The sequence below is a fragment of the Virgibacillus siamensis genome, from assembly GCF_900162695.1.
GTDB lineage: Bacteria > Bacillota > Bacilli > Bacillales > Amphibacillaceae > Lentibacillus > Lentibacillus siamensis_A.
Map to the genome: position 1 here is coordinate 403,700 of NZ_FUIH01000007.1, position 55,470 is coordinate 459,169.

General features: G+C 39.6%; 70 protein-coding genes and 2 pseudogenes (2 of these 72 only partly in view). 50 read left to right on the forward strand and 22 right to left on the reverse strand.

The annotated features are described in order from the left end of the window. From addA to B1K71_RS05700, 11 genes are all read left to right on the forward strand, one after another. Window positions 1-29, forward strand: the end of a protein-coding gene (gene addA / locus B1K71_RS05655) for a helicase-exonuclease AddAB subunit AddA (protein ID WP_077325016.1). The gene continues 3,691 nt to the left of window position 1, outside the view; the window shows 29 of its 3,720 coding nt (coding positions 3,692-3,720); the start codon falls outside the window, past its left edge; it ends in the stop codon at window positions 27-29. Window positions 30-215: 186 nt separating this feature from the next. Beyond that, window positions 216-956 carry a hypothetical protein gene (locus B1K71_RS05660; RefSeq protein WP_077325017.1) on the forward strand — a complete coding sequence of 247 codons (741 nt, stop codon included), beginning with the start codon at window positions 216-218 and terminating at the stop codon, window positions 954-956. Between the two features lie 21 nt (window positions 957-977). Then, the gene (locus B1K71_RS05665; protein ID WP_245799173.1) at window positions 978-1,625 is read left to right on the forward strand and encodes a hypothetical protein; all 648 of its coding nucleotides are present in this window, start codon (window positions 978-980) and stop codon (window positions 1,623-1,625) included. Next, on the forward strand, window positions 1,622-1,921 hold the full coding sequence (locus B1K71_RS20115) for a hypothetical protein (RefSeq protein ID WP_245799174.1): 300 nt from the start codon (window positions 1,622-1,624) through the stop codon (window positions 1,919-1,921). The genes B1K71_RS05665 and B1K71_RS20115 overlap by 4 nt, the downstream gene beginning before the upstream one ends. Before the next feature lie 71 nt (window positions 1,922-1,992). Beyond that, window positions 1,993-2,838 (forward strand): nucleotidyltransferase, encoded by an 846-nt coding sequence (locus B1K71_RS05670; RefSeq protein ID WP_077325018.1) that lies wholly within the window; start codon window positions 1,993-1,995, stop codon window positions 2,836-2,838. 203 nt (window positions 2,839-3,041) lie between these two features. Beyond that, window positions 3,042-3,389, forward strand: a complete 348-nt coding sequence (locus B1K71_RS05675) for an ArsR/SmtB family transcription factor (RefSeq protein WP_077325019.1) — start codon at window positions 3,042-3,044, stop codon at window positions 3,387-3,389. 10 nt (window positions 3,390-3,399) lie between these two features. Continuing rightward, window positions 3,400-4,698 (forward strand): arsenic transporter, encoded by a 1,299-nt coding sequence (locus tag B1K71_RS05680; RefSeq protein ID WP_139343305.1) that lies wholly within the window; start codon window positions 3,400-3,402, stop codon window positions 4,696-4,698. A 52-nt stretch (window positions 4,699-4,750) separates the two neighbouring features. Next, window positions 4,751-5,167, forward strand: a complete 417-nt coding sequence (gene arsC / locus B1K71_RS05685) for an arsenate reductase (thioredoxin) (protein WP_077325021.1) — start codon at window positions 4,751-4,753, stop codon at window positions 5,165-5,167. Window positions 5,168-5,253: 86 nt separating this feature from the next. After that, window positions 5,254-5,622 (forward strand): arsenite efflux transporter metallochaperone ArsD, encoded by a 369-nt coding sequence (gene arsD, locus B1K71_RS05690; RefSeq protein ID WP_077325022.1) that lies wholly within the window; start codon window positions 5,254-5,256, stop codon window positions 5,620-5,622. Window positions 5,623-5,636: 14 nt separating this feature from the next. Then, window positions 5,637-7,412, forward strand: coding sequence for an arsenical pump-driving ATPase (gene arsA / locus B1K71_RS05695; RefSeq protein ID WP_077325023.1), 1,776 nt, complete (start codon window positions 5,637-5,639; stop codon window positions 7,410-7,412). Between the two features lie 49 nt (window positions 7,413-7,461). Beyond that, window positions 7,462-7,743, forward strand: coding sequence for an adhesin (locus B1K71_RS05700; protein WP_077325024.1), 282 nt, complete (start codon window positions 7,462-7,464; stop codon window positions 7,741-7,743). A gap of 180 nt (window positions 7,744-7,923) precedes the next feature. Here the strand turns inward: B1K71_RS05700 and B1K71_RS05705 are convergent, their stop codons facing one another. From B1K71_RS05705 to B1K71_RS05715, 3 genes are read right to left on the reverse strand one after another with little or no spacing between them, the layout of a single operon-like run. Next, window positions 7,924-8,124, reverse strand: a complete 201-nt coding sequence (locus tag B1K71_RS05705; RefSeq protein WP_077325025.1) for a hypothetical protein — start codon at window positions 8,122-8,124, stop codon at window positions 7,924-7,926. A 23-nt stretch (window positions 8,125-8,147) separates the two neighbouring features. Then, entirely contained in the window at window positions 8,148-9,434 is a 1,287-nt protein-coding gene (locus tag B1K71_RS05710; protein ID WP_077325026.1) for an NAD(P)-binding domain-containing protein, read from the reverse strand. 33 nt (window positions 9,435-9,467) lie between these two features. Beyond that, window positions 9,468-9,782, reverse strand: a complete 315-nt coding sequence (locus B1K71_RS05715) for an ArsR/SmtB family transcription factor (RefSeq protein ID WP_077325027.1) — start codon at window positions 9,780-9,782, stop codon at window positions 9,468-9,470. 538 nt (window positions 9,783-10,320) lie between these two features. Here B1K71_RS05715 and B1K71_RS05720 point away from each other — a divergent pair. From B1K71_RS05720 to B1K71_RS05745, 7 genes are all read left to right on the forward strand, one after another. After that, window positions 10,321-10,710, forward strand: a complete 390-nt coding sequence (locus B1K71_RS05720) for an ArsR/SmtB family transcription factor (protein ID WP_077325028.1) — start codon at window positions 10,321-10,323, stop codon at window positions 10,708-10,710. After that, the gene (locus tag B1K71_RS05725) at window positions 10,697-12,811 is read left to right on the forward strand and encodes a heavy metal translocating P-type ATPase (protein WP_077325029.1); all 2,115 of its coding nucleotides are present in this window, start codon (window positions 10,697-10,699) and stop codon (window positions 12,809-12,811) included. The genes B1K71_RS05720 and B1K71_RS05725 overlap by 14 nt, the downstream gene beginning before the upstream one ends. Window positions 12,812-12,880: 69 nt before the next feature. After that, a complete protein-coding gene (locus B1K71_RS05730; protein WP_077325030.1) occupies window positions 12,881-13,501 on the forward strand; it encodes a class I SAM-dependent methyltransferase in 621 nt (206 codons plus the stop codon). A 393-nt stretch (window positions 13,502-13,894) separates the two neighbouring features. After that, window positions 13,895-14,842 carry a response regulator transcription factor gene (locus B1K71_RS05735; protein WP_077325031.1) on the forward strand — a complete coding sequence of 316 codons (948 nt, stop codon included), beginning with the start codon at window positions 13,895-13,897 and terminating at the stop codon, window positions 14,840-14,842. A 162-nt stretch (window positions 14,843-15,004) separates the two neighbouring features. Next, window positions 15,005-15,853 carry an ABC transporter ATP-binding protein gene (locus tag B1K71_RS05740; protein ID WP_077325032.1) on the forward strand — a complete coding sequence of 283 codons (849 nt, stop codon included), beginning with the start codon at window positions 15,005-15,007 and terminating at the stop codon, window positions 15,851-15,853. Continuing rightward, entirely contained in the window at window positions 15,853-16,080 is a 228-nt protein-coding gene (locus tag B1K71_RS20120; RefSeq protein ID WP_245799175.1) for a hypothetical protein, read from the forward strand. The genes B1K71_RS05740 and B1K71_RS20120 overlap by 1 nt, the downstream gene beginning before the upstream one ends. Beyond that, a complete protein-coding gene (locus B1K71_RS05745) occupies window positions 16,064-16,549 on the forward strand; it encodes an ABC transporter permease (protein WP_245799177.1) in 486 nt (161 codons plus the stop codon). The genes B1K71_RS20120 and B1K71_RS05745 overlap by 17 nt, the downstream gene beginning before the upstream one ends. A 238-nt stretch (window positions 16,550-16,787) precedes the next feature. Here the strand turns inward: B1K71_RS05745 and B1K71_RS05750 are convergent, their stop codons facing one another. Beyond that, window positions 16,788-17,987, reverse strand: a complete 1,200-nt coding sequence (locus tag B1K71_RS05750; protein ID WP_077325033.1) for an IS110 family transposase — start codon at window positions 17,985-17,987, stop codon at window positions 16,788-16,790. A gap of 367 nt (window positions 17,988-18,354) precedes the next feature. On the opposite strand from B1K71_RS05750, the gene B1K71_RS05755 reads away from it, so the two are divergent. Both B1K71_RS05755 and B1K71_RS05760 read left to right on the forward strand, forming a co-directional pair. Then, entirely contained in the window at window positions 18,355-18,576 is a 222-nt protein-coding gene (locus B1K71_RS05755; protein WP_077325034.1) for a hypothetical protein, read from the forward strand. A 133-nt stretch (window positions 18,577-18,709) separates the two neighbouring features. After that, a pseudogene (locus tag B1K71_RS05760) lies at window positions 18,710-19,029 on the forward strand (HIT family protein). A 236-nt stretch (window positions 19,030-19,265) separates the two neighbouring features. Here B1K71_RS05760 and B1K71_RS05765 read toward each other — a convergent pair. Genes B1K71_RS05765 through B1K71_RS05780 form a run of 4 tightly spaced genes read right to left on the reverse strand, consistent with a single transcriptional unit; the run spans window position 19,266 to window position 22,193 of the window. After that, window positions 19,266-19,487: a DUF5348 domain-containing protein gene (locus B1K71_RS05765; RefSeq protein WP_077325035.1), complete on the reverse strand. Its 222-nt coding sequence runs from the start codon at window positions 19,485-19,487 to the stop codon at window positions 19,266-19,268. Next, window positions 19,484-20,284 carry an ExeA family protein gene (locus tag B1K71_RS05770; protein WP_077325036.1) on the reverse strand — a complete coding sequence of 267 codons (801 nt, stop codon included), beginning with the start codon at window positions 20,282-20,284 and terminating at the stop codon, window positions 19,484-19,486. The genes B1K71_RS05765 and B1K71_RS05770 overlap by 4 nt, the downstream gene beginning before the upstream one ends. Then, window positions 20,277-21,629 (reverse strand): DDE-type integrase/transposase/recombinase, encoded by a 1,353-nt coding sequence (locus tag B1K71_RS05775; RefSeq protein WP_077325037.1) that lies wholly within the window; start codon window positions 21,627-21,629, stop codon window positions 20,277-20,279. Before B1K71_RS05775 ends, B1K71_RS05770 begins: the two co-directional genes overlap by 8 nt. A gap of 42 nt (window positions 21,630-21,671) precedes the next feature. Next, window positions 21,672-22,193 carry a DUF6431 domain-containing protein gene (locus B1K71_RS05780; protein WP_281250313.1) on the reverse strand — a complete coding sequence of 174 codons (522 nt, stop codon included), beginning with the start codon at window positions 22,191-22,193 and terminating at the stop codon, window positions 21,672-21,674. Between the two features lie 391 nt (window positions 22,194-22,584). On the opposite strand from B1K71_RS05780, the gene B1K71_RS05785 reads away from it, so the two are divergent. From B1K71_RS05785 to B1K71_RS05800, 4 genes are all read left to right on the forward strand, one after another. Next, complete coding sequence (locus B1K71_RS05785; protein ID WP_175631843.1) at window positions 22,585-23,415, forward strand: hypothetical protein; 831 nt, start codon at window positions 22,585-22,587, stop codon at window positions 23,413-23,415. A gap of 179 nt (window positions 23,416-23,594) precedes the next feature. After that, on the forward strand, window positions 23,595-23,888 hold the full coding sequence (locus B1K71_RS05790) for a sialate O-acetylesterase (protein ID WP_245799178.1): 294 nt from the start codon (window positions 23,595-23,597) through the stop codon (window positions 23,886-23,888). Window positions 23,889-24,003: 115 nt separating this feature from the next. Beyond that, entirely contained in the window at window positions 24,004-24,402 is a 399-nt protein-coding gene (locus B1K71_RS05795) for a VOC family protein (RefSeq protein ID WP_077325038.1), read from the forward strand. Between the two features lie 78 nt (window positions 24,403-24,480). Beyond that, a complete protein-coding gene (locus tag B1K71_RS05800) occupies window positions 24,481-25,086 on the forward strand; it encodes a DUF7010 family protein (RefSeq protein WP_245799180.1) in 606 nt (201 codons plus the stop codon). A 320-nt stretch (window positions 25,087-25,406) separates the two neighbouring features. Here the strand turns inward: B1K71_RS05800 and B1K71_RS05805 are convergent, their stop codons facing one another. Continuing rightward, window positions 25,407-25,655, reverse strand: coding sequence for a TM2 domain-containing protein (locus B1K71_RS05805; RefSeq protein WP_077325040.1), 249 nt, complete (start codon window positions 25,653-25,655; stop codon window positions 25,407-25,409). A 108-nt stretch (window positions 25,656-25,763) separates the two neighbouring features. Between B1K71_RS05805 and B1K71_RS05810 the strand changes: the two genes are divergently transcribed. Next, entirely contained in the window at window positions 25,764-26,357 is a 594-nt protein-coding gene (locus B1K71_RS05810) for a YjgB family protein (protein ID WP_077325041.1), read from the forward strand. 485 nt (window positions 26,358-26,842) lie between these two features. On the opposite strand, the gene B1K71_RS05815 is transcribed toward B1K71_RS05810, so the two are convergent. Next, a complete protein-coding gene (locus B1K71_RS05815; protein WP_077325042.1) occupies window positions 26,843-28,132 on the reverse strand; it encodes a purine/pyrimidine permease in 1,290 nt (429 codons plus the stop codon). 239 nt (window positions 28,133-28,371) lie between these two features. On the opposite strand from B1K71_RS05815, the gene B1K71_RS05820 reads away from it, so the two are divergent. The 13 genes and pseudogenes from B1K71_RS05820 (at window position 28,372) to B1K71_RS05880 (ending at window position 37,530) form a co-directional block, all read left to right on the forward strand. Next, window positions 28,372-28,722, forward strand: a complete 351-nt coding sequence (locus B1K71_RS05820) for a hypothetical protein (protein ID WP_077330055.1) — start codon at window positions 28,372-28,374, stop codon at window positions 28,720-28,722. 27 nt (window positions 28,723-28,749) lie between these two features. Continuing rightward, window positions 28,750-29,370, forward strand: a complete 621-nt coding sequence (locus tag B1K71_RS05825; protein WP_077325043.1) for a class I SAM-dependent methyltransferase — start codon at window positions 28,750-28,752, stop codon at window positions 29,368-29,370. Between the two features lie 156 nt (window positions 29,371-29,526). After that, window positions 29,527-29,859: an S-Ena type endospore appendage gene (locus tag B1K71_RS20380; RefSeq protein WP_428848867.1), complete on the forward strand. Its 333-nt coding sequence runs from the start codon at window positions 29,527-29,529 to the stop codon at window positions 29,857-29,859. Window positions 29,860-29,964: 105 nt separating this feature from the next. After that, complete coding sequence (locus B1K71_RS05835; RefSeq protein WP_077325045.1) at window positions 29,965-30,315, forward strand: DUF2200 domain-containing protein; 351 nt, start codon at window positions 29,965-29,967, stop codon at window positions 30,313-30,315. 303 nt (window positions 30,316-30,618) lie between these two features. After that, window positions 30,619-32,595 (forward strand): acetate--CoA ligase, encoded by a 1,977-nt coding sequence (locus B1K71_RS05840; RefSeq protein ID WP_245799181.1) that lies wholly within the window; start codon window positions 30,619-30,621, stop codon window positions 32,593-32,595. A 98-nt stretch (window positions 32,596-32,693) separates the two neighbouring features. Further along, complete coding sequence (locus B1K71_RS05845; RefSeq protein ID WP_245799182.1) at window positions 32,694-33,047, forward strand: VOC family protein; 354 nt, start codon at window positions 32,694-32,696, stop codon at window positions 33,045-33,047. A gap of 60 nt (window positions 33,048-33,107) precedes the next feature. Continuing rightward, on the forward strand, window positions 33,108-33,680 hold the full coding sequence (locus B1K71_RS05850; RefSeq protein WP_217697234.1) for a GNAT family N-acetyltransferase: 573 nt from the start codon (window positions 33,108-33,110) through the stop codon (window positions 33,678-33,680). A gap of 28 nt (window positions 33,681-33,708) precedes the next feature. Continuing rightward, window positions 33,709-33,906: pseudogene (locus tag B1K71_RS05855) on the forward strand (VOC family protein); the annotation flags it as partial. A gap of 233 nt (window positions 33,907-34,139) precedes the next feature. Then, window positions 34,140-34,700: a DJ-1/PfpI family protein gene (locus B1K71_RS05860; protein ID WP_077325048.1), complete on the forward strand. Its 561-nt coding sequence runs from the start codon at window positions 34,140-34,142 to the stop codon at window positions 34,698-34,700. 86 nt (window positions 34,701-34,786) lie between these two features. Further along, on the forward strand, window positions 34,787-35,293 hold the full coding sequence (locus B1K71_RS05865) for a GNAT family N-acetyltransferase (RefSeq protein ID WP_077325049.1): 507 nt from the start codon (window positions 34,787-34,789) through the stop codon (window positions 35,291-35,293). Window positions 35,294-35,390: 97 nt separating this feature from the next. After that, on the forward strand, window positions 35,391-36,590 hold the full coding sequence (locus B1K71_RS05870) for a DUF418 domain-containing protein (protein WP_077325050.1): 1,200 nt from the start codon (window positions 35,391-35,393) through the stop codon (window positions 36,588-36,590). A gap of 198 nt (window positions 36,591-36,788) precedes the next feature. After that, on the forward strand, window positions 36,789-37,019 hold the full coding sequence (locus B1K71_RS05875; protein WP_077325051.1) for a phage holin: 231 nt from the start codon (window positions 36,789-36,791) through the stop codon (window positions 37,017-37,019). Window positions 37,020-37,164: 145 nt separating this feature from the next. Next, a complete protein-coding gene (locus B1K71_RS05880) occupies window positions 37,165-37,530 on the forward strand; it encodes a YisL family protein (protein ID WP_077325052.1) in 366 nt (121 codons plus the stop codon). A gap of 94 nt (window positions 37,531-37,624) precedes the next feature. On the opposite strand, the gene B1K71_RS05885 is transcribed toward B1K71_RS05880, so the two are convergent. Next, the gene (locus B1K71_RS05885; protein ID WP_077325053.1) at window positions 37,625-38,587 is read right to left on the reverse strand and encodes an iron-hydroxamate ABC transporter substrate-binding protein; all 963 of its coding nucleotides are present in this window, start codon (window positions 38,585-38,587) and stop codon (window positions 37,625-37,627) included. A gap of 164 nt (window positions 38,588-38,751) precedes the next feature. Between B1K71_RS05885 and B1K71_RS05890 the strand changes: the two genes are divergently transcribed. Genes B1K71_RS05890 through B1K71_RS05900 form a run of 3 tightly spaced genes read left to right on the forward strand, consistent with a single transcriptional unit; the run spans window position 38,752 to window position 42,279 of the window. Then, window positions 38,752-39,771, forward strand: a complete 1,020-nt coding sequence (locus B1K71_RS05890) for a FecCD family ABC transporter permease (RefSeq protein WP_077325054.1) — start codon at window positions 38,752-38,754, stop codon at window positions 39,769-39,771. Then, a complete protein-coding gene (locus B1K71_RS05895) occupies window positions 39,768-40,772 on the forward strand; it encodes a FecCD family ABC transporter permease (RefSeq protein ID WP_077325055.1) in 1,005 nt (334 codons plus the stop codon). Before B1K71_RS05890 ends, B1K71_RS05895 begins: the two co-directional genes overlap by 4 nt. 13 nt (window positions 40,773-40,785) lie before the next feature. Continuing rightward, window positions 40,786-42,279 (forward strand): alpha-amylase family glycosyl hydrolase, encoded by a 1,494-nt coding sequence (locus B1K71_RS05900; protein ID WP_077325056.1) that lies wholly within the window; start codon window positions 40,786-40,788, stop codon window positions 42,277-42,279. A 21-nt stretch (window positions 42,280-42,300) separates the two neighbouring features. Here the strand turns inward: B1K71_RS05900 and yppF are convergent, their stop codons facing one another. From yppF to B1K71_RS05915, 3 genes are all read right to left on the reverse strand, one after another. Beyond that, the gene (gene yppF, locus B1K71_RS05905; protein ID WP_245799183.1) at window positions 42,301-42,498 is read right to left on the reverse strand and encodes a YppF family protein; all 198 of its coding nucleotides are present in this window, start codon (window positions 42,496-42,498) and stop codon (window positions 42,301-42,303) included. Between the two features lie 71 nt (window positions 42,499-42,569). Continuing rightward, window positions 42,570-44,786, reverse strand: a complete 2,217-nt coding sequence (locus tag B1K71_RS05910) for a beta-propeller domain-containing protein (RefSeq protein WP_077325057.1) — start codon at window positions 44,784-44,786, stop codon at window positions 42,570-42,572. 106 nt (window positions 44,787-44,892) lie between these two features. Further along, the gene (locus B1K71_RS05915; protein WP_077325058.1) at window positions 44,893-45,753 is read right to left on the reverse strand and encodes a DegV family protein; all 861 of its coding nucleotides are present in this window, start codon (window positions 45,751-45,753) and stop codon (window positions 44,893-44,895) included. Window positions 45,754-45,971: 218 nt separating this feature from the next. On the opposite strand from B1K71_RS05915, the gene B1K71_RS05920 reads away from it, so the two are divergent. Continuing rightward, entirely contained in the window at window positions 45,972-46,817 is an 846-nt protein-coding gene (locus tag B1K71_RS05920) for a YitT family protein (protein WP_077325059.1), read from the forward strand. An 83-nt stretch (window positions 46,818-46,900) separates the two neighbouring features. Here the strand turns inward: B1K71_RS05920 and B1K71_RS05925 are convergent, their stop codons facing one another. The 4 genes from B1K71_RS05925 to B1K71_RS05935 all read right to left on the reverse strand — a co-directional run bounded on the left by B1K71_RS05925 (window position 46,901) and on the right by B1K71_RS05935 (window position 48,625). Next, window positions 46,901-47,164 (reverse strand): NifU N-terminal domain-containing protein, encoded by a 264-nt coding sequence (locus B1K71_RS05925; RefSeq protein WP_077325060.1) that lies wholly within the window; start codon window positions 47,162-47,164, stop codon window positions 46,901-46,903. A gap of 167 nt (window positions 47,165-47,331) precedes the next feature. Then, a complete protein-coding gene (locus B1K71_RS05930; protein ID WP_077325061.1) occupies window positions 47,332-47,526 on the reverse strand; it encodes a DUF3813 family protein in 195 nt (64 codons plus the stop codon). 25 nt (window positions 47,527-47,551) lie between these two features. Further along, window positions 47,552-47,674 (reverse strand): hypothetical protein, encoded by a 123-nt coding sequence (locus tag B1K71_RS20240; RefSeq protein ID WP_281250373.1) that lies wholly within the window; start codon window positions 47,672-47,674, stop codon window positions 47,552-47,554. A 117-nt stretch (window positions 47,675-47,791) separates the two neighbouring features. Further along, complete coding sequence (locus tag B1K71_RS05935) at window positions 47,792-48,625, reverse strand: Cof-type HAD-IIB family hydrolase (RefSeq protein WP_077325062.1); 834 nt, start codon at window positions 48,623-48,625, stop codon at window positions 47,792-47,794. A gap of 139 nt (window positions 48,626-48,764) precedes the next feature. Here B1K71_RS05935 and B1K71_RS05940 point away from each other — a divergent pair, with 139 nt between their 5' ends. From B1K71_RS05940 to moaD, 5 genes are all read left to right on the forward strand, one after another. Beyond that, window positions 48,765-49,526, forward strand: a complete 762-nt coding sequence (locus B1K71_RS05940) for a prolyl oligopeptidase family serine peptidase (RefSeq protein ID WP_077325063.1) — start codon at window positions 48,765-48,767, stop codon at window positions 49,524-49,526. A gap of 87 nt (window positions 49,527-49,613) precedes the next feature. Beyond that, window positions 49,614-49,925 (forward strand): metal-sulfur cluster assembly factor, encoded by a 312-nt coding sequence (locus tag B1K71_RS05945; RefSeq protein WP_077325064.1) that lies wholly within the window; start codon window positions 49,614-49,616, stop codon window positions 49,923-49,925. Between the two features lie 75 nt (window positions 49,926-50,000). Further along, window positions 50,001-50,507, forward strand: coding sequence for a molybdopterin-guanine dinucleotide biosynthesis protein B (gene mobB, locus B1K71_RS05950; protein ID WP_077325065.1), 507 nt, complete (start codon window positions 50,001-50,003; stop codon window positions 50,505-50,507). After that, on the forward strand, window positions 50,500-50,973 hold the full coding sequence (locus tag B1K71_RS05955) for a molybdenum cofactor biosynthesis protein MoaE (RefSeq protein ID WP_077325066.1): 474 nt from the start codon (window positions 50,500-50,502) through the stop codon (window positions 50,971-50,973). Before mobB ends, B1K71_RS05955 begins: the two co-directional genes overlap by 8 nt. Continuing rightward, entirely contained in the window at window positions 50,966-51,199 is a 234-nt protein-coding gene (moaD, locus tag B1K71_RS05960; protein WP_077325067.1) for a molybdopterin converting factor subunit 1, read from the forward strand. Before B1K71_RS05955 ends, moaD begins: the two co-directional genes overlap by 8 nt. Window positions 51,200-51,240: 41 nt before the next feature. Here the strand turns inward: moaD and B1K71_RS05965 are convergent, their stop codons facing one another. The 3 genes from B1K71_RS05965 to B1K71_RS05975 form a co-directional block, all read right to left on the reverse strand. Next, entirely contained in the window at window positions 51,241-51,933 is a 693-nt protein-coding gene (locus tag B1K71_RS05965) for a Crp/Fnr family transcriptional regulator (RefSeq protein ID WP_077325068.1), read from the reverse strand. 153 nt (window positions 51,934-52,086) lie between these two features. Then, a complete protein-coding gene (locus B1K71_RS05970) occupies window positions 52,087-52,371 on the reverse strand; it encodes a YrhK family protein (protein WP_077325069.1) in 285 nt (94 codons plus the stop codon). A 51-nt stretch (window positions 52,372-52,422) separates the two neighbouring features. Next, window positions 52,423-53,244 carry an undecaprenyl-diphosphate phosphatase gene (locus B1K71_RS05975; protein ID WP_077325070.1) on the reverse strand — a complete coding sequence of 274 codons (822 nt, stop codon included), beginning with the start codon at window positions 53,242-53,244 and terminating at the stop codon, window positions 52,423-52,425. Window positions 53,245-53,340: 96 nt separating this feature from the next. Between B1K71_RS05975 and B1K71_RS05980 the strand changes: the two genes are divergently transcribed. Next, a complete protein-coding gene (locus B1K71_RS05980; RefSeq protein ID WP_077325071.1) occupies window positions 53,341-53,655 on the forward strand; it encodes a hypothetical protein in 315 nt (104 codons plus the stop codon). A 144-nt stretch (window positions 53,656-53,799) separates the two neighbouring features. Here B1K71_RS05980 and B1K71_RS05985 read toward each other — a convergent pair whose 3' ends face one another. Continuing rightward, window positions 53,800-53,982, reverse strand: coding sequence for a DUF2929 family protein (locus B1K71_RS05985; protein ID WP_077325072.1), 183 nt, complete (start codon window positions 53,980-53,982; stop codon window positions 53,800-53,802). A gap of 111 nt (window positions 53,983-54,093) precedes the next feature. Between B1K71_RS05985 and B1K71_RS05990 the strand changes: the two genes are divergently transcribed. Together B1K71_RS05990 and B1K71_RS05995 are read left to right on the forward strand one after the other, a co-directional pair. Then, window positions 54,094-54,663, forward strand: a complete 570-nt coding sequence (locus B1K71_RS05990; RefSeq protein ID WP_077325073.1) for a hypothetical protein — start codon at window positions 54,094-54,096, stop codon at window positions 54,661-54,663. Between the two features lie 75 nt (window positions 54,664-54,738). Then, on the forward strand, window positions 54,739-55,470 hold the 5' portion of the coding sequence (locus B1K71_RS05995) for a BMP family ABC transporter substrate-binding protein (RefSeq protein WP_342742156.1). 234 nt of this gene lie beyond the right edge of the window; 732 of the gene's 966 nt are visible here — the first part of the coding sequence; the start codon lies at window positions 54,739-54,741; the stop codon falls past the right edge of the window.

Sequence of the window (55,470 nt, forward strand, 5' to 3'; positions counted from 1 at the left end):
TCGCCCGCCAGCTTGTGCTGAAAGTCTAATATTATTAGAAGGTTAAAAGCAGCCAAACGGTTAATCAATACGCCGTTTGGCTGCTTTTTTTAATTCTGAAATAAGCGATTTGTTTGTTCTTATTTATATATCTTCAATTCCGAATATTTGTGTTAAAATGATAACAGTTATTTCAAAATAGTTTTCCACGATACTAATTGAAACTGGTGATGTTTATGAAACAATCAAAAGATCAATTATATGAAAAAATAAAGATCGTCAAAGGCGATAACTTTGTAACAATTGAAGATACAAAGAACCTGTCCGAGCATGAATTTATCAGTCTTGTAACAGACTTCCTGAATCAACCAGCTATCAAAAACACAAGACATGTAAGTATTCTAATCGCAAGTAAATTCAGTGATAATGCGGATGAATTTTTACTCGATAACGGATTCAGGCTGCATGATGAGAATGTCACGGTCTGGATGGAATTAGACAATCTTAAGTCAATGGAACAGGTATTTACATTAAAAACGTTAAATGAGTTATCGGAAAGTGATTTTAAGGACGTTTGGCAACAATCCATGAAGGGCTCATTAAATGCTCCTTCTTCTCTAACCATGGATGAACAGTTGCGTAGTGTTGAAGTCGAATTAGGCCCGAAATATAAAGATTCATGCATAGTAGCGTATGAAGAAGGTAAAGCAATTGGGGTTATTATGCCACATATAGAACCTGGGCTGAAGCAAGAGGGAAGAATATTTTATTTTGGACTGGTCCCCGAAGTACGGGGATTGGAAAAAAGCAAATATCTTCATCAGCAGGCCTTGTGGCTCTTAAAAAATCAATTTAAAGCAACTTACTATATTGGCAATACCAGCCACAATAATGCCCCAATGCTTAAAACCTTTCAATATAACGGATGTAAGGTTTTGGAACGGAATAAAGTGTATAAACGGATTATTAAAGATTGAAGATTGGAGGGATAAATCAACATGAAAATCTCACCCGAATCATTTCAAAAAACCGCTGCATGGATCAAAAGAAATGCGCGCCCGTTGGAAGCGACAAGATGGGAGTATTTTTTCGAAGATGGTTCAGCTGATAAGATCATCCATTATTTGTCAGCTTTTCAAAATGAAGATGGAGGATTTGGAAACGGCTTGGAACCTGATTTTTGTTTGCCTCATTCATCTTCCATAGCAACATGGTCAGCGGGACAAATATTAATGGAAATCGGTGCAATAAGCAAAGAAGAGACAGTGAAATCAATGCTTTCTTTTCTCGAAAATACTTATGACAGGTCAGCAGGACTATGGCAGACTGTAAATCCGCAAACAAATGATTATCCGCATGCTCCATGGTGGCATTGGAAAGATGGTGTACAGGAGAACTGGATGTATAACCCGGGCGCAGAGCTGGCTGCTTTTCTGGTGCACTGGTCACCTGAAGAAAGTGAAACTTCCAGAATCGGCTGGGAGGTAATCAAAAAGGCTGCCAACTATGTGATGCAAAGCGAAACAATGGACAGTCATGAAATCAATAATTTTCAGCAGTTGGTAAAAATTATGAAACCATATGAGCAAACATTTGGCAGGAAACTTTCTGATTACTTGTTAGCAGATGTTTCCGAAAAGTTATGACACTTGCCGAAAACTGTGTTGAGCGTGATGTTTCTGCATGGTCAACCGGCTATAAACCGCTTCCGCTGGATTTCATAGATGGTCCGGAACATCCGCTATGTGAAAAGTTTGGTAACTTGGTTGAACAGAATCTGCAATTTTATATCGATCAATTATCCGACGATGGCACATGGGATATTTCATGGAACTGGGGCAGTTATTCGGAAGCGTATGCGGTTGCCAGACAACAATGGAAAGGAATATTGGCTGTAAACAGGTATAAGTTATTGAAAGCATTTGGGTGTTTAGGTACATAATTAATAGAAGAAAAGCCCGGAAACCCTATGCAAAAATGAAAATATAATAGGGAATAAGAAGGAGCGGTTCGTTGACAAAAATAAGGAAAATCGGTAGTTTTTGCAAGATCAATGAATCTGGTTATATAGTCAATACAGCCAGTGCACAAAAAATCAGTCCGGAATTTCATAAGGTGTTAAATCAAACAATCAACTGTTATCGAATCCACCTTGGTGAAAGTTTGCATAGTATTTACGTGCGGGGATCTATTCCGCATGGACAGGCTATTAAAGGTATCTCGGATTTGGACACCATAGCTATTACAAATGACAACGTGAATTCCATGGATTTGCAATGGGTTGATGAATCCGAACAGGATATAAATGCTAAATTTGATTGCGTAAACGGTGTTGAGATAAGTGTTTATCCGAAAAAAGATGTTATGGTAACATCCAGATTTTCGATTATTCCATTCATGCTGAAAACGCATAGTGTGTGCGTTTACGGTAAGGATTTTACCTGTCAGCTTCCATCTTATAAGGCAGACAAAAAACTTGCAAATCATCATTTGGTCAATTTAAAAAAACAGCTTGAGCAGGCGAAGGAAGACCTCGAAGATAATCATGATAGAGAAGATATTTTAGATTGCTGCAGCTGGATTATGAAAATTATAGTCAGAGCAGGACTTGCACTTGTAATTGAAGAGGAAAAACAATACACAAGGGATTTATATCCGGCGTATCAGCTATTCTCAAAACATTATCCAGACAAAGAACCTAAAATGAGACAAGCACTGCTGTATGCTATTGCCCCCATTGCTAACACAAAAGAATTAACAGGGTTTTTGGAGCAGGTCGATGAATGGCTGATTGCCAAAACTGAAAACTGGCTGGAAGTTTATAATCCTTATAACGTATTAGAAATGAATTTGATGTAATTTATATGTGTGGGATTATTCAATTAAAGGGCCATATTGTTGAAGATCACACTTCTTCTAAAATAAAATGAAAGTACATCCTATAATAGGTTTTTATTTAGATTTTTAAATATTAGTCACGGAAAAAAAGTTGATAGAAATGTGTTATTTTTTGTTGCGAATATAAGCATATGCTAATATACTAATTATACGAGGTGAAGCTCATGGAAAAAACGATAATTGAATTAGATAATGCTACCCAAACGTTAAAGCTTTTAGGCGATAAAACACGCTTAACTATTATGGGATTAGTAAAAGATGGTGAATGTTGTGTATGTGAGTTTGTTGAGGTTCTGCAAATGAGTCAGCCATCTGTTAGCCAGCATTTAAGAAAACTAAGGGATGCTGATCTTGTGAAGGAGCAACGGAGAGGACAATGGATTTTTTACTCATTAAATACGTCTCATTCGACATATCCGATCATTCAACAGGTTTTGGAACAGATACCTGATCAGAAAGAGAAATTATGTGCACTGGAGGATGCGGGGTTACGTATCCAGTGCGACTTGTAGGGGGATTCATTTGAATTTAGCGATTGTAGCAACGATTATTTTTATACTTACGCTTGTATTAGTGATTTGGCAGCCAAAAAACTTAGGCATTGGCTGGATCGCTTGTGGAGGAGCAATTTTAGCGTTAATTGCAGGCGTCGTTGACTTTCAGGATGTGTTAGCTGTAACGGATATTGTTTGGAATGCGACACTGGCCTTTGTAGCAATTATTATTATTTCCCTTATACTTGATGAGATTGGCTTCTTTGAATGGGCTGCTCTCCATATGGCTAGAATAGCCAAAGGTAATGGGAAGAAAATGTTTGTTTATGTGATTCTTCTAGGTGCTGTTGTTGCAGCCTTGTTTGCTAATGATGGAGCTGCGCTGATTCTCACACCGATAGTGCTCGCAATGGTAAGAAACTTAAACTTTAAAGAAAAGATGATTCTGCCATTCATTATGGCGAGTGGTTTTATCGCGGATACTGCCTCGTTACCACTTGTTGTGAGTAATTTGGTTAACATCGTTTCGGCAGATTTCTTTGGAATTGGATTTATTGAATATGCTACACGGATGATTGTTCCGAACTTCTTTTCAATAGGTGCAAGCATCTTGATGCTTTATCTGTTCTTTAGGAAAAGCATTCCAGAAAACTATGATGTAAATCAACTGGAAGAACCAGAGCAAGCAATCAAGGATCATAAAATGTTCCGTTTGTCCTGGGGTGTGCTTGTGATATTACTGATTGGCTATTTTGCAAGTCAACCATTGGAAATCCCGGTCTCGATTATAGCGGGTATTGTTGCGATTTTCTTCCTTCTAATGGCGAGAAGAAGTTCAGCGGTTGAGACTGTTAAAGTTGTAAAAGGAGCTCCCTGGGATATTGTCTTTTTCTCTGTAGGAATGTATGTAGTCGTTTATGGGTTACGCAATGTTGGGTTAACAGACGTACTGGCTAATGTTATTCAGTACACGGCAGAACAAGGTTTGTTTATTGCCACAATCTCGATGGGATTCATTGCAGCATTTTTGTCGTCGATTATGAACAATATGCCAACTGTTATGATTGATGCGTTAGCAATTGCTGAAACAAATACATCCGGAGTTATGAAAGAAGCGTTAATCTATGCAAACGTCATTGGATCAGATTTAGGTCCAAAAATTACGCCTATCGGGTCTTTAGCAACCTTGCTATGGCTTCATGTTCTTTCAACAAAAGGGTTTAAAATTTCTTGGGGATATTACTTTAAAGTTGGTATTGTTCTTACTATCCCAACATTATTCATTACGTTAACCGGATTATATGTTTGGCTATTGCTCATTTTATAAAGGACTTTAACTTTTTATGATATAAGTAGAAACGAAAAGGAGAATAAATCACATGTCTAAAAAAACGATTTACTTTTTATGTACTGGAAACTCTTGCAGGAGCCAAATAGCAGAAGGATGGGCGAAAAAATATTTAGGTAACGAATGGGACGTGAAAAGTGCGGGGATTGAAGCACATGGTGTAAACCCGAATGCAGTCAAAGCTATGAATGAAGTTGGTATCGATATCTCAGATCAAAAATCAGAAATGATCGATCCGGAAGTTTTAAATAATGCGGCTATGGCTGTTACACTTTGTGGGGATGCAGCAGACAAATGTCCAATGACACCACCTCATGTAAAGCGAGAACATTGGGGGTTTGATGATCCCGCAAAGGCAGAAGGTACCGACCAAGAAAAATGGGAATTTCAACGTGTACGCGATGAAATTGGTGAAAGAATTAAGCACTTTGCAGAAACTGGTAACTAACAATTAGTCAGGGGAATTTTGTTACCCCTGACTATCATTAAAATAATTATATAAGTGTATAGTTATATTGTTATGGAGGGGTAATCATGAGTAAATTAGAAATTTTTGATCCAGCAATGTGCTGTTCTACGGGTGTTTGTGGACCAAGTGTAGATCCGAAATTAACCCGTGTCGCGAGTGCTGTATTTTCTCTTCAAAAAAGAGGTTTTGATATAGAACGATACAATTTAGCCAATGAGCCTGACAAATTTACTGAAAATAAAGCCGTAACAGATTTTCTTGAAGAAAAGGGTCCAGATGCACTTCCAGTTACTTTATTAAATGGAAAAATTGTTCTTGAATCTACGTATCCAAGTAATGATGAACTGTCCGAGTGGTTTGACATCAGTACAGAAGAATTAAATGATCGACCTAAAAACAATCGTGTCACGATCCAAATAAATGAATTGAAATAAAGGTGTGGGAATATATGTATCCATCGTTTGATCCAAAGTCTTTTGTGAAAACCCAGTTCCTGTTTTTTACGGGAAAAGGAGGAGTCGGCAAGACATCGACAGCATGTGCAACAGCGATCCATTTAGCCGATGAGGGGAAGAAAGTGCTGATTGTTAGTACAGACCCTGCCTCTAATTTACAAGATGTATTAGAAGTTGAACTAACTAATACACCAAAGTCTGTTTCTAACATAATCAATTTGGATGCAGCAAACATTGACCCAGAGGAAGCAGCTGAATTGTATCGGGAAAAAGTTGTTGGTCCTTATCGTGGAAAATTGCCGGATGTAGCTATTAAAAGTATGGAAGAGCAATTATCTGGTGCATGTACAGTGGAAATGGCTGCTTTTGATGAATTTTCGAGTATCATTTCAGACCCAGCCATAAGTAACCGATATGATCATGTGATATTCGATACGGCACCAACAGGACACACATTAAGGCTGTTAAAACTTCCAACCGCCTGGAACGACTTTTTGGATGAAAGCACCCATGGTGCCTCCTGTTTAGGGCCACTATCAGGCTTACAGGAAAAAAAAGAACTGTATGAACAAACGGTATCATCACTTTCCGATCAGGAAAAAACAACATTACTTTTAATCACAAGACCCGAATCTTCGGCACTGTATGAAGCCAATCGTTCTGCAAAAGAATTAAAGGATATTGGTATAAAGAACCAAATGCTCATTGTTAATGGCTTATTGCAAATGCATCTTTCCAACGATAAAGTCTCATCGGCTTTTTACCAGCGACAACAGGAGGCTTTGAAAGACTTTCCAAAAGAACTCAAACAAATGGCCGTTTATTCATTGCCGTTAGTTTCTTATTCACTTACAGGGCTTGAGAACCTTCGTTATTTATTCAAACAATATGCCTTACCCGCAACGGAAGAACCAACCTCGCATGATGAAAGAATAGAGTTACCGAAGCTAAGCACTTTGATTGAAGGTTTTTCGGAAAATAATACGAGGGTGATTTTCACCATGGGAAAAGGAGGGGTTGGTAAAACGACCGTCGCCTCCTCCATTGCCGTTGGATTGGTCGAGAAGGGACACAAAGTTCATTTAACGACGACGGATCCTGCAGCACATTTAGACTATATGTTTTCTAATCCTATTGATAATGAGAAATTATCGATTAGCTCGATTCAGCCCAAAGACGAAGTGGCAGCCTATAAAAAAGAGGTCTTGTCAAAAGCAAGCGAAAGTCTGGATGAAGCGGGAATTGCTTATCTTAAAGAAGATCTTGACTCCCCTTGTACAGAAGAAATTGCTGTCTTTCGAGCTTTTGCTGAGCAGGTTGCTAAGTGCAATGATGAAATTGTCGTCATTGATACTGCACCTACAGGACACACATTATTACTTCTCGATTCTGCAGAAGAATATCATAAGGAACTGACACGTTCGACGGGAGAAGTTCGGGAAAATGTAAAAGCATTACTGCCACGACTTCGAAATCCTATAGAAACGAGTGTAGTTATTGTGACATTGGCTGAAACAACTCCGGTTCTCGAAGCTGAAAGGCTGCAGAGTGACCTAATAAGGGCTGATATTAGGCCTGAGTGGTGGGTGATTAATCAAAGTTTACACGCAACAGAAACACAGGACCTTATCCTAGCCGGCAGATCTAAAACCGAAAGAAAATGGATTGAAAAAGTGAGAGATGAGTTAGCACAAAACGCAGCTATTATTCCATGGATTAGTGAAGAGAAAATAGGTTATAGCAAGCTAAAAGAATTGATAATGAACTAACTAAGAATCTAGGTCAGTTTATTAATAAAAATTTAGAGGAGGAATTAAATTGAATATTACAGATGGAGCAAAACAAAAATTAGAAATAATTTTCCAAGAACAAGGAGCAAAAGGCATACGTTTTTATTCAAATGGAGCCGGATGCTGTGGACCGCAGGTAGGATTATCGTTAGAAGAACCAAAAGATACGGATGTTATTCAAGATATTAATGGGGTTCAAGTAGCTCTTGAAAAAGATATTAAAGATTCTGTAGAGGAATTGACACTGGACAATGATGAGACTCCGGAAGGCCCAAGATTTGTACTATTAGGAATGGATCAATGCTGTTAAAATACGCATTTCATTCAACAATGAGATGCAGTATAATTACTTGAAAAGCGTGGAAATAAGAATTATCAAAGCTTAAATAATAAGTAATTTTTGCTTTTCAAATCCTAGGTGATTAAGTCAATCCCGACTCCGTCTTATAACGGTGTCGGGATTGTTTAGTTAGTAAAAATAATGGTATTGTTATGTTTTCTGTAATTCTTCGTAAGCTAGCAGAAACTCCTGATAGCTTGTTACTCCTAATTTTTTTGGATTATTTTTGAATAATCGCTGAAACGTAACGTCTTTTGCTTTTTCGACAGAGCATTCCATGGCATTCATAATTAAATTCATATAGGAAACAAAATACTCTTTGTGTAAGTCTCCACCACGATTAATGATCATCAACATTATCCTTTTTTCATTTATTAGTTACAACAGCTACTTGTTGCATTTAAACCGTTTATTTCCAATGGTATTGGAGTGGAGTCAACTTTACAAACTCCCGTTTCAGGTAATTTTAATTTTACTTTTCTAGCTTCTTCCTCATCTCCTGAAAGGTATGAAACAATTGAACGAACTTGTTCATAACCTGTTGCCATTAAAAATGTCGGCGCACGACCGTAACTTTTTACTCCAACTATATAGAATCCTTGCTCAGGTTGACGCAACTCTTTTTCACCATGTGGACGAACCGTTCCACAGCTATGAAGGTTAGGATCAATAAGTGGAGCAAGTTCGCGTGTACTTTCCACTATAGGGTCTATATCTAATCTTATTTCATTTAAGAAGGAAAAGTCAGGTCTAGCTCCTGTATTTACTACAATTTCATCTACTTCACTTAAAAATTCCCCGTTTGTGCTTTTTATTTCAAAATGTCCATTTTGCTCTGTGATTACTTCAGTATAGAATCCGGAAAAAACTCTCACATGACCATTATCAACGAGCTGGTGCGCCTGTGTACCAAGCTCACCTCTTGCTTGCAATTCATCATTCGTTTCTCCTCCAAAAGCTTCTTCTACGTGTTGTTTACGTACAACCCATGAAATCTCTGTGTTTGGAAAATTCTTTTTTAATTCAGTTAGGTCAATCAATGTATTTAAGGCAGAGTGACCACTACCGATTACCGCTACATGCTTGTTTTTAAATATTTCTTGCTCTTCGTGAATATTTGGGATATGTGTGTACAATTTATTTTTTAATGCTTCATCACTCCATACTCCATCCGCAAATGGAGGGTTAGGGTGATTCCAAGTTCCCGCGGCATCAATGACAGCTTTTACTTCTATTTTTTCCATGTTTCCATTAAGGTTTACATAAAGAATGAATGGTTGTTGCTCACGGGAATTTGATTTCATTTTATCCGTGTTCTTTTTGGTGATATTCATAACTTCAGCATTATAAAGGATTCTTTCCTTAAATTGTGGATGATTTGATAGAGGTTCTAAGTATTCATCCACAAGTTCCTTGCCAGTTGGTAATTTATCAGCTTTAGGCTCAATCCAGTTCGTTTTTTGTAATAACTTTTTGGCAGCCTCATTTATGTTAAATTCCCAAGGGGAAAATAACTGTACGTGTTCCCACTCAAGAATGTTGCTTGCTACTTTAGGTCCTTTTTCTAAAACAAGAAACTGTTGATTATATTCATTTAAATGGGCAGCAGCTGCAAGTCCTATAGGTCCTGCACCGATAACGACAATTGGTAATTCTGACATATAAATATCTCCCTCTCTGTAAATAAAATTAATTTAGTTTTTACGAAATAAGCAACAAAGCTCTTCCGACAGTACATGATTTATTTCTGTATGATTTAAAGAGTAATAGCTCCAAGTTCCTTTTTTATTTTGAATAATAAGATTTGCTTGTAAAAGTATTTTTAAATGGTAGGAGAGTTTTGATTGCGGTAAATTAATTTCCTCCATTAAATCGCAAACACAAATTGAATCTTCAGGTGTGTTCGCCAGTAAATTAAGTATGTGTAGCCTCTTTTCATCAGATAATGCTTTAAATGTTTTTTTATAATGTTTAAACGTACTTTGTAAATCCACTGTTACAGGAAGCATAAATACCCTCCATTCTTCTAATCAAAAATATTTGATATAATCATCATACATCAAATATTTTTGATTAACAAGACATAAATCAATTTTTTTTGATTTATTTATGAAGCTCCTTTTACTTTTTCGATCTTCCGTTATACGATTGGGCGCTATTCCAGCTGATAAAGCATAAGGGTGTTTTTGCTCAACGCCTCGAAAAAGATGAATAAAAAAGAAATAAGCCTTGTCAAAACATATACAAGTTTTTCTCTATGCTTCAAAATGATTTATGTGTGTTTATGAAACACAAAAACCAAGCTTTACAGCACCTTTCAAAAAGTACACCTTTTGAAATACTTACCCGAAAATTAAGCCACTCAAGGAGTTTGGTCTTATTCCACCATCTCGAGGGGACGTGCAAAAATACCCTAAAAGGGATCTTCTTTAAGGTCTCTTTTTTTATAATCAAATAGATATTTGATTATTCTTATTGACATTCAATTTGTAAAAACATAAACTATAAACAAACAATCAAACAATTATTAGATTGAAGGTGAATGGAATGGGTAAAGATATTGTGAAAACAGGTTCTCCCGATACGTGCGATACATTTTGTTACGATGAAGAGATTGTTAATCGGGTACAACCTCAAATAGATAAAGTTCAGGGTGTTGAGTTGATTTTTAAGGCACTATCCGATGCGACACGTTTAAAGATTGCGTATGCTCTAACATTAGAAACGGAGCTTTGTGTGTGTGATGTGGCCAACATCATTGGTTCAACCACGGCAACGGCTTCTCATCATCTTCGATTATTACGAAATATGAAATTAGCTAAGTATCGAAAAGAAGGAAAGCTTGTCTTTTATTCTCTAGCTGATGAACATGTACATCAGCTGGTGTCAATTGCAATGATTCATTCAAAAGAAGGTGTTTCTAATGGAAGATCATAAAAACGTTTATCGCCTTCAAGGATTATCTTGTACAAATTGTGCCGCAAAATTTGAAAAAAACATACGTGATATTCAAACTGTTGATGATGTTGACCTTAACTTTGGTGCCTCTAAAATAACAGTCCATGGCGATGCATCCATTGAACAGTTGGAACAGGCAGGGGCCTTTGATGGAATCAAAGTTTATCCTGAACGCCAACGGCAAACAGAGAAAAATGAACCTTTTTGGAAAAACCGTGAAAATGTTATGACGATGGTTTCTCTATTCTTTATTGTGATTGGATATGTCCTATCGTTTCAATTAGGTGAAGATAACATCATAACGATTGGTACGTTTGCGACAGCAATCTTAGTTGGTGGATTTGAATTATTCAAGGTAGGGTTAAAGAACCTAACCAAATTCCAATTTGATATGAAAACCTTAATGACCATTGCCATTATCGGTGCTGCTGTTATTGGAGAATGGGGGGAAGGTGCTGTTGTTGTATTCTTGTTTGCTTTGAGTGAAGCACTGGAAGGCTACTCCATGGATAAAGCACGCCAGTCCATTCGATCTCTAATGGATATTGCCCCTAATAGAGCAACCATTAGACGTGGCGATCAAGTTATGGAAATCGACGTTGAGGATGTTCGAATTGATGATGTGATGCTTATCAAACCGGGGGAAAAAATCGCTATGGATGGTGACGTCATCAAAGGTCAGTCGTCGATTAATCAATCAGCGATAACAGGAGAATCCATACCAGCCCATAAAAGCGTTGGTGATGAAGTGTTTGCCGGAACGTTAAATGAAGAAGGTGTGCTGGAAGTTCGTGTAACCAAGCATGTAGAAGATACGACGATATCCCAAATCATTCATTTAGTTGAGGAAGCGCAGGCTGAAAGGGCACCCTCTCAACAATTTGTCGATAAATTTGCCAAATACTATACACCCGCCATTATGACGATAGCATTTCTTGTTGCTGTGATACCTCCACTTTTTATGGGCGGTTTGTGGTCTGAGTGGGTTTACCAAGGTTTAGCTGTCTTGGTTGTCGGTTGTCCATGTGCGCTCGTTATTTCAACACCTGTAGCCATCGTGACGGCCATTGGAAATGCTGCACGTAGAGGGGTACTCATCAAAGGTGGTATTCACCTAGAAGAAACCGGACGACTAAAAGTAGTTGCTTTTGATAAGACGGGAACCCTCACTGAAGGCGTACCAGAAGTGACAGATGTTGCACCTATATTAGGAATCGAACAGGATAAACTATTAGGAGTCGCAGCTGCTATTGAAGAATATTCGCAGCACCCCCTTGCTTCAGCAATTATTCGTAAGGCTGAACAGGATAATATGGAATCTTATAAAGCTGAAGATTTCCAATCCATTACAGGCAAAGGTGCAAAAGCATCCATCAATCAGACAACGTACTATATTGGAAGTCCATCTTTATTCCAGGAAATAGGTTCTATTTCAAGCAAAATACAACAACAAGTTAAAGACCTACAAACACAGGGTAAAACGGTCATGCTGATTGGGAATGAACAAGAAATAAATGGATTAATAGCCGTGGCTGATCAAGTTCGTAAGGATAGTCCGTCCATCTTGCAAAAACTGCACAAATTAGGTATTAAAAAGACGGTGATGTTAACAGGGGATAATGCAGGGACAGGAAAGGCTATTGGTCAACAATTAGGGATAAGCGAAGTGAAAGCTGAACTCTTGCCCCAAGATAAATTGGATGCCATTAAATCACTCCGAGAACAACATGGGAATGTAGCTATGGTTGGTGATGGCGTGAATGATGCTCCTGCCTTAGCAACGGCAACGGTTGGTGTGGCTATGGGAGGAGCTGGAACAGATACAGCCTTAGAAACAGCTGATATTGCCTTAATGGCTGATGATTTAGATAAGCTTCCTTACACCATATCTTTAAGTCGGAAAGCTTTAAATGTAATTAAGCAAAATGTGACCCTTGCCCTTGGATTAAAGATTATTGCTTTATTACTCGTTATACCCGGTTGGTTGACCCTATGGTTGGCGATATTTGCTGACATGGGAGCCACGCTTATTGTTATTTTAAATTCCTTACGTTTAATGAAGACAAAATATAGTGACTAAATAAGTCTTAATTTCCCTTTGTTAGAGGGGGGGTTATATCCCGAATTTGAATGTGGAGGAGAAACTTAAGTGAACAATTCCTGGAATAAAGTAATCTATAAAATTTGGTCTCCGATTTATGACAGGTTTTTTAATTCAGGTCCTTTCCCGAATGTCAGGAAAGGAGTGTTTAAAAACTTATCAGCAAAAGAGGATAAGAAAGTTCTAATTGTTGGGGTAGGGACTGGATTAGATTTAGAATATGTAGATAGCTCTAAGTTTGAAATAACTGCCGTTGACCTTTCTCCGCATATGCTAAGAGAGGCGAAAAGTAAATTTTCTCGAACTTCCATTACCTTCTTGCAAATGGATGCACAGAACTTGAAATTTGACGATGATTCATTTGATTATGTAGTTGGGAGCCTAATCCTCTCGGTAGTACCAAATGCTAATCAGTGTTTTAAAGAAATGACTCGGGTTTTAAAAGGAAATGGGCAACTTCTTATATTCGATAAATTTGTTCCTAAAAATAAAAGCCTAACGTTCGTTCAGAGGCTAATCAGACCAATTATTGCTTTACTGGGAACAGACATTGGATTAAATTTTGATAAGGTGATTCAAAATTGCAATGAAGGGTTAGAAGTAAAACAAGATGTTCCTGTAATGTTGAACGGGATGTATAGAAAAATTATTGTTAACAAGTTAGCATAGACTGTTCAATTATACCAGCTAATAGCAGAAAAATGATTGTTCCGGAATCGGGCGCAGTAATTTAATAATATCCGTAGAAATTAAGAGTTTATGACTTAAAGAGTGATGATTTGTTTTTACGGAATCAAAATAGAAAAAATTGAGTGTCACATAAGGTATATTTACCTTTGCTAGGTTTCGGTGCGATGTTTATTTTAGGAAATGCCCCCAATGGTTTTAACCTGTCACACCTAAATATAGGTAAAAAAATCATATTAATGGGATTAGTTGGTGTTTGTGAAATTCTGGTGGGCAATTCTCGGAATTTTTTATATTAACTAACTTTCCATTCACTACATGATATACTACATTTATGTTTATAACGATTTACTAAACAGGAGTATAAATAAATTTATGACACATTTTAAAATCAATCATGAGATTATTGACAATGAGTCGCTTCCGTCATTTTCGCTTACCATAGAGGATACATATACTGCAACCATTTACAGTGATACAGAAATGCAGGGTGAGCTTGTCGATGTTCTGCAAAAAAATGAAAAGGTTCAGGTTTTTGACCAACAGGAAGGTTTATATAGACGCCTTACGGTAGAGGAAAACATCACCTTTTACCATAAATGGTATGACTGCAGGACACCAATCCCTGAAATTCTCGTGTTGTTTGAATTGCAGACCTATGCTAAAACCCCACTGCATAAATGCTCAGAACCTGAAGTCCGCCGAGTTTACTTTGCCAAATATTTCATGACCGGCGTTCAACAGATGGTATTTCAAGAACCGATTCATGGTGTAGATATTAAAACCATCAATACCTTCATCGACATGCTCCAAAATTTAAAAGTGAACACTATACCGGTACTTGTCCTTGTGTCTAATATGGAACATGCACTTTTGCTGGGTGATGTAGCGTACAAACTACGAGAAAAAGGCATGCAGCAAATTGAAATTGATGATGGGGATGAACAAGCAGCTGTGGAGGGGCCCGGTGAACCAGCGACCACAAATTTATTTAAGATCCCCGCACAAGTGGACGATAAAATGATTTTATTTGACCCGCCTGAGATTGATTACATCGAAAGTCAGGATGGAAAAGCAATGATTGTTATCAATGATGAAGCCTATGCCATGGATTCCACACTGGCAGAGATTGAAAAGAAACTAGAGGTTTACGGATTTTACCGTTGTCACCGTTCTTACATAGTGAATTTACAAAAAGTACGTGAGATTATTACATGGTCGAAAAATACATACTCACTTCGGATTGACAATAAATCGCAGTCGACCATTCCGTTGTCACGGACAAAAATTCAGGATATCCAGGAGAAATTCAGCCTGAAATAGGTACAGTTCATCCTGCATAGAAGAGGAATGCGGCTTATACAAATTTTTTCACCGTTAAACCAGTACATTTCGCCCTCCTTATGGTACATTCCGTTCTGATATTACTGCATTTACTGACATCTTCCATTACGATGAAAGCAGATCATTGAAGGAGGTTTTCAGTTGGAAAATACAATTGAAGTAAATGGAATGAAGAAAGTTTTTGGCAAAAATATGGCCATCAAAAATGTCAGTTTCAATGTAAAGAAGGGCGAAGTTTTTGGGCTGCTTGGACCAAGCGGATCTGGAAAAACAACAACCATTAAAATTTTAACCGGTGAGCTTGTACAATCAGCCGGTAAAGTGACTGTTCTTGGAGTTGATTCGAAGCAGTTTGGGACGGCCGATTTCAAATCCAAAATCGGTATACTATCTGATAATAGTGCACTATATGAGCGGTTGACTATTTATGATAACTTGAAATTATTTTGTAAATTATATAATGCACCATTGAACCATATTGATGTGGTACTCCGTGAAGTTAATTTGCATGATGAACATTCTAAAACGGTGTCAAAGTTGTCAAAAGGAATGAAACAGCGCGTATTGCTGGCTAAGGCACTCATGCATAAACCTGATCTCGTTTTTCTGGATGAACCGACATCTGCTTTAGATCCGGGTAATATGGCACAAATCCACCGCGGGCTGCAGAAGTTGAATGAAGCAGGGACGACGATCTTCCTGACGACCCATAATATGGAAGAAGCGACATTACTATGTGACCGTGTTTCCTTTTTGAACAATGGTGAACTGCAGGAATTGGATAGCCCGGAAGCACTTCGTTACAAGTACTCGACACATGCTTTTCATGTGGAAACATTTGCAGGTGATCGGCTGGTTATCGATAATGAGCGTGGCAATGCCAATCAAATCAGAGAACTAATTGCAAATGGGCAAGTGAAAGCAATGCATACGGATAATCCGACGCTTGGACAGATCTTCTTAAAAGTGACCGGAAAGGAGTTGGTATAATGCATGCACAACGCATACAGGCAATTTTTGAAAAAGATATAAAGGATTTCATGAAAAATATGATGCTTTCAACGATGCCCACTCTGCCAATTATCATCGCATTGATATTTTCTATTTCCGGCAAAGAACTTGAAGAACTGCCTTTGGCTGTGCTTTATTTGATTGTTGGGACGGTCTTTTCAGCTGTGACTTCTACTTGTATTGATTATGATGGCAGAAGAAAATGAAAAGAAAACATTACGCGGGCTTGTCATATCCCCTGCATCGTTCATTGATATACTTGTTGGCAAAAGTCTCGTAACGGGTTTGATGACTGTTATTTCACTGGTTTTTTCCCTGTTGATTGCGGGAATCGAACCGTTTTTGGCATTGAAGCCGTTAATTGGTCTGGTATTATCATTCCTGTTCTTTTTATTCCTTGGAATCGGGATTGGATTATTCGCAAAAACCGTTGCAGCTACATCCGCATACATGATGCCAGTTATGTTTTTGTTTGGATTTACGCCAATGTTAAGCAATTTAGGGTTTGACGAGGATAGTATAGTAATGAGAATAATCGACGTTTTTCCACTTCCACAATTAATTAACATGCATGAGACTGGATCATGGGTGCCGCTGGGAGTAATCTTGATTTGGTTGATCTGCGCTGCACTTTTCATGTATGTATGTTTTAGAAAAACAAGAACTGATGATTAGATATTATTTCAAAACGCTCGCTAAATTTATGGTATGTTGTTGGAATTAATTCCACAAGGATTGAAAGTCCAAACAAGTTTCAAATCATGATTTACTTTGTTAAGCTATACCAGCTAATAGCTGTCAATAATTAAAGGTAAAAAAAGTTCAAAAAACATGTTAGACTAAAATTAGGCATACAAAATAACCTTACCGTAAAATCGATAAGGCATCAGAATATTGTGAATATTGATCGTTATTATTGATCTACAAAGACTTCTTTGCGTTTTAACATGGCATGGATCCAATGAATTAGTTTATTGGCACAGGCAATGACAGTTACTTTATGTGGTTTACCTTCTTCGCGTTTTCTATCATAAAAAGCTCGTAGCTTTGTGTTACGATTTTTCGCTATTCCGCATTGCACTGCTGAATAGAGAGATTGACGTAATCTTGACGAGCCTCTTTTCGTGATACAATTGATGGTGGCTTTAAACTTGCCTGATTCAAAAACTTCCGGATCTATGCCTGCGTAGGCAGCCAATTTTTTCGGATGAGGAAACTGATCGATTTCCCCAATTTCGGAGATGATTGTGGCGGCAATCTTACCTCCAACCCCGGGAATTGACTGAATCAGTTTATAATCCTCAAAGGTTGCAGCCAGGGCATCTATCTCTTCTCTCATTTTGGATAGATGCTCTTGGTATTGAAAAATCATCTGAATGTACATACGCAAGCTAATAAGATGACCATGGTAGATACGTTCTTGAAATGGATTGCGTTCTGCTGCATCTTTTAATTGTTGTGCTTTATCCAAAAACCATGCATAAGAACGTTTCGCCCCAATCTGGTACATATCAGTGGCTAATTGCTCTTGTGTTGTGTTTTTGACATCGTAAGATGTTGAATATTGGAGCAACGTTTTCAATGAAATGTTGCCATATAAATTACTGAAAACATGATGATATTCTGGGAATACCTGATCCAAGATTGTTTGAAATTGAAGTTTGATTCCGACATAGCTTTCGGTTAAAGCACTATGTTGCCTTGTTAATTGGCGCAGATTCAGGGTTTTTACCGTTTTCTTTTGGAACGCTTCCAAATCTTCTTTGTAGTAAAGCTCCCCCAGATGGAAAGCATCCATTTTATCTGTCTTCACTTTGCGCAGGCTTGTCTGTTTTGCCTTGTGTGCAACCATTGGGTTGATTAAATAATAGGTGATTCCATGCTCTTCAAGATATTGCAGCACAGGCTCATGATAGTGCCCAGTCGATTCAAATATAACAGCTGGAGATTGTCCGGAAACTTGCTTCACCTCCCGGAAAAATTCATAAAACATACCTAGCCCTTGTAAATCATGTGCGAATTTAAAGCTTTTCTTATACGTTTTTTTCCTTTGTAAAAAGGCTTGGACCTGGCTTTCACCTTTCGCAACATCCAGGCCAATGACAGGGTCCATATATAATCACAACTCCTTTTGGTAGATTCACCGGTGTGCCCCTAACTAATTTTGTAGTGTCATAGCTTCGCTTGTTATGCGGGATCCAAGTCCCAACCAGCCTCAAACATGTTTCTACAAGTAGGGGGTGAACAGTATAACGGACGGGATCATTGTCCCACGGGCGCGCACGTTCTACCCCGGCTACTTCAAGCATAAAACCTATTTAAAATAGGTCAACCAGAAGTGACTGGCTTATTCACATAATACGATCGGGCGCAAAAATTGAACAACAATCGACTGCCTTGGCAGCCTATTTATGTCATGAATATTATTATCGTTATGTCAATCCCGAAGAGTATTAAACGTTCAGTTGAGGTGAAGTAATATGGGCAAACGAACTTCAGGTTTAGTCTTAATCGGATTTTCCCTTCTTACTTTTGTAATAGCAATTGGATTTGACCAGCTTTCTAATTCAATTCAGCGTTCAGCAGCTTATGTGAAAGGGGGAGCCAGTGTAAGCTACGGAGGGATGTCTGTTCCTATAATTTCAATTATTTTGGTGGTAATAACAATTTTTATAGGTTTATATATAATGAAAAGAAACTGACATCTTACTGGATTTGCTGGGCGCATTCGTGGAATAACGCATTCTTTTCCGGGACATTTGCTGAAGAAAAAACAGGGGTTATTGTACTTAAATTGAATAAAGGATTATGTAAAAAGATTATGGAGGGTGTAAATTGACAGAGGATTTTTATTGCGACGAAGTGTTAAGTGGAAATATTGAAGTTGAAAAGGTTTACGAAACAAAAAATGCACTAGCATATTATCATACTCGTCCATCTTACAAGGTACATATTGTGGCCATACCTAAAAAACATATTCCATCATTAACAAACTAGACCCGAATGATAGGGAATTATTTTTTGAATTGATGGACGTTGTGAAATCGGTTGCTGATAAAGTGGAGTCAGAGAATGGAGCCTGTAGAGTAATTACAAACTTAGGGAAATACCAAGACTCTAAACACCTGCATTGGCATATTGTTTCTGACGAGTGAATTAGTTCCATTATACGATCGGGCGCGCTTCTAGAATAAGAAGACGCCCTATTTTATTGAGGAAATACAGTTGATTGGCGGTCAAAAGGAAATCATATTATGGTGTTACTGATAGTATATAATGCCTTTCTATTGATTGCGTACACTGTCCACTTTCTGATGGAATTAGTGACCCATGATTGTAAAAAGAAGGGGAAGAAGGATGATGTTTTCCTTTTTCCCGTGGTTTTACAAATTTAGATGTAAATATGGTATACGTTACTTATTCGAAGATCGAATGGAACATTCCCCTCCATAACTATATACCAGTTTTCTCCCAATTCTAGCCTTGAAGGGATGTTACGTTGTCCAACAATGAGTTCAAATGACTCCCCGCAGAAGAGTGTATATTGATAACCATTTATTTCAACCACCCAGGCGTCTCGATCATATTCATACGTCATTACCCCTTCTGTCATGATAGTTCACCTTCTATGACCAACTTTACCATATGATCATCGATAAGCTTTTGTTTGTTTTGGGCACCGTAAATAAGACAATGCGTACAAATTTTGTTGACCAGTCTTGGCGTCCCATTCGAAAACTGGAAAATTTCATGTATGGCGGCATCTGTGAAAATGTCACTTTGGGCGCTAACTTCCATTAAATGTTTCCGTATATATTCACCCACCTGAGCACGATCATAGTGCGGAAGCTTACATTGCAGGTCAATTCGCTGCCGAATAGCCGCAAATGATTGGAGCCGAAGCCGATCCCAAAGTTCACTCTGTCCAACAAGGATTAACGCCATCGGACTTTCAGCATCCATTTTAAAATTAAGCAGGAAGCGAACTTCCTCCAACATTTCCCGATCCAGAAGATGTGCTTCATCTACAATAACCACTGGTAATAATCCATGAATACCACGCATCATTTCAATTTGATTGTGCAACTGACGTTTAGCGTCACCACGGTAAAACTTGGACTCGCATCCCAACTGTTCCAACAATCCCTTATAAAAATGTCGCGGTGTTAATTTTGAATCGGCTAGATATAAAACCTTAAAATGACCGGAATCCAGTTCACTCGTAAATCTTCTCAGTGTCGTCGTTTTCCCGGTCCCAGCATCACCTGTCACCACCACAAACAATTGGGATTCAGCTGCATATTCCAATCTCCCGATTGTTTCATCCAGCATATCCGGATAGTATAATGCGGATGTCAGAATATCCCGCGTAAAAGGGGTACGCGTAAAGCCATAAAACTGATTAAACATGGGACGCCCCCTCTTTCTTAACCCTGCGATAGGAGACCGCTGTCTTCTGAACGTCCGTACGGGAAGCATATTGTTCTGAAGCTGCGTCTAACAGTCTAGAGTGCTCCGCAGACTGTTTTCCAAAATGGTCCGGCATCGTTGGTCGTTTCCCAGCACGTTCGCCAATCACCAATTCACGGGCTATCCAAGGTGCGTGCCCTTCGTATTCAACCGTTACTTCCGTAATATCCGAAGGATCGTAAACCACATCGACCTTACAGCCGATAAATGATAATCCAACTTCGTATTTTTTTCCCATAAAACTAATGCACCCTGATTTATCCACTTTACGTGTTTCACAGTGTAAGAATGCTTGCGCCAATTCTTCTGTACCGACAAACCGTAAGACATTGTCATCACTACGAAAAGCTGCTTCCGGACTTTGATCTTTACCTAAAGCACTGTGTGGTTTATGCTGGTAGCATTCACTCAACCATACACGAAGGCGCTCATTTAATTGATCCAGCGTTGTTGGTTTCTCCAGTCCAACCTCATCTAAAAAATGACCGACTACTCGGTTGAATCTTTCTACCTTACCGGTTGACTCTGGTGAGTAGGGCTTAGCGTATAATAACCGGATGCCTAACTTCGAACAGGTTCGCTTCATCCATTTTGTGCGATATTGTTTCCCGTTATCAAAATAAACGGATTCGGGAACACCGTATAACTGGATAGATTCACGGAAACCCTGTTCCACAATTCGTTGATCCATCGTGGGATAAAACCCGGCGTGCAATACAAAACGCGTAGCGTCATCCAGGAACGCCACCAAATAAACTTGTTTTTTCTCGCCACCCGGGCCAATAGGAAGGTACGGTCCATACTTAATGTCAGAGTGCCATAATTGATTACGCGCTTTCCGTTGGAAACGCCGCGCAGCTACACCAGGATCATTGTACATTCGCATATGCCGAGCGCTATATCCTTTTTCAGCGAGCTTTTCCTGTAATGTACTTCGCTTCAATTGACCAGGCTCAGCAAGTTTTTCCCATTCTAAAATTTGAATAATCTGGGCAATACTGCGTGTCGGGACTTCTCGCCGCAGTAAGATGGCCTGTTCCAATAAATGATAGGGAATGGTTTCCTTGGTTTGCGTGCCTTTTCCTTTTGGTTTTAACCCTTCGAACCCTGCTTGTCGATATTGAGCCAAATATCTTCGAATGGTTCGTTCAGACAATCCACTTACCTCACAAATTTGCCGTCTGATTTGTCTAGCTTTGGCAGCATCCAACCCATCCGCCAATAATGGGGACAATAATTGTACCCGTTCAGCAGCAATTTCCTGTGCTTTCTTTTGATCTCTCATGCCAAAAAGCCTCCTTTTTAAGCTATTTAACATGAGTTTATCTTAAGGCTGTTTGGACAGGAATGCAGAACGGGTCTGTACCCATAAATGAACATTTACAATGGGACGGACAACTTTCGCCAGCCATCCAACGAATGATTCTCCATTGCGTCCGATTCTTTGGAGCACGGTCCGTGGAGGATCGGACGTGCTCCCCACAGGTAAATCCAATTGAAAGCGCCTGATAATAGAATTGAAACAACCCACAGCATAAGGCCCCCAATTCCGAAACCATTCACGCCAGCGCCCCAATGTCGATTCATCAGCCGGTACATCTATCAATTGATCATCCAGAACCTGTTCGATGCTTTCTGTCCCATAACGCTTGTAGGGGACTAGAAGATCTGGTAGTTCGTGATGAATTTTATGACAGCGTTCACAAAAAAGACGACGTATAATAAGTTTCGCTTTATCTCCGGAATGTCTATACCATACTCTTCGCCGACTACCTGCCACTATTAGAGGACCTTCACAACAAGGACAGTGATTGATTTCCGCACTCCTAACAAAAAACGCCAGGCTCATTCTTCTTCTCAACCAACGTATAATCTGATATACTTACCATATATTGTTTTTTTGGTGGGCGTCTCCAGTGAAATTGTTCCCGCAGTTTCACGTTAATGGGGGACGTCCTTTTCCTTTCTTCAGGTTTTTTCCTCGGTCACTCTATTAGTCTACTTCTGGTCGGACATAACCGTCAACTTCCGGTCTTTTTCGCCTAGCTAAAACATCACCGAATTTTTCACGATTTGGATATTGCTATTAACGATTACGAAGCCAAAAAAGTTTGGGGATTCACTTATACATTTCGAAGCGAAGACACAGATCTTATTGGAAGGTATATAGAGAAAAACGATAGCGAATAACTTAACAAAATAACATCGCTGTTTAATTATTGTTCAGTGGGGAGTGCAGGATGACTAGAACAAAATGGGTTTTAATTCTATTGGGATCAATGGATTTGTTGCTTATACTTATGCATTTTACAGATTATTTCATTCTTTTGTTGAAGCCAACAGGTTATTTGATCCCCTTAGCAATCAATATTATTGCATTTGCTTTCATCGGCTTTCGTTCCTCCCGTGTATCATCATTATGGATTATCGCTGGTTTAGTACCAGGTATCCTGTTTTTATTGATGTATGGTTTTATAATTCTTTTGGAGGGCCATAACTATGCTAAAATCGGTTCTTCCTATAATCAGAAATCAATTGTCATCGAATATAGCCACTTTACACTAGGTGAAACAACGTATTATTATGATTTTTATGAGACGAATTTCGGTATAATTGGAAAGCATCTAAATGACCAGTCAATTAAAATAATGGTTCCCGGGACAAAACACGTTGCTGGAATGAATGCGAAAAATACTTTAGGTTTGAATGAAGCAACTTGGGTTACGAAGAACGTCGTTCGTTTTCCAACTTCGCAAGGCATGAAAGATGTGTACTTAAAACCTTCAGAGTCCCCCAAAAAAACTGTTAATGATATTGAGGCATTTATGGAATTGGCAAAGAATAAAGAAAATGGTAAGTCCATTACGGTAAACGGCAATCGGCTTACAATACGTTTTGATGAACGTTCAGGTGAAAGTTGGATTGAAGTAACAGGTAATTATGGAAAGGGTGCAATTCCCAGACAACAATGTTCCCGTATCGTTGCGAATGAAAAACGCGGGTATTATATGTTGGTAGAGTGTACACACCAATGGGAATATCCTTTAATTCCTATCCCAAAGAAAAAATAACTTTATAGAGGGTCTTTTTTGGATTGCTTTAATAAGTTTTTGTTCCGCAATAACCAGCAAAACGGGGCGCTTAAAAAAATACTTAGGATAAAGGAGCAGATGGGATGCTCTCTCCCTTTTAAGCGCGTCCTCTCCCATTTGGGCATTGCTCTCTCCCGTTTCGGCTCGTTGTCTCCCATTTGGGCACTGCTCTTTCCCTTCAAATTAACAAGATTTTATTCAAAGTTGCCTGTAACGAAAAAAATTGCTGTTTTGTAACATCAAAAGGCTTAACAGCTAATCCGGATGGCATTCATATTGATTCTATCTCCCAAAGGAAGTTTGGATTAAGGTACTATGAGGCTTTTTCACAACAGAAACATGTATTAGATATTTTGGACACAGAGCAGGAATGGATTGAAAAGGAAGCAAAACGTGAGCTAACAAAAAATGAAAGTATATATGTTCAAAGTATGAGGTTTGCCTTAGGATAATTGAGTTTTGAGGAGTTTTCCAATAATGTCTCCAAAATAAACGAAAGTAAGTCGTAATTATCTAAGTGTTCATATGTGATAGACTTAGGAAAACATGGGAAAGGATTGATTTATAATGGAAAAGGTTACACCGTTTCTAATGTTTCAAGGCGGCAAGGCGGAAGAGGCGATGAATTATTACACATCACTCATTGAGGATTCAGAAATTAAAAGCATTATACGATACGGGGCTGAAGGCCCCGGTGAAGAAGGTACGGTTATGCAAGCTGTATTCTCTTTAAAAGGGCAGGAGTTCATGTGTATCGACAGTCATGTTGATCATAAGTTTACGTTTACCCCGTCGTTTTCTATCTTTCTTACGTGTGATACCGAAGAGGAAATCGACAACCTTTATAATAAAATGATGGAACATGGAACAGCACTTATGCCTATAGATAATTATGGATTCAGCAAAAAATTTGGATGGCTGAATGATCAGTTTGGCATATCCTGGCAGTTGAACCTACCTGAGTGATTTGGTTGTTCCAGCCTACTGTTCGGATTGAGGGGAGGAGTAAATTGATAAAATAAATTTTCGGAGAGGAAGATGCGTTTGTCAGAGATTGTTGTCTCTAAAGAGAATGTACGTGGTACAGCTTCAGGGGTTATGTTTATGGCTTTTTTTGGAACTATTTGGGCGGATGTTGGGATTGGGGGTTTACAGGAATTAGGTTCTATCTGGTTACTGATTCTGGCTGTATTGATCGGGGCCGCATTATTTTTCTCTGGAATTGCATTGATTAAGGGCTCCAGAAACCTATCTAATACAAATTCCCGTAATTCAAAGGATGTCGGCAGGTGGTTTAATATTGTTTTTGCTGCGGAGTTTGCATTGATTATCATTGCTGCTATCATATGCAATTCTGTTGGACATTTCGATTGGTTCTTTCCGGTTATGGCTATTATTGTCGGGGTTCACTTTTTTCCACTGGCTTACCTTTTTAAAGTTAGACTCTACTATGTTACAGGGATGCTTTTTTGTCTACTGGCAAGTGTGACACTACTACTCTTTGTGCCATTAAAGATTAGTTTCGGACAGCATCAGATTAACTTATGGTGGACATTGGTTGGATTAGGTTCCATGTTGATATTATGGGTAACCAGCCTTTTGAATTTGTCCAAGGGTAGAAGGTTACTCTGGATGGCTCGAAACCAATAATATTACAACGACCGGGCACTTTTCTGTTATAAAGATTGGCGCCTGTAATAAAGAAAATTTCAGTTCCACTCCTATCCTTGGAGATATGAAGAAGATCATGATTATATCGTATTAGAAGATCCGGACGGAAATCTCTTTTATGTTGTTCAGAAAGAAAAAAATTTCAAATAGTGGGATCAGGAAATTGTTATTCATATTGTCCATATATATTTATTAACAGATTTATACAAAAGTCTTAAGCCTAATTTCTCCTTCTTTGAAGGAGAAATTAGGCTCTCTGTATGCTGCAAAGCAGAATCGTGTTGAAAGCGGCATTTATCTCAGCGCGGATTTCGACACATAGACGGAATAAGGAATATATCAATAAATAACCAAATCCAAAGAGGTATAAGAAGTAGCCAACCTATTAATATTGATGTCATCATCCATCCAAGCACCCCTAATAATATTTGTGCAATACCAGAACCTGTTCGTCCAGTATAGATTCGATGAATTCCAAGTTGTCCCAAGAAAAACCAGAATAAATAACCAATCACTATACTTTTTTGTGATCCAACCCGATTAGTCATTTTTCTCCTCCTTTTTAATATTGAATTATATCAAAAAACCATTTCAGTTAATGTATTTGGAAATAAGGGTAGATAATATTATAACTTATTTTAGAAAGGAGACACAAAATGTTTTCCAAAAAAGTTTTACAAATGGTAACTGTAGCTTCATTAGTGATCGGTTCTGTACTGGGAGTAGGAATGTTATCGGAGAATGCGGCATATGCATCATCTGGAACAACAGCCATTCTCAACACTTCAAATCAAGGTGCTGTTAATACGTTAAACAAAATTTACAATTCAGCCTCTAAGGGTGAAATGCCGGGAAATGTCCAAGGGCTTAAAATTGATAAAAGTACCGAAAGAGCTGTTCACCAAAAGCTAGGCATTCCCCAAAAAGTTGAAGGCCAATTTGATTTGTATCACTGGGAGATGGGACAACCGGGATTTGGATTTGCGTATCATAATGACAACACCATAAAAGAGATACGTTATTTCGGTACGGGTGTTGAACGACAAACTAATCTTGGGGGCATTACACCCGATTTATTAGGTGACCAGCTGGGTACTGCAGATGAAATTCTTAACGTTCCGGGTACGGATGAAGTCGATTATGTTTATAAAACAGGTAACTATGAACTGCATTTTGTTATTGGAAATAACCCGATTATAAATGGGTTCGATCAAACTGTGAATCACGTGAATGTAAAAGAAGCGAAATAAGTTGGACATTCCTGCCGTGGTGTCTGTTTTCCCTCCAACAGAATAAAAAAGCATATTTAAGTGAAAAAATACTGATTTATGGGAATATTTTACTATTTATTAAAAATTCCCACATAGAACACTTGTTTTGTAGTATACTAAAGTAGACATGTTATTCAGGGTGACGCTTCTCGTGAAAGCGGTAAATTGTATTATTCTTTTACTTGGCGGCTTTGGATCCCCTTGGAAAGGGGTGAGCGAGTGATTGATATTGACCAGACCCTCGAGTTGATGTTGAGATTCGGAACACTCGTTGTTTTAATTGTTGGCAGCCATGAAAAGAAGTAATCACCCAGTCTCCGTAAACATAGGGTAATTACTTTTTGAATATCCCGATTCGGAGTCGCCGTGCCTTGCGGATAACTGTCCGGGTCGCAAGTTGCTGCTTGCGGCCCTTTAAAATAGCAACCAATGTAATAGTATTAGTTTCCATTAAAAACTATTCATTATTTCCCGATTTCGGCGGTTTTGTTAATCCGGTTTAAAATTGTTTCAACAATGATTGCAATAAGTGCGCCAAAGACAAGACCATTACTCAATATAGAGACCAGTAATGGAGATATTCCCGCAAATGCCTCGGATGGAATGAACATCGTACCAATTCCCGCAAATAACGATATACCAGCAACCCGGAACAGAATTTCCTTGTTTTTCACCGCTTCAAATTCTTGTAAGGCTAAACTGATGATACTGGCAAAAACCGGGAAAATGGCTGCATACCCAACAGCTTCCGGCAGTGCCGCAACAAATGCCGTGAATGGTGGAAAAAAGCTGATACATATAATGATTAGGGATCCAATGATAAAGGGTTTTCTGCTGGTTATTTTTGTTGTTTTTATAAAGCCTGCTGAACCGGATATAGGCACAGCTCCTATGGCTGAAAACAATCCGGCCAGCAATTGGTTAACCCCTGAAATAATTCCGGTTTGCTTCAAACGGTTGTTGTACGTCCTGACATTATGACGTTTCAGTACTTGTTGAACAACGCTTACAGTAGCCAGCAAGTTAGCAAGCAGCAATAACGTAATAATAAAGACCATGATAATCATATTGGGTTCGACCCTAGGTATCCCAAACGCAAAGATTTCCGGAGGCTTTATAAATTGGTTCACTTCTGTAACAGGCTTTGAAAAATCAAATATATAAAATAACAACCAGCCAAAAACAATACTGAACAGGACAGAATAATGACCAATCTTCGGGATTTTCATAAAGCAATAAGAAAGTATGATAATTAACAGTGAAAGCAGAAGCACCCCAAGTTTTACAGTATGATTTTCCCCATTAAGCCCAAACATTCCATGGAAAAACGAACCGCTTAACTGTGCTACCAGCAGAATTAAATAGATCCCGACAATTGTTGGTGTAAACAAGCGTGCTAGTTTTTCCACCCATCCGAAAAAACTTAAAATGATAAAAATAATTCCGCTTAATAAAAAAGCGTATTGTAACACACGTAATGTTTCGTTATGTGAACCGAATAAAACAGTACCTAATCCGGCATACAAAGTAAAAACGCCCCACCACAAACCTGCCGGCCCTTCTTGTATGGGCATAAGGTGTCCAAATAGAACTTGTAGAATACCCGCAAGCCCAAGCACGAATAATGTCCGTTGTACAAACTCTATTGTTGCAATATCATGAAGTCCATAATTGGAAGCAATAGCAATCGGAACAACTACACTGCTCATTAATATAAATAGGGCCCATTGCAAGGATGGAAAAAATACTCTCATTTAACTTTACTCCTTTTTAGTTTTTCATTGAAAGCCATTGAATTTAAAACATATGTACAATCATAAATTGAAATAGTAAAATGAAGCAAATTAATAAACTTAATACTGTGAAGGATGGAAAAAGTTTTTTTTGTTGGAGGAATAAAAATCCGGAATGAAATCCTTTCGAAAGACAGCTTTTTACGATAGGCTTAAATGTGTAATTTGGAATACTAAACAATCAATCAGGAGTGAATGTCATCATGTTAAAGCACGTAGCAAATGGTTATGTAGCAAAAGAAATAATTAACAGCAGCTTACCGAAAGTGAAAAATGACGAGCAAACAGCCCGCCAATTTAAGGATGGATTTAATTTATCAAGAAATGCGATGCGGCTCGCCGGCTTTTTTGAACTGATAGGATCAATATTTCTATTAATGTCAGTTTTCGGGAAAAAGTTTGTTCGAATTGGGACCGTTATGATTAATATTGTTCTTGGTGTCGCCATATTTAAACACCTTGAAGCCGGGCATGGGCTAAAAGGATCAAAAGGAGCATTAAAATATTTTGGACTGAATATCCTTAACTTCGTTGAAACCATGCGTAAATAGTCAGAACTTACCTTAATGAGGTGAAAAATGGGCAATCGCTGGAATGAATTCGTATATAAATTGTGGTCTCCTGTTTATGATCGCGTTTTTAATTCAGGAAAATTCCTTCAGGTTCGAAAAAAGATATTTCAAGGAAACAATTTTAATGAAAATCAAAATATACTTTTCGTCGGTGTAGGAACGGGAGCGGAATTGGAACAGCTCAATCATACGGAATTAAACATTACAGCAATAGACTACACGAACGAAATGCTGGAGAAGGCTAAATTTAAATTCAAAAGTTCATCCATAAAGTTTTTAAAAATGGATGCACAGGACATGAGCTTTCAGGATAATCATTTCGATGTGGTGGTTGGAAGTCTTGTTTTATCGGTTGTTCCTGATGTAGATAAATGTATCAAAGAGATGGTAAGGGTTTTAAAACCAAACGGAGAGATTATCATATTTGATAAATTTGCACCTGAAGATAAAGAACTTTCTCCTGTTAAAAAAGCAGTCAGACCGTTAATCAAGCTGCTTGGTACGGACATAGGTCTGAACTTTGGGAAGATGTATGAGCAAAATAAAGAGACTTTATCTATTAAAGAAGATACGCCTTTAATGTTTAATGGCATGTACAGAAAGATAGTGATGAGCAAGACTAGCTAGACCTTGCCCTATATTGGTATCAGAGTTCAGACAAACAAAAAGAAGTACGTGAAAAATAGAATATGTGTTACTTCAATGAATTGGGCGCAAATCTAAAAAACTGTTCATTCGACAAACATCCGTGACTGTAAACATCTTGCATCTGATAAAGCTGAAATTATAACCGATGATATCTGTGGTAATATCAATGTAGAGTGTAATGCATCTAAAAAAACATTGCTTTGGAGAACATTATTGCCTTATTCAGTGGGAACAGTCAGTATTTTTTATAGTTCTGGTTGTGAATTGATGGAGATCTTTATCAACAACGTTTTAACTTTGACAATAGAGAAGGGACAGACACAGTCGATTACAGTTCCTTGTATAAAAAAGTTGGAGGTTCGATGTCAGGGGAAAGAAGGTGAGTGTTGTAAAGGCAAGTATCAACTTGCCATTCATTATAAAGACCCCTTTTATGATTTTCCGCAAAAAGAAGGTTGTCTTAAGTAATGAACAGTCTTTTTTCTTTCCGAAATCAGGTAGATGATTATAGATGGTTTTATTTGATGCTATAATTAAATAACATTCGATCAAAAAGACAAGGGAGCATGTATCATGGCAAAACATAAGATTTATACAATGAGTGTCGCAAGTGTCTACCCCCATTATGTTACTAAGGCGGAGAAAAAAGGACGTACGAAATCAGAAGTTGATGAAATCATCCGTTGGTTGACAGGATATAGTCAGGAAGAGTTGGAAGCGAAACTGGAAAAACAGGTGGATTTTGAGACCTTTTTCGCGGAAGCACCCCAGATGAATCCTTCACGAACGTTAATTAAAGGTGTGATCTGCGGTGTCAGAGTGGAAAACATTGAAGAACCAACGATGCAGGAAATTCGTTATTTGGATAAACTGATAGATGAATTAGCAAAGGGAAAAGCGATGGAGAAGATTTTACGGAAATAGTATTAAAAACAAAAAACACTGCTTCTATTATATTCCATAAATAGAAGCAGTGTTTTTTTGTTGAAACGACAATTTGAATTTTTATTAAAGGGAAAAGTTATGTTAGCAAAGACTCGATGACCATGGGCTTTTATTGATTGTCTCTTATTGACAACCCCTTCATAAATGGATATATTGTTAGTATATTACAACAATCATTATTTTCAGATAACGATATATTGTGAAATGACAGCGTTTTCAACGGAGGGTCTACCGTTAATAGAGTTGAACACGGTAAAAACATCTGATAAGGAGGAGATTCGATTGAGTACTGATTTGGGAGGAATTCACGATATCATCAGGGAAAGCAAGATTGTATACCCTGATAAGACGAAACAGGGATCAACAGAGATGGGAAGCAGTGAGGCTTTTCAAACTCTGCTAAAACAGTCGCAGGAGGATCCTGAGACATTTTGGAATGAGGTTGCGCAAGAACTGCATTGGTTTAAACCATGGGAAGAAACAATAAGTGGCAGCTTGCCTGATTTTGAGTTTTTTAAAGGGGGAATCAGTAATCCCTGTTACAACCTGTTAGACCGGCATATCGCTAATGGTGCGGGCAATAAAACCGCCCTGATTTGGGAAGGAGAGGACGGGAAGACAAGCTTTTATACGTATCAGATGTTACTTGCCGAAGTGAATCGTTTTTCCAATGTTCTTCAATCACTGGGAGTGAAAAAAGGTGATCCCGTTGCCATTTATCTCCCTAATTTGGCGGAATCGTTTATAGCAATCCTTGCCTGTTTCCGAATCGGGGCTGTATACAGTACAATTTTCTCCGGTTTTTCCGAGCAATCGTTGGAAGATCGGTTGTCCAGTTACGAGCCGAAAGTCATCGTTACAGCTGATGCAAGTTTGCGCCGTGGTAAAGTAATTCCGCTTAAAGAAAAGGTTGACCATGTAATTGATGAAATTGCCAGTGTTGATGCTGTTGTCGTCGTTGACCGAATGGGTACAAACCCGCCAATGGAAAAAGGAAAGGATTTCTGGTGGCACGAAGAACAGAAAAAAGCATCCATTCAGTTTGAGCCTGCCCATGTTGAGGCAAATGAGCCTGGTATTGTCTTCTTTACAAGTGGGACGACGGGTAAACCTAAAGGGGTTGTTCATTCCGGAATGGCCTTCGTCGTTCAAAACTATGTATATGCCAAATATCATATGGACCACCGCCCGGATGATGTTTTTTGGTGTACTGCGGATGTCGGCTGGCTCACGATGCATATCTGGGGAGTTGTTGGATCTTTGGCAAATGGCGTTACAACCGTTGTTTATGAAGGTGCGCCCAATTATCCGGAACAGGATCGTATTTACCAAATTATCGATAAATACCGTGTGAATAAGCTATTTACAGCCCCAACCGCCTTGCGAATGCTTAGAAGTCTTGGTGAAAAGGCGCTTCAGCCTTATAATCTATCTTGTCTTGATGTTGTTTCATTGGTAGGCGAACCGTTTGATCCGGATACATGGCATTGGACAAAAGATGTACTTGGCGGAGGAAATATTTGTGTGAATAACACATGGGGACAAACGGAGACAGCTGGATGTCCTTTGGCAGGAGCTGCTTGGCTAACACCGATGAAGCCTGGGTCGGCGGGTGTTCAATTTTTGGGTGCTGATATGGACATCGTGGATAATGAAGGGAATTCCGTTCCTAAAGGCACATTGGGTAATTTGGTTATCCGCAAGCCGTTCCCGATGCTCTGCCGGACACTATGGAAAGAACCAACCAGATATTATGAAAAATATTACAGCCAGGTTGAAGGGCGTTATTATGCAAGTGATATTGCTTTAGAGGACGAAGATGGATATTTCTGGGTTGTTGGACGTTCTGATGATGCTTTTAATGTATCGGGGCATCGTTTAAGCACCATGGAAATGGAGAATGCCGTCCTCGAATGTGACGCTGTCTCGGAAGTAGCAGTCATCGGCACACCGGATCGAATCAAGGGGGAAGTTCCAATCGTTTTTGCGACACTGGCTGATGGGTTCAATGCCGACAATGAATTGAAAAAGCAAATTGAACAAAGCATTGTGGAAGGGATTGGTCAATTAGCCCGCCCACAAAATATTTTCTTTGTAGAATCAATGCCCAAAACAGTCAGCGGGAAAATCATGCGGCGTCTTTTGAAAGAAGTTGTAATCAAAGGGGATGTCGCCGGTGATGTAACCGGACTGGAGGATCCTGCAGCTGTTAGGCATATTCGGGATACAGTTGCAGCCAATATGGATTCGAAAGTATAAAGCCGCTTCAATTTAGTGCGATTTTTGATTAAATAGCAAGTTTCCCCAGGATAGTGCATTCTGCGGGAACTTGCCTGGATTTGTTTGGAGGGAATTCTTTGGGGGATCTATTAGGTGTGGAAGAGGTATTATTTTTTGTAGATGATGTGCAGGATGCGAAAAAATGGTTCAGTGATTTGCTTGGCAGTGAGCCTTATTTTGACCATGCGAATTATTGTGCCTTTCATGCAGCTGATACGACGGTAGCTGTACATCCCAGTGATGAGAAAACCTCTTCTGGTATTGCGGGGCAGGTTATATACTGGAGGGTGGCTGACATTAAAAAAACAATTGCACACTTTGAATCACATGGGTGTTCTTTATTTCGCGGGCCGATTTATGGGGTGGATGAAGTTTGGGTTTGTCAGCTGCTGGATCCATTTGGGAATGTTTGGGGACTTTTAGAAAAATAAAATTTGAGCAAGTCCCAGAATAAAAAGGGGATATTTGTACAGAGAAAGTGGCGATTTCATATGAGTATATTCAAATATAAACCTGAAATAACAGGTGATAAGATAATACTGCGCCCGGTCCAAACGGCTGACGTGGATTCTCTGCAACAGCTATTGCTTGATCGTGAAGTAAATATCCTTACGGGGTCGGTTCATTCCAGTGATGCTGAAATTGAGAGTTACGAAACAAATAAGTTGAAGAAGTTATATGGTGACTGGGCAGTATCTGACGAACGAACTGTTTTCATGATTGTACGGAAATCGGATGGGGAAATTATCGGTGAGTCTGTCCTGAATGATTATGACGCAGGTAATAGCAGTTGTAATTTTCGTATTTGGATTGCCGGTGTTACAGGTCATGGCTTTGGAACAGAAACTGTCAACCTCACAATGACGTATGCGTTCAGGGATTTGAATTTGCATCGGGTTGAATTGGAAGTATATGATTTTAATCCAAGAGCACGCCATGTATATGAAAAGGCAGGGTTTAAACATGAGGGAACCAAACGGGATGCCTTGCGATTTGATGGACAATGGGTGGATGCACATACAATGTCAATGCTGAATCGGGAATGGCATATGTACACAAACTAAAATTTGAAAAATTCCGATACCCTTCTAGGAATTGATTGCCAGAATGCAGCCGGAGCTGAATCTTGGCACTCCTTCGCTAATGTTTTTTACGGAGAACCTCGAACAACTGCACGAAAAATTATCGGCTGAAAATGTCACGGTAGGCGACATTGTAAAAATGCCAGCTGGCCGGGTATTTAACTTTGCTGACCGTGAGGATAACTATTTTGCTGTGATGGAAATGTAGTGATAATTGCAAAGGTAGCGGCAATTAATGTATTTAAGGACGCTTTTCTGATGATGAAAAGTGTCCTTTTTTTGCCAAATAATTGAGATTTTAATTTTACAAATATTGTGGTAAAATCAGTTTGATTAATTATTTTTATTGCTGAAGGGGCTGATTCCTATGAAAATCAAGAAAATAATGGTATATCCAGGTCGTTCCGTTTCTTAGACTAAAAAGTAGAGGGAGATGTATGGGTGAAAGCATTATTCTTTTTGTATGATGGATATGTTGGTTGGGAAATCAGTCCGTTATCGTACATGTTAAATATTTCAGGCATTGAGGTGAAAACTGCTGCTTTAAGTGCTGATGTTATTGATGCTGGAAACTTCAGAGTGAAGGTTGATTTGTTGATTGAAGCAGTTGATCCTGCAGATTTTGATATTTTGGTTATTCCGGGAGGTGAGCCGGAACCGTTAGTCGCGGAAGATGATTTGTTAAACATTATTCGTGCGTTTGATAATGAACATAAATGGATTGCGGCAATTTGTGGTGCGTCCACTTTTCTGGCTGCAGCCAGTATATTGCATGATCGAAAATTTTCAACGTCTGTTGACGATGAACCGGAATATGCGCATTATTTTGATGGAAAAAATTTGAGTGAAGCAGATGTTACGGTGTGCGAAAACTTGATAACAGCTGAAGGAAACGCATATATAGAATTTGCTATAGCGGTTGGTAAAGAACTAAATATTTTTGAGGACAGGGAAGATGAACTGGAAACGGTATTGTTTTTTAAAAATCAACTTCGAGGTTAATCATTAAAGGTCGGCCAACTTTTGGTTGGCCTTTTCATTAATGATTTATAATCGAATAAGGAATGGAAAAACCAGGGGGAAGCAAAATGGAGATTAGAGAAATAAAGACTTCGGATGCGGAAAAGTTTATTCAGCTCACTTATCAGGTTGAAAAAAATTCAAAATATATGCTGTGGGAGGCAGGTGAAAGAAAAATTGATTCTGATAAGCAGCTGAAGATAATAGATTCATTTCTCCAAAAAGAGAATTCCACTATATTTGTTGTTGAAAATGAAAAAGCCAATTTAATTGGTTTTCTGATGGCTATCGGCGGAAATGCAAAACGTAATAAGCATTCCATTTATATCGTTATCGGAATCCTGGAAGAATACAGAGGACAAGGGGTTGGCCGTAAGTTATACGACAGGCTGGATCAATGGGCAATACAACATAAGATACGTCGTATAGAGTTGACGGTAGTTGCCAAGAATGCTGCAGGATTATCACTTTATAGGAAGATGGACTTTGAAATCGAAGGAACAAAAAGGGATTCGCTTATGATAGATGGCGAATTTGTTGATGAATATTATATGGCAAAGCTTTTGGAGATTTAAAAGTGCAATTATATAGTAAATATATTTTATGGCCATTGCCGGGTATGAGCACGCTATAATTGAGTTAAAGATGAGAAAGTTAGCAGGGGGTGGCAAAATGAACTCCATCACACCAACAAAAGGTTCAGAACGTCTTACATGGATTGATGCTGCACGGGGCTTTGCCATATTCGGGATCTTCATTGTAAATATCGGGGCTTTTTCTGCTCCATATTTTTTGTATGGCGGGGCGGAAGAGGCATGGTCTGCACCAGTTGACCAGTTCACCCAGGCATTTAAAGATGTGTTTTTCCAGGCGAGTTTTTATACATTGTTCTCTATTTTGTTCGGATTCGGGTTTCAAATCATGATGGAACGGGTTATTGATAAAGGAATAAATGCAAAACTATTTTTGTTCCGCAGATTGTTGATCCTGATTTGTTTTGGTATCGTTCATGCATTTCTGATTTGGAGCGGTGATATATTACTGTCATACGGAATTATCGGGTTATTCCTGATTGCATTCATTCATCGGAAAGATAAAACATTATTGGCGTATGCCATAGTATTGCTGGGATTTAGTGTTTCTTATTTTTCCCATTACTTGTTTCAAGTACGGGAATTTTTGGGGTATTCCAATTTTGTCGGAATAAATCAGGCAAGAGAAAATTACCTGAGCAATGATTTATCAGTTATTATTTCACAGAACATACATGACTGGATATATTCAAACGGGCTGTTCACTTATCTTTTATTCGTTACAACGCTGCTCCCAATGTTTTTACTTGGAATGTATATTGCAAGAAGACGCTGGCTCCATGAACCGGCGGCAAACAAACGTGTGATATGGAGTTGGTGGAGTGTGAGCTTGCTCTTTTTTATCAGTTTGAAATGGGGTCCGTATTTATATGGCAATCCGGAATGGTTTTATTTTATCCAGGATAATGTTGGAGGCACTGCCTCGGCTTTATTTTACCTTTTCTCAATAACGCTTTTATATCAAAGCAGAATCGGTGCAAAGCTGTTCCAACCATTTTCTTATGTCGGACGCATGTCGCTGACCAATTATATTTTCCAATCTGTAATTAGTTTTGTTTTGTTTTATGGTGTGGGATTTGGCTTGTATGGATCCATTACCCCAAGTGTCAGCATCGGTATCGTCATAATCGTATTCAGTCTTCAGGTGGTATTAAGCAAGTTCTGGATGGTGAAATACCGCTTCGGACCGCTTGAATGGGTGTGGCGCAGTCTGACGTATCAGAAAATCCAGCCGATGAGGCGGGTTCAGATACGTGGGAGTGAGGTTGAAAAGGGCTGATTTTTATAATTCGCTAAAGTTTACAAGGTTTTCGCTAAAGTTCTTGGGTAAAATGATAAAGTTCATAATGGATTCGCTAAAGTTCACAATTAGAATGATAAAGTTCACATTTATCGGAAAGTCTCCTCTTTGTTTCAAATACACATTAAAAGGTGTTTTGTAATAAATTACATTAACATATAAAAGGGAGATGTCTGCATGGATAAAGGTACAATCATTCGTTCTGTTGTATTGGCACTGGCTTTATTGAATCAGGTGCTTGTGATTTTTGGAAAATCCCCGCTGCCATTTAGCCAGGAGGAGATGGAGCAGGGAATTTCGGTTTTATTTACGGTGATTACTTCGCTTGTTGCATGGTTTAAAAATAATTATGTAACGGATAAAGGGAGGAAACAAAAATCAGTGCTAGGGGATAATGGGCTTCTATAACAGACAAGTATTCTATAATTTGCGAAATCAGGAGAAATGCCCCGGAAGATTAGCCGAATTGTTCATAGATTTTTCAAATGAAAATTAGTCTTGTCCATGGTATGATGGATTTATTGTAGCAGTATTTGGAAAGGAAGGTACTCAAATGAATACACATCTGCACGTTACAGCATGGGCACTGGCTTTTATTTTGTTTATCGTAGTAGTGATACTGAATAAATCAGGCAAGGCTAAAGGTGCTAAAATTGTACAAATGATACTTAGACTGGATTACTTATTCATTTTATATTCTGGAGGCACACTGCTTGCGGGATATTTCGGAGCACCGCAAATGGGCGAGGCAATCTTCAAAGGACTTGCAGGTATTTGGGCAATTTTTGCTATGGAAATGATCAGCCTGAAATCCGGCAGGGAAGAGGCGACAAAAGGCTGGTGGATTCAGCTGGTCATCGCTGTCATTCTTACCATGATTCTTGGATTTGGCCGTCTCGGACTTGGATTTTTGCCATAAAAAAAGTTTGTTAACCCTATAATCGTAGTTAAACACAAAAAAGTGGCATGACCTTATACAAAAGGCTGCCACTTTTTTAATGTATTAAAGGGTGTTATTTAGCCAGGGTTTCTACAATAGCATCAATAGTTTTTTCTGATGCGATTAGCCCTTCATTGGTCCAGTGACTTGGATCATTCATGACATAGACGTTACCTGACTTCGCAGCTGGCGTGCTTTGCCATACGCTGCTGTTTTTCAATGTTTTGATTCCTTCTTCACCTTTCATCCCGAGCAGGAAGACATGATCTGCTTTCAACTGGGAGAGCTTCTCGATGGAGATAGCATTCCATGCGTCATTTGGTGCTTTGCCAAGACTTTTGACAACTTCCGGTGCTTTGATACCTAATTCCGAATAAACAATATCAGCAACATGACGGTCTTTTTCAAACAGGTAAAATTTATTGCCCATCGTCCAAATCATCGCGACTGTTTCATCACCAATTGATTTGTTCAGCTTTTCCTTTGCGTTGGAAACTTTATCGTCATACTGCTTTAAAACCTTCTGTGCTTTATCTTCTTTACCGAGCATCTTACCGAATAACTCAATCTGTTTGCGCCAATTATTGGCTGCTTCATCTGACAACACATATGTGGGAGCGATTTTCTGATAATCCTCATAGGATCCTTCATAGCTATCCAGTGTATTTGATAAAATAATCAAGTCCGGGTTGTATTTCATCACTTGTTCAAGCGGCAGATTCCACTCAATTTTTGGAACGTCTTTTAATTGTCCTTCCAGATAATTTTGGATGCTGTTTCCGATTGCCCATTTAGCGGCAGGTTTTACCCCAAGCGCCAGCAGTGCATCTTCGTGGTAGGGTGCGATAATGCGTTCAGCATCTTTTGGGATGGTTACTTCACCTTTTTTACTGTCCATTGTTATTTCAGAATTATTATTGCTGCTGTCGCCGGAGGAGGAAGATTCTTCGTTATCACTTCCACAGGCTGAAATAATCAGGGCAAGACTCACGATCAGACAGCTGAATAAAACATAGGATTTTTTTCGTGTGAACATATGCTGATCTCCTTTTATGGTATAATGAAACATCTAACGGTAATGATAATCATTTTCAATTGTTCTGTCAATTTCTTTTTCACGGATATTGCAACAAATCTGCGAACGACTTATACTTGAAAGGTTAGGGACAATGAACAACTGACATAAGCGGGAGTATATTCATGTTACATACAATTCAACATTCATCCATATTAAAAATGATCATTCAGTTTGCGGGGGCGATGGCGCTCGTTTTTGCTGCCGGGATATCGATTGCTTACGGAGTGGCGGATATTCATTTGCAAACGGTTTGGCAAGCAGTGGTTGATTTCGACCCGAAAAACACCTCTCATCAGATTATCCGGGAACTTCGGCTGCCAAGAGCAGTAGGTGCAGCGCTGGTTGGTGCCTTTTTGGCAGTATCCGGGGCGATTATGCAAGGGATGACCAGAAACCCTTTGGCATCCCCGTCGATCATGGGGGTAACAGATGGAGCAGCTTTTGCACTGGTTTTGATTTTGGCATTTTCCTCGGGTGTATCTACCATCGGCATGACCTTTGCATCGCTTGCAGGTGCGGGTGTTGCTGTCGCGCTCGTTTTTATGGTCGGCTCGCTGTCAACCAGTGGTCTTACACCGGTTAAGCTTGCCCTTGCCGGTGTTGCGATTGGTACGTTATTGAGTTCGATTTCGTCTATAATCGCACTGCATTTCAATCTGGAAAAACAGCTTGGATTTTGGCTTGCCGGCGGGTTGGCAGGAACTGATTGGACATCCATTCAAATGCTATTGATTGCAGGGGCACTCGGTCTGGTTATTGCCTTTGCTATTTCAAGGTCGATTACGGTACTTAATCTTGGTGAAGATGTTGCAGCGGGGTTAGGACAGCGTAATATTATAATCAAGGTAATGGGCATTTTAACGGTTTTGATTTTGACCGGGGCTGCCGTATCTGTTGCGGGGGCCGTTGGTTTTCTTGGGCTTATCATCCCCCATATGACACGTTTTATTATGGGGACTGACTATCGCTGGATTATACCGGCCTCAGCCATTTTTGGTGCCTTGCTGCTGGTGCTTTCTGATATTCTATCCCGTGTAATCAACGCACCGTTTGAAACACCGGTCGGGGCAATCACATCACTAATTGGTGTGCCATTTTTTCTCTATCTTGCACGCGGAAGCAGCGGGGGTGGTAAAGCATGAATAAAAAAACCACACAATTCGCTGGTGTCATCACATTATTAGTTATATTAATAGTTATCATGTTCTTCATAACGTTAAGCACTGGTGTCATTCAAGTGCCACCGCTGGATGTGGTAAAAACACTAGTTGGACAAGGGACTGATCGATTTGAATTGGTTCTGTTCGATTTTCGGCTGCCGGAAATTGTTCTGGCTTTATTGATTGGTACTGGGCTGGCCGTTTCCGGAACCATTTTGCAGGGGGTAACGCAAAATGACCTGGCTGATCCGGGGATTTTAGGCATCAATACAGGCGCCGGCCTCGCAATTGTTTTATTCATTTTTTTGATTCAGGATTCGATAAACGCGACTTTATCTGTATTTATTATGCCGTTGTTCGCCTTAATCGGGGCATTGTTTGCGGCATTATTGATTTATTTGCTAGCCTGGAAAAACGGTGTTAATCCAATCCGGCTTATCTTGGTTGGGATAGGTGTTAATGCGGGCTTTAGTGCAGCACTGATCATTTTTCAGCTGAAAATGGACCCGCAGGATTTTCGGCAGGCAACGGTTTGGCTCTCCGGAGACATTTGGAATGCGGACTGGACATTTGTATGGGCATTGTTGCCCTGGATTTTACTGCTTGTTCCCTTTGCAATGCAGAAGGCGCATATTCTCAATGTGCTGACATTGGGGGATGATGTTGCTGCCGGCCTTGGTTCCAAAGTTGAAAAAGAACGGCGCACACTGTTGCTGATTGCTGTTGCGCTAGCCGGTGCAAGTGTTGCTGCAGGCGGAGCAATTGCATTCCTTGGACTGGTTGTGCCGCATATTGCACGAAAGATTATTGGGCCATTGCATCAGTATATCATTCCAATTGCAGCCTTGATTGGTGCATTGTTATTGATGGTATCGGATACGATTGGCAACAATCTGCTTAATCCGACACAAATTCCTGTGGGCATTGTGGTTGCCATTTTAAGCACACCATATTTTATATATTTATTAATTAAAACAAATTAAGAGGGGTACATATATGAAACAGCTGGCTTTTATATTATTGATCGGCTTTGTTTCGTTCGGCATGGCAAATCCAGTGGATGCGGCGAAACAAGAGGGAATCAAAGGTGAAATCATTTATAATATTTTGGTCGATCGCTTTCAAAATGGTGATCAGTCAAATGGAGAACAGATTAATTTAAAGGATCCGCACGCATACCATGGCGGGGATTTTGAAGGCGTTATTTCCAAGTTGGATAAATTGAAGGAACTGGGATTTACGACAATTGTTCTTTCACCGGTGATGGAAAATGCTCCTGATGGCTTCCATGGATACTGGATTACAGATTTTTATAAAGTTGAAAAGCAGTTTGGAACGATGCAAGATTTGCAGAAACTGGTGAAGGAAGCACATGAGCATGATATGAAAGTAGTGATGGAACTTGTCACCAATTATGTTTCACCTGAAAGCAACCTGGCAAATGATCCTGCAAAAAAAGACTGGTTCACTGAAAACAACTTGCAGGATACGAGATGGCTGGATGATGTCAACGTACTTGATCAGTCCAATCCGGAAGTGCAGGATTATATTGCAGATGTTGCAGATTATTGGATTGAAAAAACGGGGATTGACGGATATCGCTTTCATGCTGCTGACCAGATGAATCAAAACTATTTAAAAAAACTGACTCAGCAAATTCATAAGGAATATCCTGATTTTTATCTGTTGGCTGATATTTTGCAGCCGAAAACATACACCGGCCATCTTATAAAGAATACTTCCATTCAGGCTGTGGAAAACAATGCGCTGCAGCAGGCGATGGTAAAAACATTTGCAGAAGAAGGCAATCCCGTTCAATCAATTTACGATGTCTGGGAGAAAAGCGGGAAAAGAAAAGGGCTCAGCTTTCTGGACAATAAACGAACTGAACGTTTCAGCCAGAAGTTTTATGAAAACGGTCGTAATGCACTGACCACATGGAAACTTGCTTTAACGTATTTGTATACAGCACCGGGAACACCGATGATTTTTCAAGGATCGGAAATCCCGATGGGCGGCGATTTTCCGGAAAGTCTGGAACTGGTGAAGTTCAACAGCGCTAAACAGGATCTGCAGAAGCATTATAACCGGGTATCAGCACTTCGCACCAAATTTCCGGCTCTGCAAAAGGGGAGTTATGAACTGCTTGGAACGAGTGGTGCGATGAGCTTATTTAAACGAACCTATAAGGATCAATCGGTATATGTGGCGATTAATAATGATGTGACATCACAGGCGATTTCCATTACCGATGTTCCTTCCGGCAAAATGCTGAAAGGTTTGATTGGCGATAACCTTGTTCGTGAAAGTGATAATGGAAAGTTTAAAATAGGCCTTGCCCGCGAGACAGCGGAAGTTTATATAGTACAGGAAGACACAGGGTTTAATTGGCTGTTTATTGGGATGATTGTCGGCATTTTTGTCGTCTTTATAGGGGCAGTTATCTTGCTTAGCCGAAAGCAAAAGAAACGGGAAGCTGGTTTGGAATAAATCAGCCACCCGTTTCTTTTCCTATTCAAATGCATATTCATGTGCTGAAATGGCCCCTTGCCTGTACAGGTAGTAGTATACGTTTCGGTATTCGTCCAAGTCTATTTCACTGGAGACGTATTTTCGTTGGTAGAAATCAAGTAATGCATTAATTGATTCAGGCGGCTGGTTTCGTTCCATTTCAAAAATGGAAATTAATTCGAAAATGCTCATGCTCATGAAATCCCTCCCGCAACATCAGGTTGTGCCTGTCCTACTGGAATTATATGCGAAGGGATGGAATTTCATACCTATTTTAGGTTGGATGCAGGAAGCTGTATAGTCTGGATGATGTTCTCTTCGGATATATTATATACACGCATTGTGCTTGGTGAAAAGATGTATATCATGTCCCCGGCGGATACCATCCGTTTTATCTCATGATTCCATTTTTTGTATCGATTGTAATCGGATTTTTTCTGTTGGGTAATGGAGTCTTTCAACTGAATCCCATTGTCCGGGGTGATCCGATATAAAAATAGACCAGAAAAGGCAAGTGAATCATTCTGATAGGATGCATCTCCTTTATGAATGGTTTTGCTGTCATAAATGGTGGCGGGGAAACCGAAAATGGGGTTCTCCGGATGTTTATATAGTGCGTGATGATCGTAATTCACTTCTGTATAGGAATGACCTTCCCCGATTATTTTACTGTATTCTTCTTTCGGTTTTGCCGGATTGCTGACATCAAAGACGGAAATTTTTAAACCGTCAATTTGTACCCGTGGCTCCAGTCCATTCTCAGACTGAACAAGCTTGGTATTTTGTCCAAATCCGATAAGATGATCATCATCGAGCGGGTGTAAATAATTGCTGAATCCAGGCAATTTCAGCTTTCCTAATACTGTCGGTTTCTTTGGGTTTTTTAAATCGATGACGAAAAGCGGGTCCGTTTTCTTGAATGTTACCATGTAAGCAACCTCATCCATAAACCGGACACTGTAAATTCGTTCGTCTTTTGCCAGTCCTGTCAATTCGCCAAGCGGGTTCATCTGTTTATCAAATGTGTAAAGATTGTTGGTGGATGGTGTATCATCATTCCAAGCGGAACCCTTTGTTGTAGCGACGCGGAAAACACCGTCACGTTCATCCATGGCAAATTGATTGATTAGCCTGCCTTCGACAACAGTGGAAGCATGATACGAAATATTACCATCTTCAATGTTGAACTTGCTGATTTCTGTATCAACTGGTGGTCTGGCAATTGCAAGCTCCGAACGTTTCTTATCTTGTGAAAAATCCTTTCTGAATCGGTTTGCTGCAAGATACAAACTATCTCTGGACATGTATACTTCGCTGGAAGTGCCAAGATAGGCTGTGATATCCGCTTTTTTACCTGGGTTTTTTAAATTAATTGACCCAAGCAGCAAAAAGGATTCATCCTGTGATTCAGGAAAGAAGTGCATCCTGTCAAAGCTGAGCGGGTGATTTTTGTTACTAACAGCAGTGTCTTTAATCTGTGGTCTTAGTTCACGGCTGTTAGGTGATTTCTTATTCATCAGCCGAATTGGCGGGTGCTGGCTGGCAATCAAGTATAAATAACCATCTGTTTTCCTGCTGGATATCAATGAACCATCCATCGTTAATTCACGGATTTTTTTCGGATGCTTAGGATCAGCAACATCGTAAATCAGTGTCGTTGTTCTGTCTTGGGGAATTACGGCCCGCTTAACCTCGGTTGATGGTGCGGATGGTTTGTGTGACAATTTACTCGAGCTGCCGATCATAATCAGTAAATCATCGTGTAAATAAAGTTCAGTCGGATGAAAGTTTTGCATGGCTATTTTCCCCAGTATTTTACTGCTTTTTTTGGCAGCTTTGGCAATGATGACATCTGTACCGCGGGAAAAATAAATATAATCACCGTCTGTTTTGATGATATCACCTTCATCAACACCTTTAACCTGCACATTGGTTGTAGAGGAGGGAGCTCCTTTTTCAGCTGTGTTTTTGGCCTGATCGCTTTGTGAGCGTTCCATCGTAATGCCGTGCTCCAGTCTGCCCAGCCATTTCTTCTGGTTCTTCATACGTTCTTGGAGCAATGTAACAAGCTGTTCCTTGTCCTTAATGGTGGGTAATTCAGCAACGGCTGTAAAGGAATATGAGAATGAATCATTCAATGCATTGCCATTTGCAGTTTCAACTGCACCTGAAACGGTAATCATATACGTATGGTCAATTTGATAGCCGTACTCTGGTGCTTTTAATGTTAGAATGGTATGGTCCTTGTTCCATTTAAATGTTACATCAACTTTTTCATTGTTCTGATTTAAGACGGTTACTGTATTTCTTGTAAACGTGTTGGGATTCATTGTTTCGGAAAAGTGGATGGACCAATCTTTAAATGTGGGGGCATAACTTGATTTAGCCGGAATCGTGACACCAATAGTTTTTGGCAGCAGGAAAAAAACAACGGCTCCAATTACAAGCAAACCAGCCAGACAGTACAGTACGATTTTCCGATTCATCACATGTTCACCTCGTTAGCAGGGTTACTTGATTAGACGATAACTGCGGAAAAATGTTACAGTACAAACGATAAAAAAGCTGATCCTTATCAGAATCAGCAGGAAATTACGTATACTCACTATTTAAAAAAAAAATGGCCAGTGTGCCGGGGCCAGAGTGTGCACCAATTACAGCGCCGACCCATTCGATTAATACATCGTTCACGTCGAATTTTTCTTTAATCATGGAGGCAAGTTTTTCAGCTCTTTCCAGGTCATCACCATGACTGATGCCGATTGTCTGGTTCTTAAAATCAGTGCCGCGTTCTTCCATGATTTCGAGCATGCGGTTCAACAATTTTTTGGAGCCTCTGACATTTTCAAGCGGAACGAGTTTTCCTTCATCAACATGCAGTACGGGTTTTATTTTCAGCAGGGAACCGACGAAGGCAGAAGCTCTGCTGACACGCCCGCCGCGACGCAGATATTCCAAGTCGTCAACGGTGAAGATGTGTTCCATATGGTTTGCATGATATGCAGCGGTTTCGATGATTTCATCAATGCCCACACCATTTTTGGCAAGTTCAGCGGCTTTTAGAATAACAAGCCCATATCCAATGGAGGCGCATTTCGTATCAATGACGTGCAACGCAGCTTCAGGATATTCTTCTTTGACTTCCTGCGCCATCATTTGTGCCGTTTGGCATGTTCCGGAAAGCTCAGAGGAGAAGGCAAAATATATTAACGGTTGATTTGCTTTGGCGTACGATGTAAAAATAGTTTTAAAGGTTTGCGGTGAAACCTGGGACGTTTTTGTTCCTTTGCCTTCCCGCATGGCGTCATAGACTGTTTTTGGGTCAATTTCTTCCACATCTTTATAATCTTTTCCGTCGAGATGAACCGTTAAGGGTACCATTTCGATGTCAAATGCTTTATAATAACGTTCGGATAAATCGCATGCTGAGTCTGCCAGGATTTTCGTACTCATTTTTTCACCTTCTTTTCTTGTGTCTTGGCGGTCAGAGCTGAGACAATTGAAAACTTGTCGATACAGGAATTCAGGGGAAGCAAAAATCTCTCTACCAAAGTCCCATTAGCTGTACACCAAGTTTTTCTAATGATAATTTCAGTTTAAAGCTATCCAAAAGGTTAGTCAAAGTTTATTAACTTAAAATTATAATAATGCATAAGGCAAAGGAGGCAGCTATGTTTTTATTTGAGGCAAGACGAATTCTTATCGTTATATTTGGTGCAGTACTAAACGCCGTTTCACTGAATTTCTTCCTGATCGGTGCAAACGTTTATGCAAGCGGATTTACCGGTGCTGCCCAGCTGATTTCCAGTGTATTTAAAGATTTTATCGGTTTTGAGGGACTTAGCACAGGTATCATTTTATTTATTCTGAACATACCCGTTGCTATTCTGGGTTGGAAAAAGGTAGGGAAGGGTTTTACAGTATACAGCGTTCTTTCAGTTGTATTTACGACCCTTTTTCTTGAAATACTGCCGGTGATGGAACTTTCCGAAGATATCATTCTGAATGCTGTATTTGGCGGTGTCATTGGGGGAACCGGTGTCGGCATCACATTGAAACATGGTGCATCAACAGGTGGTATGGATATTGTGGCCATGGTACTCTCCCGAATGAAAGACAAACCAATCGGTACTTATTTTTTAATATTGAATTCAATCATTATTGCGATGGCTGGCATTTTGTATGAACCGGAGAACGCACTTTATACATTGCTGACATTATACGTGACAACACGCGTAATTGATGCGCTTCATACACGGCATGAAAAAGTTACGGCTATGATCATTACACATAAAGCAGAAGAACTGCAGAAGGCTATTCACAATACAATGGTTCGCGGTATTACGATATTGCCGGCAAAGGGTGCATATACAAAAGAGGACAAAAATATGATGTACCTCGTTGTCACCAGATATGAATTATATGATTTGGAGCGGATAATTGGTGAAGTTGATCCAAATGCATTTACGAATATCGTGCAGACTACAGGGATTTTCGGATTTTTCCGGAAAGATTAAATATTATTATGTGGAGATTGTTACAACGACGGATATATTGAAAGAAGAAAATAACTAAAAAAAGACAGCACCAGCTGTCTTTTTTAATACCCATGTTTTTCAATAACTTCAATGACTTTGGGTTGAACGTCATCCCATTCGGCATCGAACATTTTATTCACTGTAATAAAGTTCTGGTAGCCGAAGACGTTGTCAACGCCATCAAGATTCATTAAATCATTCAAAATTTCGTGTTCACTTGTATCGCCAGGCATAACGGAAATGCTGCTGTCACCTTCAAAGATCAGCTTGTCCGTTGTGAATTTCAGTGCATTCGGATTTGGTGTAGCTTCAGCTCGTATTCCCATGATTTGAACCTCCTAATAATGATGCATACTTACCACAAGTTTAACAGAAATATGAAGAAAAAGCATCTTTGCCGTTTCTTTGGCAAAGATGCTTTTTGATGCACATTATAATCCCGTTTCATTTTCGTAAATGAATTGAAAATCTTTAATGCACATTCATTGGGAGGTTAACTGAGCTGATTTTTTTGTTTCAGTTGTTGCTCAAGCTGCTGCAGCTGTTGTTGTTCTTCCTGAGAAGAATTATTTTTTGCAGCTTGCAGTGCATTTTGTGCAGCCTGCTTATCCTGTTGGGATGCATTTCCTTGAGCATTCCTAAAGTTGTTTACAGCAGTTTTAGCTTGTTGGAAAAGATTATTTTCCATTTAAAACCCTCCTACTGTTTGGCTGTCATTCCTCTCGTTTGCGTTCCACATCACTGAAACGTGAACGATAAGGAAATCGTTCGGCATGTTTTTTTACAGAATCAGCGCCTTGGTGGCTGAATCGTCTTGACTTGCTGTTTTTCCCCATCGGCAATTCCTCCTTTAGAAAGGCCTAAAGCATTTCCAAAAAAAGAAGAAGTGAACGCTTTTTTAATGCGCTCACTACTAGTATGGTTTGTTGATCATATTTTATAAAAGGTAATATTTAGATGGCTTTAACCTGAAGTTTTAAATAGTCCTCAAGGAAGACACCGATTCCATCTTGCTCATTTGTTTCGGTAACCTCTTTGGCAATTGCTTTCAGTTCATCAATGCCATTCCCCATGGCAACGCCGACACCGGCATAGTCAATCATTTCCAAATCATTATCTTCATCTCCGAATGCAATTATTCGTTCTTTGGGGATATGATAATAGTGCGCAATTTTCTGCAGGCCAATTGCCTTATTCATACCCTTTTTGACGATTTCAATTATATTCCACGGCGCACCCCATTTGCGGTGTTCAATTAATTCAGCATGATAGTTATCCAAATGTTCGCGAAGTTCTGCAATGTGGTCTTCCCTTGGGTGGATAAGTAATGATGTCGGATCATCTGTCAGCAGATTTTTCAGACTGCCGATTTTAAAAGGGGGATCCTGTTTTGTAGCATGAAAAATATCGATGATTTTTTCATCGTATCGATCCAGATACACATTATCTTTTACTTCGGCCAGAATGTTATGAACGCCGAAATCGTAACATACTTCAATAATCTGTTGTGCCGTCCGGACAGGCATTGGGTTGTGCAGTACATCCCATTTCGTATCTTCCGGATGATGAATTAATGCACCGTTAAAATTGACCATTGGGGTATCGAGCCCGAGTTCATGGTAATAATCAATGCTTGCACGGTGCGGTCTGCCAGTGGCGATGACAACGATATGGCCATCATGAATCGCCTGCTGTAATGTATTTTTATTGCGACTGCTGATTTGTTTGTCATCGGTCAGCAATGTCCCATCCAAATCCAGTGCAATTAAATGCTGGTTATTTTCCATTAGCTTTCACCTCGTATGTCAATAGTGTATAAGTGAATCCAATATATGTAAAGCATTAAATTGCGTGCAGGTTGCAAATTACATAAAATTAATATTATGATACTAACGAGACAGAAATGAACAGGAAAGGAAATCGGAAATGATAGGTGTAAATAAACAAACAATGAAGTCAATCCCTTGCTTGGTTGTTGAAGATACAACATGGGAGGGGAAGCCTTTGCCGACTGTAACGTATTTCCATGGGTTTACGAGCGCAAAGGAGCACAATCTTCCGCTGGCATACCTTTTGGCTGAAAAAGGGTATCGTGTCATTCTTCCGGACAGTAAATTTCATGGGGAACAGGAAGTGGACGTATCCGATTTAAAGAAACAGATTTCCTTTTGGGATATTGTGATGCAAAACGTAAAAGAACTTAAGGGTATTAAGGATTTATTGGATGAAAAAGGACTTATTCTTGATGGCCGTTTTGGCATCGCCGGTACAAGTATGGGCGGTATCACAACATCCGCTGCGCTGACACAGTATCCATGGATTAAAACTGCCGGTGTTATGATGGGTTCACCGAAAATTACCATTTATGCCAAAACACTGGTCAGCAGCTTCAAAAAAATGGGGAAATTGCCTGTCAGTGATGAAATGATTGACCAATTATATGATCAATTAAAGCTGTACGATCTGTCCGAACAGGTGGAAAAACTCCAGGAGCGGCCATTGTTTTTCTGGCATGGGGAAAATGATGCAGTAGTACCGTTCGACCACTCCTTTACCTTCTACGAGGATGCGAAAAAAAGATATAAAAACAAGGAAAACATAGCATTTTTAAAAGAAGAAAACCGTGATCATAAGGTAAGTCGCGAGGCAATTCTTGCATTGGTGAAATGGTTTGAGAAACACCTGTAGAAAGAGACAGGATGTGATTAAAATCATTTCAAATTCCGTCAAATTATGTTTAAATAGGACTAAGAACGATGAAGGAGGTTTTTGGTCATGGAAGAGGCTCTGAAGGAAAATCTGATGGGAGCACTTGAGAATGTTATTGACCCTGAACTGGGTATTGATATTGTGAATCTTGGACTCATTTATGATGTTGATCTCAATGATGAAGGGATTTGCGACGTAACGATGACGTTAACAGCAATGGGCTGTCCGCTTGCAGCCCATATTGAACAGGATGTCCAGCGTGCACTTGCGGATATGCCGGAAGTTAAGGAAACCAGAGTTAACATTGTATGGGATCCGCCATGGGGCAAAGATAAAATGTCACGATACGCAAAAATTGCACTGGGCATCCCTGATTGATGCATAGAGACAAGGTTGGTTCATCTGGAGTGAATCGGCCTTTTTTTATACCAATAAAAATGAAGAGGGAATTACATGCAGATTTGTCAAATTGCCGGGTATAAAAATTCCGGGAAAACGACACTAATGAACCAATTAATCCTCTACTTTTCCAAAACCGGCGTGATCGTAGGTTCGTTAAAACACCACGGGCACGGCGGGGATCCTGATCTTGGGAAACTTAAAGATAACCAGGCACATATGGAATCAGGTGCTATTATGAGTGGTGTGCAGGGTGAGATGGTTTCGCAATTCACATTGAACATGGAAATGGATCTGGATGAAATGGTTCGGGTATACAGCAATTTTCCAATTGATTTACTGCTGATTGAAGGATATAAACATGCGGAGTATCCCAAAATTGTTCTTGTGCGAAACAGGGAGGACCTGTCACTTGTGGATGAACTTCCTAACGTTATTGCAGCAGGCGGCTGGGATTCGGAACTGCTGAAAAACCTGGATGTCCCGGTATTTGACATGAAAAAACCGGGGGAATACTTACCCCGCCTGGCAGTGTACATAAGAAGGTGTTCATATGGATGATAAGTTTCGGATTACAGATAAACCGATTAACATTGACAATTGCATTAAAAAGGTTGTTCGGCCGGAAGCTGGAGCAGTAAACACATTTATCGGGACGGTTCGTGAATTTACAGAAGGGAAGCGGACACTGTACCTGGAATATCAGGCATATGTTTCGATGGCTGAGAAAAAGCTTGAACAGATTGGTGCTGAAATCCGTGAGCGATGGGGCAATACTGACACAGCAATTGTCCATCGCGTCGGGCATCTTGATATTTCCGATGTGGCGGTTGTGATTGCTGTTTCAACACCACACCGCAATGACGCATTTGAAGCAAGCAGATATGCCATTGAACGAATTAAGGAGATTGTTCCGATCTGGAAAAAAGAAAACTGGGAAGACGGTACGAAGTGGATTGGCAACCAGAAGGAGACAACGTCCTACGATGACGGAATTCCGAACGAGGAGGAAATGCGCAATGGTTGATGTGTTATTTTTTGCTGAATTGCAGGAAACTGTCGGAAATAACAAGGTGGAGGTTGATGCGGATGGACTGACGCTGGCTGAATTGAAGGGCAATCTGCTGAACATGTATAAGTTGAATCAACTGGACCAGGCGATGATTGCTGTAAACGAGGAATATGCCCAAGAAGATGTCGTACTGAAATCAGGTGATGTTGTTGCCTTTATCCCGCCGGTTAGCGGGGGATAGACGGAAATTATAAATGAGCCCAGCCAACGTGGGCCGGACTCTTAAAAAAGTTCATCTTTCAATGCAGCAGCATCCAATATATATGCGCCGGTTTTATCGGTACTGAGGAGCTGCTGTTTTTTGAGTCGTGTCAGTGTCCGGTTTACGGTTTCACGGCTGGAACCAATCATATTGGCGAGATCCCGGTTTGTAAAATGTGTCGTGATTTTTGTCATACTGTCTCCCGTTTCTGTTCCATAATCTTTAGCAAGACGCAGCAACAGCATAATAATTTGTTCGTACGTATTATGGAGAATTTTTTCTTCCAGCCGGTTGTGCAGATCCATAATGATATCGCCAAGAACGCGGAACAATTTTACACAAATTTCCGGATGATGAATCAGGAAATTTTCAAACGATTTTATCGGAATAAAAATTAAGATTGCTTCATCCAGTACTTCGGCATGTGCCGGGTAGTCATCCTGTCTGAAAAATCCCTGATGCGGAAACATGTCACCGGGCTGCAGAACATTAACAATCTGTTCCTTCCCGTGAACATCAGTCTTATATATTTTGATTCGTCCCTGATGAATGAAATAAACGCTCGTCAGCGGGTCGCCTTGCATAAAAACATGACTGCCACGCTGGTATGTGTGGTTTTTGGCCAGTTCAACAATTGGTTCTATTTCATAATCATTCAGGTCTTTAAACAAAGGAACTTTCTGCAAAAGTTCTTTGATGGAATGTGTATTCATCCGAACGCCACCCTTTCCATTTGAACTATTTTTATTCTATCACGGGCAGTGCTTTGGTATAATCACTAATTGTGAAAAGTTTTTGATCGTAATAATTTTTTGGAAGGCAATGTGGAAAGGACATAGTAACAGTAAAAACGTTCCAGCGGCCATTCACTGGGACTTTTTTGATTGTTCGTTTTTAATGTGTGAAAAATGAATAGCGTGCATGATTTTGATAATCGGTCTGGCCAATAATTGCGCACTGCCGATAATAAATAATATGACACCGGCAGTTTTCAGTGGTTCATACAGAAAAAAGGCGCTGCCTATCAGAAATTCGAGCCCTAATGTGAGGTCGTTGATCAGTGCAATATAACGGTATTTTTTGCTGAAGGATAATTCAAATGTACCTACATGAATATCCAGAAACTTTTCTTCATCTTCAATAAAACGCATAAAAAACCCTCCGAAAGGTATGTACCCTTACGGAGGGCTGCTAAAACGAAATTATAGAAACAGAATAACGAGAATTCCCACAATAAAACAGTAAAAGGTGAAATATTTCAAGTTGCCATGTTTCATGATATTCATAAACCAGCGCAGTGAATAATAGGTTGCCAAGATCGATGCCATGAAAGCCAAAATGTATGGAATGGCCAGTGTATTAATGTTGTCGTCACCGAGAATATCACCAACCGAAAGAATACTGATTCCCAGACTGACCGGAATATACAGCAGGAATGAAAAGCGCAGTGCTGTCTCAATTTTCATCCCTAACAGCATTGCGGCAACAATTGTCGCTCCAGAACGGCTGATGCCGGGTATCAAAGCAACTGATTGGGCAAGTCCGACTATAATAGCGTCTTTTACCGTGATTTGACTGTCACCTTTCCAGCCGCGCAAATTGCGGATAATCCAAAGTGCAATACCGGTAATAAGCAGCGTAAAGCCAACGACAGCAACAGTGCTTAATTTGCTTTCGATAAAGTCTTCCAGCAATAGTCCGAGAATACCAGTCGGAATGGTCGCTATAATTAGGTAAACAATAAATTGAAAATCATCTTTGGCATCTGTATCTTTTGTTGCTAAATAACGGATGCCATTCTGAATAAGCCGTAAAATATCTTTCCGGTAAATGATCAGGACGGCAATCAATGATCCGAAGTTCACAAGAATTTCAAACGACAATCCTTCAATTTCAATTCCGAATAACTGACGTAAAATGACAAGGTGTCCGCTTGATGAAATCGGAATCGGCTCGGTAAACCCTTGTACAAGTCCCAAAAATAAATATTTAATAAGCAGCCATATTTCTGTCATTGTTTCCATTTCATGTTCCTCCTGATATATGTGTATTTTCACCCTCCGGACAAGTCACCAACAGATAGGCAAATGAATAGTCTGATTGGTGAGGAGGTTGAAAATATGAACCATCATCATCAACATATATACGATTTATGTAAGAATCATATGCATTCCTATGTGCTCGTTGAAATGAACGATGGATCTAACTTTGATGGCATCATCACTGGGCTGGATGATGAATACGTTTATTTTGCTGTACCACTCGGTCAGGACGATGGGATGCCGCATGGGCACCATCACCGCCAATTTGGCTGGGGAAGCTATAATTATCCCGGGTTTTACGGGCATGGTTACCATCATCGTCCGCGGAGATTCCGACGGCTTATTTTACCGCTTGCGGCACTTGCAGCAATTAGTGTGCTGCCATGGTACTAACATTTTAAAATGCAAAAACCCTTGCCGTTCATCACCTTGAAGGCAAGGGTTCATTGCAGCAATTAATGTAATTTATCCCCAGTTCATGTCTGATACGTTCCATTAACAATCAGTGGGAAAACATCGATTAATCGGAGTTTTCCTTTATTGTTCGCTTTCACCTTTTTTCAAAACACCTTCACCAAGAAGGAAAACACCAATTGTCAGGATAATTGCCAATGCAATCGTGCTCGGCAGGTGAAATTGAGTACCGCCCATACTGGTTAGTACATATGATATGACACAGCTAATAAAAAATGCCCAAATTAATGGCGCGATAAACCGCATTGCATACACCTCATTTTCATAAACATTCCTAATATAGTTTATCAAATTGCGGAATAAATTAAAAGCTTTTCTTGCAGGAACCAAAACAACTTGACAAAGGGGGCGATCTGGATGTTTTTCGTGGAAAATTGTTTTTACTGGATTGGTTTTCATCTGGTGGATTACTTACTGAATCAGGGCTATGCCGTAACTGGTGATGATCACATTGATACGGAAGGAAAGGAACATTTATCAATGTTGATTGGCCGCAACGAAAATTTCGTTCATTTGAAAGAACCGAGAAATGCTGCTGACTATGACATATGTTTTACCCCGAAAGAAAATACGCTGAAAATGTATAAAAACAGCACTTCAACCATAAAACTTCCTCTTCTTTTCGGCGAGTGGATGCCGATGGAAGCGGACGGAATGTATCACCGGGGGACGTTTATCCCGTTTGATTCCGACCGATTTCTACAAGAGGCTGTTTATATCGGAGACTTTTTGAATACGATTCAGCAGTGCATTGATGCAACCAGGCTGCCGCGGTTTTTAAATGTGAATGCCGGACAACAAAAAAGTTCAGCGGATATAAAACTTGAAGATTCCGTCTTTATCCGAAACAATAGACCTATTATGAGTCGTTTGAAGGCAGTACAAAGTCACTATAAAAGATTCGGTGAATTTTACCAGTGTCATTAAATATATTGCTGAATTGCATTTACGAATGTGGTGTAAATGGATATGATGAAAGAAGATTATGGAATTTGGATAGGAGTGCGCATTTTGAAAAAGATTTTCATCGTATTACTGGCTGTTTCAGGAATTACCATCTTATTATATGGTTGTACAAGCAATGGTGGCGATCTGCAAAAGGTCGGAATGCTGGTTGAGAATTCTGTCCATGATAATGCTTGGTCGAAACAAGGCTATAAAGGTCTGCTTAACATTAATAAGGAATTTGATGTTGAAGTGTTTTACAAAGAAAACATTAAGACAAAGCAGCAGGTGATTGAAGCGGTCGATGAGCTTGCCAAAGATGGCGTTAACCTGATTTTTGGACATAGTAATACATATGGAAAATACTTCGTGGAACTTGCGCCTTCATATCCGGAAATTCATTTTGTTTATTTTAACGGGGGACAGTTTGGGGAAGATGTTACATCATTGAATTTCAATTCGCATGCCATGGGTTTTTTTGCCGGAATGGTAGCGGGGAAAATGACGGAAACCGGCCACGTGGGAGTGATTGGTGCATTTGAATGGCAGCCTGAGATTGAAGGGTTTTATGAAGGAGTCAAATACCAAAATCCCGAGGTTGATGTGACGATTCAATACGTCAACAGCTGGAATGACCCAAAAGCTGCAATGAAACACTATCAAAAAATGCGTAAAAATGGAGCAGATGTTTTTTACCCAACTGGTGATTTGTTTAGTGTGAAAGTGCTAAAAAAGGTCAGTTCGGATGGTTTGTATGGTATTGGATATGTCACGGATCAATCTTATATC

Bases quoted from the DNA above. Each gene is read 5' to 3' on its own strand.
- B1K71_RS05915 (WP_077325058.1), bottom strand. From the start codon at position 45,753: ATGAGTACGAAAATCCTGGCAGACTCAGCATGCGATTTATCCGAACGT.
- arsC (WP_077325021.1), top strand. From the start codon at position 4,751: ATGTCTAAAAAAACGATTTACTTTTTATGTACTGGAAACTCTTGCAGG.
- B1K71_RS05715 (WP_077325027.1), bottom strand. From the start codon at position 9,782: ATGCTTCCTGTAACAGTGGATTTACAAAGTACGTTTAAACATTATAAA.
- B1K71_RS05955 (WP_077325066.1), top strand. From the start codon at position 50,500: ATGGATGATAAGTTTCGGATTACAGATAAACCGATTAACATTGACAAT.
- B1K71_RS05725 (WP_077325029.1), top strand. From the start codon at position 10,697: ATGGAAGATCATAAAAACGTTTATCGCCTTCAAGGATTATCTTGTACA.
- B1K71_RS05970 (WP_077325069.1), bottom strand. From the start codon at position 52,371: ATGCGTTTTATTGAAGATGAAGAAAAGTTTCTGGATATTCATGTAGGT.
- B1K71_RS05665 (WP_245799173.1), top strand. From the start codon at position 978: ATGAAAATCTCACCCGAATCATTTCAAAAAACCGCTGCATGGATCAAA.
- B1K71_RS05885 (WP_077325053.1), bottom strand. From the start codon at position 38,587: ATGTTCACACGAAAAAAATCCTATGTTTTATTCAGCTGTCTGATCGTG.
- B1K71_RS20115 (WP_245799174.1), top strand. From the start codon at position 1,622: ATGACACTTGCCGAAAACTGTGTTGAGCGTGATGTTTCTGCATGGTCA.
- B1K71_RS05850 (WP_217697234.1), top strand. From the start codon at position 33,108: ATGAGTATATTCAAATATAAACCTGAAATAACAGGTGATAAGATAATA.
- B1K71_RS05945 (WP_077325064.1), top strand. From the start codon at position 49,614: ATGGAAGAGGCTCTGAAGGAAAATCTGATGGGAGCACTTGAGAATGTT.
- arsD (WP_077325022.1), top strand. From the start codon at position 5,254: ATGAGTAAATTAGAAATTTTTGATCCAGCAATGTGCTGTTCTACGGGT.
- B1K71_RS20240 (WP_281250373.1), bottom strand. From the start codon at position 47,674: ATGGGGAAAAACAGCAAGTCAAGACGATTCAGCCACCAAGGCGCTGAT.
- B1K71_RS05985 (WP_077325072.1), bottom strand. From the start codon at position 53,982: ATGCGGTTTATCGCGCCATTAATTTGGGCATTTTTTATTAGCTGTGTC.
- B1K71_RS05815 (WP_077325042.1), bottom strand. From the start codon at position 28,132: ATGAGAGTATTTTTTCCATCCTTGCAATGGGCCCTATTTATATTAATG.
- B1K71_RS05795 (WP_077325038.1), top strand. From the start codon at position 24,004: ATGGAAAAGGTTACACCGTTTCTAATGTTTCAAGGCGGCAAGGCGGAA.
- B1K71_RS05745 (WP_245799177.1), top strand. From the start codon at position 16,064: ATGGCAGAAGAAAATGAAAAGAAAACATTACGCGGGCTTGTCATATCC.
- B1K71_RS05920 (WP_077325059.1), top strand. From the start codon at position 45,972: ATGTTTTTATTTGAGGCAAGACGAATTCTTATCGTTATATTTGGTGCA.
- B1K71_RS05975 (WP_077325070.1), bottom strand. From the start codon at position 53,244: ATGGAAACAATGACAGAAATATGGCTGCTTATTAAATATTTATTTTTG.
- B1K71_RS05810 (WP_077325041.1), top strand. From the start codon at position 25,764: ATGTTTTCCAAAAAAGTTTTACAAATGGTAACTGTAGCTTCATTAGTG.
- mobB (WP_077325065.1), top strand. From the start codon at position 50,001: ATGCAGATTTGTCAAATTGCCGGGTATAAAAATTCCGGGAAAACGACA.
- B1K71_RS05900 (WP_077325056.1), top strand. From the start codon at position 40,786: ATGAAACAGCTGGCTTTTATATTATTGATCGGCTTTGTTTCGTTCGGC.
- B1K71_RS05765 (WP_077325035.1), bottom strand. From the start codon at position 19,487: ATGACAGAAGGGGTAATGACGTATGAATATGATCGAGACGCCTGGGTG.
- B1K71_RS05990 (WP_077325073.1), top strand. From the start codon at position 54,094: ATGTTTTTCGTGGAAAATTGTTTTTACTGGATTGGTTTTCATCTGGTG.
- B1K71_RS05770 (WP_077325036.1), bottom strand. From the start codon at position 20,284: ATGTTTAATCAGTTTTATGGCTTTACGCGTACCCCTTTTACGCGGGAT.
- B1K71_RS05660 (WP_077325017.1), top strand. From the start codon at position 216: ATGAAACAATCAAAAGATCAATTATATGAAAAAATAAAGATCGTCAAA.
- B1K71_RS05735 (WP_077325031.1), top strand. From the start codon at position 13,895: ATGACACATTTTAAAATCAATCATGAGATTATTGACAATGAGTCGCTT.
- B1K71_RS05750 (WP_077325033.1), bottom strand. From the start codon at position 17,987: ATGGACCCTGTCATTGGCCTGGATGTTGCGAAAGGTGAAAGCCAGGTC.
- B1K71_RS05940 (WP_077325063.1), top strand. From the start codon at position 48,765: ATGATAGGTGTAAATAAACAAACAATGAAGTCAATCCCTTGCTTGGTT.
- moaD (WP_077325067.1), top strand. From the start codon at position 50,966: ATGGTTGATGTGTTATTTTTTGCTGAATTGCAGGAAACTGTCGGAAAT.
- B1K71_RS05930 (WP_077325061.1), bottom strand. From the start codon at position 47,526: ATGGAAAATAATCTTTTCCAACAAGCTAAAACTGCTGTAAACAACTTT.
- B1K71_RS05835 (WP_077325045.1), top strand. From the start codon at position 29,965: ATGGCAAAACATAAGATTTATACAATGAGTGTCGCAAGTGTCTACCCC.
- B1K71_RS05775 (WP_077325037.1), bottom strand. From the start codon at position 21,629: ATGAGAGATCAAAAGAAAGCACAGGAAATTGCTGCTGAACGGGTACAA.
- B1K71_RS05910 (WP_077325057.1), bottom strand. From the start codon at position 44,786: ATGAATCGGAAAATCGTACTGTACTGTCTGGCTGGTTTGCTTGTAATT.
- B1K71_RS05865 (WP_077325049.1), top strand. From the start codon at position 34,787: ATGGAGATTAGAGAAATAAAGACTTCGGATGCGGAAAAGTTTATTCAG.
- B1K71_RS05705 (WP_077325025.1), bottom strand. From the start codon at position 8,124: ATGATCATTAATCGTGGTGGAGACTTACACAAAGAGTATTTTGTTTCC.
- yppF (WP_245799183.1), bottom strand. From the start codon at position 42,498: ATGAGCATGAGCATTTTCGAATTAATTTCCATTTTTGAAATGGAACGA.
- B1K71_RS05925 (WP_077325060.1), bottom strand. From the start codon at position 47,164: ATGGGAATACGAGCTGAAGCTACACCAAATCCGAATGCACTGAAATTC.
- B1K71_RS05825 (WP_077325043.1), top strand. From the start codon at position 28,750: ATGGGCAATCGCTGGAATGAATTCGTATATAAATTGTGGTCTCCTGTT.
- B1K71_RS05980 (WP_077325071.1), top strand. From the start codon at position 53,341: ATGAACCATCATCATCAACATATATACGATTTATGTAAGAATCATATG.
- B1K71_RS05780 (WP_281250313.1), bottom strand. From the start codon at position 22,193: ATGAGCCTGGCGTTTTTTGTTAGGAGTGCGGAAATCAATCACTGTCCT.
- B1K71_RS20120 (WP_245799175.1), top strand. From the start codon at position 15,853: ATGCATGCACAACGCATACAGGCAATTTTTGAAAAAGATATAAAGGAT.
- B1K71_RS05965 (WP_077325068.1), bottom strand. From the start codon at position 51,933: ATGAATACACATTCCATCAAAGAACTTTTGCAGAAAGTTCCTTTGTTT.
- B1K71_RS05880 (WP_077325052.1), top strand. From the start codon at position 37,165: ATGAATACACATCTGCACGTTACAGCATGGGCACTGGCTTTTATTTTG.
- B1K71_RS05755 (WP_077325034.1), top strand. From the start codon at position 18,355: ATGGGCAAACGAACTTCAGGTTTAGTCTTAATCGGATTTTCCCTTCTT.
- B1K71_RS05895 (WP_077325055.1), top strand. From the start codon at position 39,768: ATGAATAAAAAAACCACACAATTCGCTGGTGTCATCACATTATTAGTT.
- B1K71_RS05805 (WP_077325040.1), bottom strand. From the start codon at position 25,655: ATGACTAATCGGGTTGGATCACAAAAAAGTATAGTGATTGGTTATTTA.
- B1K71_RS05720 (WP_077325028.1), top strand. From the start codon at position 10,321: ATGGGTAAAGATATTGTGAAAACAGGTTCTCCCGATACGTGCGATACA.
- B1K71_RS05935 (WP_077325062.1), bottom strand. From the start codon at position 48,625: ATGGAAAATAACCAGCATTTAATTGCACTGGATTTGGATGGGACATTG.
- B1K71_RS05870 (WP_077325050.1), top strand. From the start codon at position 35,391: ATGAACTCCATCACACCAACAAAAGGTTCAGAACGTCTTACATGGATT.
- arsA (WP_077325023.1), top strand. From the start codon at position 5,637: ATGTATCCATCGTTTGATCCAAAGTCTTTTGTGAAAACCCAGTTCCTG.
- B1K71_RS05890 (WP_077325054.1), top strand. From the start codon at position 38,752: ATGTTACATACAATTCAACATTCATCCATATTAAAAATGATCATTCAG.
- B1K71_RS05675 (WP_077325019.1), top strand. From the start codon at position 3,042: ATGGAAAAAACGATAATTGAATTAGATAATGCTACCCAAACGTTAAAG.
- B1K71_RS05785 (WP_175631843.1), top strand. From the start codon at position 22,585: ATGACTAGAACAAAATGGGTTTTAATTCTATTGGGATCAATGGATTTG.
- B1K71_RS05710 (WP_077325026.1), bottom strand. From the start codon at position 9,434: ATGTCAGAATTACCAATTGTCGTTATCGGTGCAGGACCTATAGGACTT.
- B1K71_RS05875 (WP_077325051.1), top strand. From the start codon at position 36,789: ATGGATAAAGGTACAATCATTCGTTCTGTTGTATTGGCACTGGCTTTA.